This window comes from Sungkyunkwania multivorans (assembly GCF_042675645.1).
Taxonomy (GTDB): Bacteria; Bacteroidota; Bacteroidia; order Flavobacteriales; family Flavobacteriaceae; genus Sungkyunkwania; species Sungkyunkwania multivorans.
Map to the genome: position 1 here is coordinate 1 of NZ_JBHTJH010000008.1, position 48,415 is coordinate 48,415.

General features: G+C 41.9%; 62 protein-coding genes and 2 tRNA genes. 10 read left to right on the plus strand and 54 right to left on the minus strand.

Annotation, left to right across the window (positions count from 1 at the left end; translation table 11 throughout):
• Nucleotides 1–946: 946 nt before the first annotated feature.
• The 17 genes from ACFQ1M_RS09725 to ACFQ1M_RS09805 all read right to left on the minus strand — a co-directional run bounded on the left by ACFQ1M_RS09725 (nt 947) and on the right by ACFQ1M_RS09805 (nt 12,241).
• Nucleotides 947–3,358, minus strand: a complete 2,412-nt coding sequence (locus ACFQ1M_RS09725) for an ArdC family protein (protein ID WP_386407568.1) — start codon at nt 3,356–3,358, stop codon at nt 947–949.
• Entirely contained in the window at nt 3,355–3,813 is a 459-nt protein-coding gene (locus ACFQ1M_RS09730; protein ID WP_386407571.1) for a hypothetical protein, read from the minus strand. The genes ACFQ1M_RS09725 and ACFQ1M_RS09730 overlap by 4 nt, the downstream gene beginning before the upstream one ends.
• Nucleotides 3,814–3,909: 96 nt before the next feature.
• Entirely contained in the window at nt 3,910–4,443 is a 534-nt protein-coding gene (locus ACFQ1M_RS09735) for a hypothetical protein (RefSeq protein ID WP_386407574.1), read from the minus strand.
• 17 nt (nt 4,444–4,460) lie between these two features.
• Nucleotides 4,461–4,739 (minus strand): hypothetical protein, encoded by a 279-nt coding sequence (locus ACFQ1M_RS09740; protein WP_386407577.1) that lies wholly within the window; start codon nt 4,737–4,739, stop codon nt 4,461–4,463.
• A gap of 21 nt (nt 4,740–4,760) precedes the next feature.
• Nucleotides 4,761–4,922 (minus strand): hypothetical protein, encoded by a 162-nt coding sequence (locus tag ACFQ1M_RS09745; RefSeq protein ID WP_386407580.1) that lies wholly within the window; start codon nt 4,920–4,922, stop codon nt 4,761–4,763.
• 23 nt (nt 4,923–4,945) lie between these two features.
• A complete protein-coding gene (locus ACFQ1M_RS09750; protein ID WP_386407583.1) occupies nt 4,946–5,374 on the minus strand; it encodes a hypothetical protein in 429 nt (142 codons plus the stop codon).
• Nucleotides 5,375–5,630: 256 nt separating this feature from the next.
• Nucleotides 5,631–6,248 (minus strand): M15 family metallopeptidase, encoded by a 618-nt coding sequence (locus ACFQ1M_RS09755; RefSeq protein ID WP_386407586.1) that lies wholly within the window; start codon nt 6,246–6,248, stop codon nt 5,631–5,633.
• Nucleotides 6,173–6,703 carry a hypothetical protein gene (locus ACFQ1M_RS09760; protein WP_386407589.1) on the minus strand — a complete coding sequence of 177 codons (531 nt, stop codon included), beginning with the start codon at nt 6,701–6,703 and terminating at the stop codon, nt 6,173–6,175. Before ACFQ1M_RS09760 ends, ACFQ1M_RS09755 begins: the two co-directional genes overlap by 76 nt.
• A 13-nt stretch (nt 6,704–6,716) precedes the next feature.
• The gene (locus tag ACFQ1M_RS09765) at nt 6,717–7,313 is read right to left on the minus strand and encodes a hypothetical protein (RefSeq protein WP_386407591.1); all 597 of its coding nucleotides are present in this window, start codon (nt 7,311–7,313) and stop codon (nt 6,717–6,719) included.
• A gap of 10 nt (nt 7,314–7,323) precedes the next feature.
• Nucleotides 7,324–7,518: a hypothetical protein gene (locus tag ACFQ1M_RS09770; RefSeq protein ID WP_386407594.1), complete on the minus strand. Its 195-nt coding sequence runs from the start codon at nt 7,516–7,518 to the stop codon at nt 7,324–7,326.
• Nucleotides 7,502–8,482, minus strand: a complete 981-nt coding sequence (locus ACFQ1M_RS09775; RefSeq protein ID WP_386407597.1) for a hypothetical protein — start codon at nt 8,480–8,482, stop codon at nt 7,502–7,504. Before ACFQ1M_RS09775 ends, ACFQ1M_RS09770 begins: the two co-directional genes overlap by 17 nt.
• Before the next feature lie 14 nt (nt 8,483–8,496).
• The gene (locus tag ACFQ1M_RS09780; RefSeq protein ID WP_386407600.1) at nt 8,497–8,781 is read right to left on the minus strand and encodes a hypothetical protein; all 285 of its coding nucleotides are present in this window, start codon (nt 8,779–8,781) and stop codon (nt 8,497–8,499) included.
• Nucleotides 8,778–9,137 (minus strand): hypothetical protein, encoded by a 360-nt coding sequence (locus ACFQ1M_RS09785; protein ID WP_386407603.1) that lies wholly within the window; start codon nt 9,135–9,137, stop codon nt 8,778–8,780. Before ACFQ1M_RS09785 ends, ACFQ1M_RS09780 begins: the two co-directional genes overlap by 4 nt.
• A gap of 3 nt (nt 9,138–9,140) precedes the next feature.
• On the minus strand, nt 9,141–9,356 hold the full coding sequence (locus ACFQ1M_RS09790; RefSeq protein WP_386407606.1) for a hypothetical protein: 216 nt from the start codon (nt 9,354–9,356) through the stop codon (nt 9,141–9,143).
• 78 nt (nt 9,357–9,434) lie between these two features.
• Entirely contained in the window at nt 9,435–10,025 is a 591-nt protein-coding gene (locus tag ACFQ1M_RS09795) for a hypothetical protein (RefSeq protein WP_386407609.1), read from the minus strand.
• A gap of 70 nt (nt 10,026–10,095) precedes the next feature.
• Entirely contained in the window at nt 10,096–10,560 is a 465-nt protein-coding gene (locus tag ACFQ1M_RS09800) for a hypothetical protein (protein ID WP_386407612.1), read from the minus strand.
• Between the two features lie 34 nt (nt 10,561–10,594).
• Nucleotides 10,595–12,241 (minus strand): transglutaminase-like domain-containing protein, encoded by a 1,647-nt coding sequence (locus tag ACFQ1M_RS09805; protein ID WP_386407615.1) that lies wholly within the window; start codon nt 12,239–12,241, stop codon nt 10,595–10,597.
• A gap of 254 nt (nt 12,242–12,495) precedes the next feature.
• Between ACFQ1M_RS09805 and ACFQ1M_RS09810 the strand changes: the two genes are divergently transcribed.
• Complete coding sequence (locus ACFQ1M_RS09810; RefSeq protein WP_386407618.1) at nt 12,496–12,741, plus strand: hypothetical protein; 246 nt, start codon at nt 12,496–12,498, stop codon at nt 12,739–12,741.
• A gap of 35 nt (nt 12,742–12,776) precedes the next feature.
• Here ACFQ1M_RS09810 and ACFQ1M_RS09815 read toward each other — a convergent pair whose 3' ends face one another.
• The 6 genes from ACFQ1M_RS09815 to ACFQ1M_RS09840 form a co-directional block, all read right to left on the minus strand.
• Complete coding sequence (locus tag ACFQ1M_RS09815) at nt 12,777–13,010, minus strand: hypothetical protein (protein WP_386407620.1); 234 nt, start codon at nt 13,008–13,010, stop codon at nt 12,777–12,779.
• A gap of 35 nt (nt 13,011–13,045) precedes the next feature.
• Complete coding sequence (locus tag ACFQ1M_RS09820) at nt 13,046–13,273, minus strand: hypothetical protein (protein ID WP_386407623.1); 228 nt, start codon at nt 13,271–13,273, stop codon at nt 13,046–13,048.
• 5 nt (nt 13,274–13,278) lie between these two features.
• The gene (locus tag ACFQ1M_RS09825; RefSeq protein WP_386407626.1) at nt 13,279–13,503 is read right to left on the minus strand and encodes a hypothetical protein; all 225 of its coding nucleotides are present in this window, start codon (nt 13,501–13,503) and stop codon (nt 13,279–13,281) included.
• Nucleotides 13,504–13,540: 37 nt separating this feature from the next.
• Complete coding sequence (locus tag ACFQ1M_RS09830) at nt 13,541–13,705, minus strand: hypothetical protein (protein ID WP_386407629.1); 165 nt, start codon at nt 13,703–13,705, stop codon at nt 13,541–13,543.
• A 769-nt stretch (nt 13,706–14,474) separates the two neighbouring features.
• On the minus strand, nt 14,475–14,669 hold the full coding sequence (locus ACFQ1M_RS09835; protein WP_386407632.1) for a hypothetical protein: 195 nt from the start codon (nt 14,667–14,669) through the stop codon (nt 14,475–14,477).
• Between the two features lie 349 nt (nt 14,670–15,018).
• Nucleotides 15,019–15,945 (minus strand): hypothetical protein, encoded by a 927-nt coding sequence (locus ACFQ1M_RS09840; protein WP_386407635.1) that lies wholly within the window; start codon nt 15,943–15,945, stop codon nt 15,019–15,021.
• On the opposite strand from ACFQ1M_RS09840, the gene ACFQ1M_RS09845 reads away from it, so the two are divergent.
• Nucleotides 15,931–16,245, plus strand: a complete 315-nt coding sequence (locus ACFQ1M_RS09845; RefSeq protein ID WP_386407638.1) for a hypothetical protein — start codon at nt 15,931–15,933, stop codon at nt 16,243–16,245. The genes ACFQ1M_RS09840 and ACFQ1M_RS09845 overlap by 15 nt on opposite strands.
• 692 nt (nt 16,246–16,937) lie before the next feature.
• Here ACFQ1M_RS09845 and ACFQ1M_RS09850 read toward each other — a convergent pair.
• Entirely contained in the window at nt 16,938–17,366 is a 429-nt protein-coding gene (locus ACFQ1M_RS09850; protein ID WP_386407641.1) for a hypothetical protein, read from the minus strand.
• 20 nt (nt 17,367–17,386) lie between these two features.
• Nucleotides 17,387–17,462 (minus strand) — tRNA-Met (locus tag ACFQ1M_RS09855).
• Between the two features lie 522 nt (nt 17,463–17,984).
• On the opposite strand from ACFQ1M_RS09855, the gene ACFQ1M_RS09860 reads away from it, so the two are divergent.
• Nucleotides 17,985–18,458 (plus strand): helix-turn-helix domain-containing protein, encoded by a 474-nt coding sequence (locus ACFQ1M_RS09860; RefSeq protein WP_386407643.1) that lies wholly within the window; start codon nt 17,985–17,987, stop codon nt 18,456–18,458.
• Here the strand turns inward: ACFQ1M_RS09860 and ACFQ1M_RS09865 are convergent.
• From ACFQ1M_RS09865 to ACFQ1M_RS09875, 3 genes are all read right to left on the minus strand, one after another.
• On the minus strand, nt 18,455–18,721 hold the full coding sequence (locus ACFQ1M_RS09865; RefSeq protein WP_386407646.1) for a hypothetical protein: 267 nt from the start codon (nt 18,719–18,721) through the stop codon (nt 18,455–18,457). The two genes, ACFQ1M_RS09860 and ACFQ1M_RS09865, sit on opposite strands and share 4 nt — an antisense overlap.
• On the minus strand, nt 18,718–19,227 hold the full coding sequence (locus ACFQ1M_RS09870; RefSeq protein WP_386407649.1) for a hypothetical protein: 510 nt from the start codon (nt 19,225–19,227) through the stop codon (nt 18,718–18,720). Before ACFQ1M_RS09870 ends, ACFQ1M_RS09865 begins: the two co-directional genes overlap by 4 nt.
• A gap of 372 nt (nt 19,228–19,599) precedes the next feature.
• The gene (locus ACFQ1M_RS09875; RefSeq protein WP_386407652.1) at nt 19,600–20,127 is read right to left on the minus strand and encodes a hypothetical protein; all 528 of its coding nucleotides are present in this window, start codon (nt 20,125–20,127) and stop codon (nt 19,600–19,602) included.
• Between the two features lie 168 nt (nt 20,128–20,295).
• Here ACFQ1M_RS09875 and ACFQ1M_RS09880 point away from each other — a divergent pair, with 168 nt between their 5' ends.
• Genes ACFQ1M_RS09880 through ACFQ1M_RS09890 form a run of 3 tightly spaced genes read left to right on the plus strand, consistent with a single transcriptional unit; the run spans nt 20,296 to nt 22,082 of the window.
• Nucleotides 20,296–20,571 (plus strand): hypothetical protein, encoded by a 276-nt coding sequence (locus ACFQ1M_RS09880; protein ID WP_386407655.1) that lies wholly within the window; start codon nt 20,296–20,298, stop codon nt 20,569–20,571.
• An 18-nt stretch (nt 20,572–20,589) separates the two neighbouring features.
• Nucleotides 20,590–21,345 carry an SOS response-associated peptidase gene (locus tag ACFQ1M_RS09885; protein ID WP_386407658.1) on the plus strand — a complete coding sequence of 252 codons (756 nt, stop codon included), beginning with the start codon at nt 20,590–20,592 and terminating at the stop codon, nt 21,343–21,345.
• Nucleotides 21,345–22,082 carry a hypothetical protein gene (locus ACFQ1M_RS09890; protein WP_386407661.1) on the plus strand — a complete coding sequence of 246 codons (738 nt, stop codon included), beginning with the start codon at nt 21,345–21,347 and terminating at the stop codon, nt 22,080–22,082. The genes ACFQ1M_RS09885 and ACFQ1M_RS09890 overlap by 1 nt, the downstream gene beginning before the upstream one ends.
• Nucleotides 22,083–22,326: 244 nt before the next feature.
• On the opposite strand, the gene ACFQ1M_RS09895 is transcribed toward ACFQ1M_RS09890, so the two are convergent.
• From ACFQ1M_RS09895 to ACFQ1M_RS09920, 6 genes are all read right to left on the minus strand, one after another.
• The gene (locus tag ACFQ1M_RS09895; RefSeq protein ID WP_386407664.1) at nt 22,327–23,508 is read right to left on the minus strand and encodes a tyrosine-type recombinase/integrase; all 1,182 of its coding nucleotides are present in this window, start codon (nt 23,506–23,508) and stop codon (nt 22,327–22,329) included.
• Nucleotides 23,509–23,655: 147 nt separating this feature from the next.
• A tRNA-Arg gene (locus tag ACFQ1M_RS09900) sits at nt 23,656–23,729 on the minus strand.
• 137 nt (nt 23,730–23,866) lie between these two features.
• Entirely contained in the window at nt 23,867–24,019 is a 153-nt protein-coding gene (locus tag ACFQ1M_RS09905) for an SsrA-binding protein (protein WP_386407667.1), read from the minus strand.
• Nucleotides 24,020–24,104: 85 nt separating this feature from the next.
• Nucleotides 24,105–26,396 carry a peptidoglycan DD-metalloendopeptidase family protein gene (locus ACFQ1M_RS09910; RefSeq protein WP_386407670.1) on the minus strand — a complete coding sequence of 764 codons (2,292 nt, stop codon included), beginning with the start codon at nt 26,394–26,396 and terminating at the stop codon, nt 24,105–24,107.
• The gene (locus ACFQ1M_RS09915; RefSeq protein ID WP_386407673.1) at nt 26,396–26,755 is read right to left on the minus strand and encodes a BlaI/MecI/CopY family transcriptional regulator; all 360 of its coding nucleotides are present in this window, start codon (nt 26,753–26,755) and stop codon (nt 26,396–26,398) included. Before ACFQ1M_RS09915 ends, ACFQ1M_RS09910 begins: the two co-directional genes overlap by 1 nt.
• Before the next feature lie 137 nt (nt 26,756–26,892).
• On the minus strand, nt 26,893–27,693 hold the full coding sequence (locus tag ACFQ1M_RS09920) for an alpha/beta fold hydrolase (protein ID WP_386407676.1): 801 nt from the start codon (nt 27,691–27,693) through the stop codon (nt 26,893–26,895).
• Between the two features lie 150 nt (nt 27,694–27,843).
• Between ACFQ1M_RS09920 and ACFQ1M_RS09925 the strand changes: the two genes are divergently transcribed.
• From ACFQ1M_RS09925 to ACFQ1M_RS09935, 3 genes are read left to right on the plus strand one after another with little or no spacing between them, the layout of a single operon-like run.
• Complete coding sequence (locus tag ACFQ1M_RS09925; protein ID WP_386407749.1) at nt 27,844–29,229, plus strand: MATE family efflux transporter; 1,386 nt, start codon at nt 27,844–27,846, stop codon at nt 29,227–29,229.
• Between the two features lie 22 nt (nt 29,230–29,251).
• Nucleotides 29,252–29,482: a hypothetical protein gene (locus tag ACFQ1M_RS09930; RefSeq protein WP_386407679.1), complete on the plus strand. Its 231-nt coding sequence runs from the start codon at nt 29,252–29,254 to the stop codon at nt 29,480–29,482.
• Nucleotides 29,482–30,060, plus strand: coding sequence for a phosphatase PAP2 family protein (locus ACFQ1M_RS09935; protein ID WP_386407682.1), 579 nt, complete (start codon nt 29,482–29,484; stop codon nt 30,058–30,060). Before ACFQ1M_RS09930 ends, ACFQ1M_RS09935 begins: the two co-directional genes overlap by 1 nt.
• A 193-nt stretch (nt 30,061–30,253) precedes the next feature.
• On the opposite strand, the gene meaB is transcribed toward ACFQ1M_RS09935, so the two are convergent.
• Entirely contained in the window at nt 30,254–31,336 is a 1,083-nt protein-coding gene (meaB, locus tag ACFQ1M_RS09940; protein ID WP_386407685.1) for a methylmalonyl Co-A mutase-associated GTPase MeaB, read from the minus strand.
• A 95-nt stretch (nt 31,337–31,431) separates the two neighbouring features.
• On the opposite strand from meaB, the gene ACFQ1M_RS09945 reads away from it, so the two are divergent.
• A complete protein-coding gene (locus ACFQ1M_RS09945) occupies nt 31,432–31,857 on the plus strand; it encodes an Ohr family peroxiredoxin (protein WP_386407689.1) in 426 nt (141 codons plus the stop codon).
• 232 nt (nt 31,858–32,089) lie between these two features.
• Here the strand turns inward: ACFQ1M_RS09945 and ACFQ1M_RS09950 are convergent, their stop codons facing one another.
• From ACFQ1M_RS09950 to ACFQ1M_RS10040, 19 genes are all read right to left on the minus strand, one after another.
• A complete protein-coding gene (locus tag ACFQ1M_RS09950; protein ID WP_386407692.1) occupies nt 32,090–32,743 on the minus strand; it encodes a CPBP family intramembrane glutamic endopeptidase in 654 nt (217 codons plus the stop codon).
• A gap of 114 nt (nt 32,744–32,857) precedes the next feature.
• Entirely contained in the window at nt 32,858–33,718 is an 861-nt protein-coding gene (locus ACFQ1M_RS09955; protein ID WP_386407695.1) for a LytR/AlgR family response regulator transcription factor, read from the minus strand.
• 136 nt (nt 33,719–33,854) lie between these two features.
• Complete coding sequence (locus ACFQ1M_RS09960; protein WP_386407698.1) at nt 33,855–35,321, minus strand: T9SS type A sorting domain-containing protein; 1,467 nt, start codon at nt 35,319–35,321, stop codon at nt 33,855–33,857.
• 229 nt (nt 35,322–35,550) lie between these two features.
• Nucleotides 35,551–36,960, minus strand: coding sequence for a S41 family peptidase (locus ACFQ1M_RS09965; protein ID WP_386407701.1), 1,410 nt, complete (start codon nt 36,958–36,960; stop codon nt 35,551–35,553).
• Between the two features lie 310 nt (nt 36,961–37,270).
• The gene (locus ACFQ1M_RS09970) at nt 37,271–37,750 is read right to left on the minus strand and encodes a GNAT family N-acetyltransferase (protein WP_386407704.1); all 480 of its coding nucleotides are present in this window, start codon (nt 37,748–37,750) and stop codon (nt 37,271–37,273) included.
• A 65-nt stretch (nt 37,751–37,815) separates the two neighbouring features.
• Nucleotides 37,816–38,334: a hypothetical protein gene (locus ACFQ1M_RS09975; RefSeq protein ID WP_386407707.1), complete on the minus strand. Its 519-nt coding sequence runs from the start codon at nt 38,332–38,334 to the stop codon at nt 37,816–37,818.
• A gap of 209 nt (nt 38,335–38,543) precedes the next feature.
• A complete protein-coding gene (locus tag ACFQ1M_RS09980) occupies nt 38,544–39,047 on the minus strand; it encodes a hypothetical protein (RefSeq protein WP_386407710.1) in 504 nt (167 codons plus the stop codon).
• Between the two features lie 415 nt (nt 39,048–39,462).
• Nucleotides 39,463–39,924 (minus strand): VOC family protein, encoded by a 462-nt coding sequence (locus tag ACFQ1M_RS09985; protein WP_386407713.1) that lies wholly within the window; start codon nt 39,922–39,924, stop codon nt 39,463–39,465.
• A 254-nt stretch (nt 39,925–40,178) separates the two neighbouring features.
• Nucleotides 40,179–41,000, minus strand: a complete 822-nt coding sequence (locus ACFQ1M_RS09990) for a hypothetical protein (protein ID WP_386407716.1) — start codon at nt 40,998–41,000, stop codon at nt 40,179–40,181.
• A 145-nt stretch (nt 41,001–41,145) separates the two neighbouring features.
• The gene (locus ACFQ1M_RS09995; RefSeq protein ID WP_386407719.1) at nt 41,146–41,838 is read right to left on the minus strand and encodes a hypothetical protein; all 693 of its coding nucleotides are present in this window, start codon (nt 41,836–41,838) and stop codon (nt 41,146–41,148) included.
• 189 nt (nt 41,839–42,027) lie between these two features.
• The gene (locus tag ACFQ1M_RS10000) at nt 42,028–42,537 is read right to left on the minus strand and encodes a hypothetical protein (RefSeq protein WP_386407722.1); all 510 of its coding nucleotides are present in this window, start codon (nt 42,535–42,537) and stop codon (nt 42,028–42,030) included.
• Between the two features lie 77 nt (nt 42,538–42,614).
• A complete protein-coding gene (locus ACFQ1M_RS10005) occupies nt 42,615–43,298 on the minus strand; it encodes a hypothetical protein (RefSeq protein WP_386407725.1) in 684 nt (227 codons plus the stop codon).
• A 9-nt stretch (nt 43,299–43,307) separates the two neighbouring features.
• Nucleotides 43,308–43,958 (minus strand): AbiV family abortive infection protein, encoded by a 651-nt coding sequence (locus ACFQ1M_RS10010; protein WP_386407728.1) that lies wholly within the window; start codon nt 43,956–43,958, stop codon nt 43,308–43,310.
• Between the two features lie 122 nt (nt 43,959–44,080).
• Entirely contained in the window at nt 44,081–44,533 is a 453-nt protein-coding gene (locus ACFQ1M_RS10015) for a hypothetical protein (protein ID WP_386407731.1), read from the minus strand.
• On the minus strand, nt 44,526–44,882 hold the full coding sequence (locus tag ACFQ1M_RS10020) for a hypothetical protein (protein ID WP_386407734.1): 357 nt from the start codon (nt 44,880–44,882) through the stop codon (nt 44,526–44,528). Before ACFQ1M_RS10020 ends, ACFQ1M_RS10015 begins: the two co-directional genes overlap by 8 nt.
• A 154-nt stretch (nt 44,883–45,036) precedes the next feature.
• A complete protein-coding gene (locus ACFQ1M_RS10025; RefSeq protein ID WP_386407737.1) occupies nt 45,037–45,879 on the minus strand; it encodes a hypothetical protein in 843 nt (280 codons plus the stop codon).
• Between the two features lie 209 nt (nt 45,880–46,088).
• Nucleotides 46,089–46,664: a hypothetical protein gene (locus tag ACFQ1M_RS10030; protein WP_386407740.1), complete on the minus strand. Its 576-nt coding sequence runs from the start codon at nt 46,662–46,664 to the stop codon at nt 46,089–46,091.
• 247 nt (nt 46,665–46,911) lie between these two features.
• Nucleotides 46,912–47,358 carry a hypothetical protein gene (locus ACFQ1M_RS10035; RefSeq protein WP_386407743.1) on the minus strand — a complete coding sequence of 149 codons (447 nt, stop codon included), beginning with the start codon at nt 47,356–47,358 and terminating at the stop codon, nt 46,912–46,914.
• A 182-nt stretch (nt 47,359–47,540) separates the two neighbouring features.
• Nucleotides 47,541–48,299 carry an NADAR family protein gene (locus ACFQ1M_RS10040; protein ID WP_386407746.1) on the minus strand — a complete coding sequence of 253 codons (759 nt, stop codon included), beginning with the start codon at nt 48,297–48,299 and terminating at the stop codon, nt 47,541–47,543.
• Between the last annotated feature and the right edge of the window lie 116 nt (nt 48,300–48,415).

Here is a 48,415-nt window from a genome sequence, read left to right on the forward strand (position 1 = left end):
ACGGCAAAGAGGCCCACAAAATTGGGGCGGGTAGGAGAGAAGATCATTGAAAATGCACAATGGGCCTGCCCGAAAGAATTATAAGTTAAGGCATTGCACGTAACGGCCGGGTGTATGATCCGTTGCGTTGTTTGGCACCCAATTTAGCAAACAATCGCGAACCTGTGAAAATTCCGCTGGAATTTTCAGAAAAGTGACAGGCCATAGCCATGGATCATACACATTGTTACGTGCTGTGCAGACCTAGGCCTTGCAAGTTGGCATGGACCAAGATTCCAGCCATTTTTTTCATCGCTGAGGGCAGTGAAAGGCTTCGTCCAAAAGATAGCAAGATGGACAGCGACCATGTTGCGGCGACCAAAAAATGACGCCCGAAGAAGGTTAGAGAGTAACCGAGCCCTATGCGCCAGGCTGCTCGCCGTAAGGGTAAGGCCTTGCAGGTAATAAAAGGTCATTGATACATTTTTTGCGAGCTGCGACCCAAAAAAATGGCCCAGGGCGAGGGACGGCAAAGAGGCCCACAAAATTGGGGCGGGTAGGAGAGAAGATCATTGAAAATGCACAATGGGCCTGCCCGAAAGAATTATAAGTTAATGCATTGCACGTAACTTGTATATAAACGCAATGGCGTTTATTTCCTATATATTTTAAATGATCATGCAGTTTATTCCTCCATATTGGTTGGCTAAAAGCCACTGGACTGGATGTATAAGTAAAAATAAGAAGTTTCCTGTAGTTGCTGCTACGGTTTTCCCGTAAAAAAAATTACTACCAAAAAGATAGGATCATAAACCGATACCTCCTAATTATCCGCAGTTTCAACAAAGCTGTTTTGTTCTTGAAGATTTGGCCATTTGCCTGCAGATAAGTTTCTGAAAGAAATGATAGTGCTCACCAAAAAGCAGGACAAAATACTTAAAACGATTGAATTTGGAAGTTGTCCCTATCACATCAATATCTCGTTGGGCAATTCCTCTCCGAGACCAGGATCAGGGATCAATCGCTTGTGAAACATGTTGTAAAAGCGATTCAAGTCATTGCCGCGGTTCTTCTCGAGCGAGGCGTAGCGGTCCTGTGGATGGGTGCTCGTGTAGCAATGAATGATCACCGTTGGGTTATGTGCCATCTTGTTGCCCCCATACATCTTCCCGTTCTCCTTCACCTGTATGATGAACACCCAGATCACCGAGGGGTACTTGTTTCTAAGATAGCTCAACTCATCGGCCGTAAGTCCGAGGTCCGTTGCGCTGTCGGCCACGATGACCTTGAAGTACTTGCACATTTCCTCGATCTCTTTCAATGGATCCTCCACCTCGCCCTTGATCGCGATATTGCCTCTTCCCTTCGCAGTGGTGTTCCACTTCAGGGAGTTCTGCGTGTCCTTGCTATGGATCCCTCCTTGTTCATAGTCGATGTAGCCCACCGGCTGATTCATCTCACCGAATGCGTTCGCTATCTGCATGGCCAACTGAGACTTGCTGCTGTGCTTGTCACCCTTGATCAGAATCAAAGCCTTGTGTGGCTGCAACTGCTGTAGGAACTGACCTATCTCCCCAGGTAGCATAAAAATACCATTGGCACGTCTAGGGGCCTTTGACGCGGCGATGAATCCTAGCTTCGATATCTTTGGGTCTGTGATGACTTTCCTATTTATAGGATGATCGCTAGCCCCTTCCGTGAGGTCATTGCCGGCAACGGTAAGCGCTTCTTTAACCGGAACAATGACCTCGTTGGAAACTGGAGCTGGTCGCTGTTCCTCGACCACTAGCTCGGAGGGTAATGGCCTCCCTTGTTTTCCATTTTTCATGTTCGTAGTTGGTTTCGGCACGTGCTCCTCGTCCAAGACTATGACCGTTTTCCTATTGTTTTTATCGTTCTCGACCTTCACGATCTTTCCTCCTTTGAGGTACATGAATCCCTTCTTCAACTTACCTGAAGCCGAAAGACCGATCTTGGCAATTCCCTTGCGTCTCGGTGAGGCCATATCTTTGGCCTTTGACCTCCCTTTATTTTTCTCCGACTTTGATGTCTTCGCCTTGGGTTCCTGGATTCCCATACGGTAGCTTGGTAACCCGTCCTTGTTCCTGTCCAGGATATGGTCGGCGGCAGCCTGTGCCTTGCTTGCAACCCTGAAGAAGAACTTGTCGTCCTTCTCCATGCTGTTGACAAGTCGTTTGCTCCATCCCTTCAGATACTTGGCACTGTTCTCGATAGTGGAGAACAGGATACCAGATTCCGAGCAGAGGAACACCCCCCCGAGCTCTGCTATCAATTCTTCGAATGCATAGGCCTGATTTCCCCTGCTTCCTGTCAGGTCCCGGTCCAGACGCTTGTGATGTCCTGTGCTGTGCACCAGCTCATGGAATAGGGTGCTGTAATATGCCTGTTCATTGTTGAATGCATCTATGGGGGTCATCATCACCGTATCGGTACTCGGTCTATAGGAGGGCTGATCACCCTTGAAAATGATCTTTGGCGCATTGGGCATGGCCCCTACAATGCGCTCGCCAATTTCGATGCGTTCCCTTATCGGTCTTTCGACATTGTCATTCTTTGGGACCTCACCAAAGTCGATCCCGATCACATCTCCGCCATTGAAGACATTGTAATATTTCAGTATGGGTATGAAGCTGCCATCCACGAACCTGTCCACGGTCCATGCGGTGTTCTGGAGGATATTGATATTGTCCTTGTTCTTCAATACCCAATTCTTGAATTTGACCTTGCTATAAGATGAGAAGGAGATTTGATTGTTGTCCGCTTCGGTATGGGTATAGAGCCTGGTGAAATAAACAACACGATGTCCATTGCTTCCCTTCTTCAGTTTCCCCTTGAATTTCTTGATCTGGTTGAAGGTGAGGAAAAAGGGGTTCTTCCATACCTTGGGTGCGAGGATGTGCTCGCCATCGATCGACTTGACCTCGAAGTTCAACAGGAAGTAGTTGATGCCCCTGTAGCCTTTCTTGCTCTCATAGTTCACTGCTTGCAGACCGTTGTAGAGGGTGGTTCGTTCCCATTCCCGTTGCCAAGGTAGATTGCCTACTTTTTTGATGGTGTTGACCATCAGGTCAGTCACATACTTGTATATCTCAGAGGGCGTGACCGGTTTGCCCATCCCTCTATAAGGACGTTGGTCCTCGTGGAAGAGAGTGCCCAACATCGAGACCGGAACTACCTCTTCCTGATGTCCCACGTCCAGTTTGAAATGCCTGGCCTTTGGATATGCTGCAAGCAGTCCAGCCAGTTTCTTGGAGACATGCAGCTGTTCCTCAGATCTCGCGACCTTCTCGATTTCGACAAGCTCCTCTCTCTTTGTCCTTCGCCCGTTGAGGGCATTGTATCTCTCTATACATTTCATCGCTGTTGATCTATGGTGTAGGTCCTTCCCAGCACTTCCAGGTCTGCCGCTACCTGCAGGTCGTCCAATTGACCGAACAGTAGGCTTGTGGCCACCTGGCCGATATTGGCACGTACCCTTACCGAAGGGAGGGCGGTCGAGGAGTTAGGAGGGATGTCGAGTTCGAAGAAATTCGTGTCTGCGGTTCCCAGGAAGTTCCCATTGTCATCGAAGAACCTGAGCTGTCTCAGGCTGGCATTCTTGAAGGTGTTGAAACCGAAGCTGGCCATCGTTGGATTGACCAACGAGACGTCTGCAGTAAATAAGAGCTTTCCCTTGGATATGTCAATGTCGGAGATCCTTGTTATACGGACCTTGATATTGTCCATTATCTGTTGGAGGTCCGTTGCCTTACTTCTCCCGAACAGGAACAGCGCCCCCGCTCCTAAAGCCAATATGCTAAGCAACACTTTCATTCTTCCCTTTTGTTATAGTTAGCCTCTCCAGACCCCTGTAGACGAAGTAGAAGACCGTTGCGGTCACTATGGACGTTATGATAGTTTCCTTCAAATTCATCTCTTGTTACTTTTCTTTAAGATACCGATCAATGGATTCACAAGCAGTCTGATCCTACTCATTATCTGTGGTGCGAACCATAAAAGCAATGCCACCCAGACCCACATCGGTATCATCCTTATCACCTTCTTGGTATTCTCTATGAGGATCTGCTCGAATGATCTTTCCATCTTGGTCTCGGTCGTTGTGGTGGTCTCGATGTCGCTGGTCTCACCGACGATCGAGGCTATCTTGAAGGCCAGTGCATCTTCATCGAAGACGATCCTGGTACTGTTGCTCCCACTTCTGGCCCCGGCGCTGAAATTTGAGAAGGCCTCCCTCACCAGCTCGTTCACCAAACTGTCCGTGCTCTTCAAAGGGATCATGTACTCGTTGTCGATCGCCCTGTTGATCGATTTGGTCCTTGAACTGTCCCTTAGCATCTCACTCTTTTCGGTCTGCCTGGTGACATTGGACCGTTCCGTTGTCTTCTTTGTGCCTAGACATCCTATGAGAAGAAAGGGAAGGAGTATGTATAATGTTGTTCTCATGTTGCTTGAATGTTTTGTCATGCTGCACAATTGTTGGTACACTTCTTCTTGAACTGGTTTATCTGCTTCTCGAGCTCGGCCAACTTGGTAAGTACCTTCTTATGTTCATTGGCCAGTTCGTCATATCGCCGCTTGTCCTCCTCGACATATTCGGCATATACCTTCTGTATCTTCGACATCACATCGGTCTCGGTACTCTTCACTTCCGCCAGGCGCTTCCTTCGCTCGAACAGGTAGCCGAGTATCGAAACACCCCCAAAGACGTAGGGGATGAGTATTGTGATGATCTCATTCATAGTAGGTCCTTTTTTAAAGTTCTATAGCTCAGGTTTCTTGGTGGTTTCCAAGGCCAGCGATACCCTCTTTCTTTTATCTATTTCAACTATGAGATCTTCTAGGGTAAGTTCCTCTGGTTTCTCTATCCCATTCTCGGATGCGATGTCCAATAACTTCCTGATGGTGATATGTGCGTAATTCATTGTATTCGTTTTTGGTGTTTCTTCTAAAGTGCTATCCATGCAGTGCCATCATAGACCACCTCATATTGACTCCCAGGTGCGATCGCTACGGTATTCGTCACGATGTTGTTCAATGAGGTCGACCTATTCATGATCCGAAAATATCGATCCTTGACGGCCACGGTCGGAAGGTTCACGTTCAACGCCCCGGCGGTCGTATTCTCGATATTCTGTATCGATGGGGAGTTGGCATCCAACGTCTTCGCCGCTGTGATGGTCTCCCTGTTGGTCTTTACGGATAGCAAGGCGTTCTTGAGGAATACGTTCTCGTTGGGGTCCTCAAACAACAACTGACCGTTTCCGGTGTTGTCCTTCAACAGCCACCCGGCCTGTGAGTTCGTGCTATTGTCGGTACTTGGCTTCAGGATCACTCCAGAACCGACCTCGAACTCTGCCCCGGACCTTCCCTGCATCCTCAATGAACCGGTCAGCCCACTGTTAAGCAGGACCGCTCCACCAGCATTTGATATGGACCCTCCAAATATCCCACTTCGAACGATGAACTCGAATGTGAGGACATCGATCGCGGTGAGCTTTGTCAGGTCGCCCTCCAGTCTAACAATGTCAAGCGTATCGGTCAGACCGTTCTCGAACGTCTTGGCAGGTGGGATGACCGGTCTGCTCTTTGATATGACTCCTATCATTACGTGTTCGTTTTTTTTCGTTATTCTATACCAGGATAAATCCTCTTGCATCCCTCTGACCATTCAGGTATATGTTCTTGGCCTGTGATATCGAAAGCCCGTTCCTGAACTGGAAGTGTGGCCTGTCCTTCCTTGTCCATCGACCTCCCCATTCAAACCCTTCTCTTTCAAATTCTCGTGCGATGATCTCCCATCGTGGATTGCTCCATAGTGCTTTACCGTTTTTTATTTCTACCACATCGACAGCGAGCGCATAGTTGTGCCAGCTTTCACCAGCGCGTGCGTTCGTGACCTTCGGAAGATGGAGGTCCTTCGTCCTTCCGATGGCATATAGTTCATCCTGTAGCTCGAAGCTGCGGAAATGGCCATCCTTGGTGATCCTCACCTTGATACCCATCCTGTCCAGCCTATTTATCGCTCCGGAGACCTTATCCCTAATGATCGGGTGGAGGTTCCTGATGCGTCTGTTGGTAAATCTGTCCCATGTGTCCATGATAAGGTCCTTGTTTGTGATTCCTAATATGGCTATCGCTCCAATGGCAGCGAGTATGTACTGCCACCTATTCATCAGATGGAGGCCTTTATCGTTTTGCTTGGCCTTAGCAGCCTGTACCCACCATAGACGAGCAATGCCCACATCCATAGTGGGATCCTCAGATCGCTCGGTGGTGTGTTCGCCGTAACGACGACGTCCTCCAGCTGTGTGGTCTCGTCCTCCAATACGATCTGAGAGGGGATGCGACTTGCAGGAATGCTCACCGTTTCCTTTCCGAGATGCGATATGCTCACCATGCCATTGGCGGGCACGTCCAGAAAGAACAGCCCTCTTGCGCTGGTGATGGTCGTCACCAGTGGACCGCCAGGGATTTCGGCCACCACGTGTGCGCCGATCAGTGGTGTTCCGTTGGTGTCCACCACCTGCGAGGTGATGTCGATGGTCGCGGCGACCGTGTTCTGTAAGCAACCTTTCGTTGCGCAATTAGGTTCTAACGGGTCCTGCGCCCATTCTCGTGGGTCACCGAATGGAAGTCCATCGGGATCGAATCCAAGATCCATCTCGATGATCGGTTGTGGTGCTTTTACTAAGTTCAATTCCATAGCAATTTTTGTTTTATGCGAACGAGAAGCCCGCTTGATTCACTCTTTCCTTTACCAGGTCATAGACCTCGCCATCCCCGGGACCCAGTTCACTTTGAAGCCAGTACACGAGATTTCGAGGTTCATAGCTGTCAAGGTTGCTGAAGAATCCTTCCGGTGGCGAATTGTGGCCATTATAGTCCTTGTTGCCAAATGCATCGAATACCTTCAGGAAGTCCTGGCCATTGTCGATGCGTCTGAAGACGGCCAGGATGACGTCCTCATCGGTGCCCCAAAAGGGCTGTTTGGCGTTCATCGCGTCCAATAGCTGCTGTGCAAAGTTGATGGCCGTCTGGTTGGATATGGTCGCACCCACCGTGCTTCCACCGGTTCCCTCTACCTGGTCGTCTATATCGGGGTCCCCCGTTAGGATGCCGGTCACCCTTTTGGAGGCGGTACGTACAAGACTGACGATCAAAATGGCCCCGACGATCCCACCAACGATGTACAGGGTGGGGAGGGAGTTGGTGACCACGGTGTCGCCGATGGACCTCACTGCCTTTGCAGCAGTGCCCTTTACCTTCTGGATGTTGCTGTTGCCTTTTCGTTTCTTTATCGTTGCTGCCTTCATCTTGTCCGTTTTAGATATTCAAGAACATCCGTACCGTTCGATATTTGCCGTCGTTCTCAAAGTATTCGACCGCTTTGGGCGACCTGGACACCTTCTTCAACCTCAAGAGCACCTTTGTAGGCAGCTCATTGATGGCATCCATGGCGTCCTTGCGCTGTGATGTGTCCATCGTGTCCGAGCCTGAGATCCTAACCGTCAGTGCCATGGTTCGCTATTGGTTTGATCATGGATGTCAACAGTTGTCTCACTTGGCCCATGAAATCAGGATTCTGCAAGTGTGCCTGAAGTACCTCATAAAGGAACTTGAGGTCGTCATCCAGGATCTCCGGGTCCATGATCTGATCTATGAAATACCGCTTGTTCTCACTTATCGGGTCGGACGCTCCCATTCCCGACACGGCAGCACCGTTGTTCTTGCCTGCCAAGTTGACCAGGGCGGATGCGAGGCTCGGTAGGTTCTCTACCAGCTTGACCGCTACATCGCTGTCCAACACCGACCTCTTCTCTGATTCGATGGTCTTGATGGCCAGACCTTTCTCCGCCTCGGCGATCGATAGTTTCGACCTCAGACCCAGATTTTCCTCCTCCAGCTTGCGTATCCTGGACCTTGCATCGCCAAGGTCCTCCTTCAGGCTCGCGTTCTGTTCCACCTTGTCGGTATAGCGTTCCTGTATGGACTCCAACTTGGACTCCGCCCTGAACCGAGCGGCCATCCCAATGAGTTGCGATTCCGTGGGTGACACCGGTACGGCCTCGTGGACCTTGTTCTCTAATGTGGACATATCTGTCTGTTTTTCAATTGATGTCGTTCCTTGCTCCTGGGACCTGAATTTTAGCTCTATGGGGTCCCGGTTGACGATCTTCTGGGTCGTTCCATTCCTCATCTTGAGATTGACCGTACTGCCGGTACCAAGTCCGAAGTTCGGCAGGGCCATGATGAATGTGGTCAGTGCCTCGATATCGGTCCCAGTCGCCTTACCTTCGTAGATATTCGTAAACTTTGGGTTCTCCAACTCCTTGCGTATGTCCTCCATGGTGAAGCAGTATCTGTCCTTGAAGACACCGTCACGTTGCTTCTTCACCTTGCCATTCACGACCGTGATCGAATTTGTCGGTAGTCGCTGAAGGTGATTCAGTATGGGCTGTAATGGGCTGTTCGATTCTTTCATGGTACATTGTTTTATCATTCACATTGGACGATCCCATACCATAGGACCGCACCTTGGGTGGCTCCGGGGGTCAGCGGGTCGTCAATGAACTCCACCGAGAAGTTCTCGTTGAGCAGCAGCATGTCGGTCGATGCTCGGAATATGTCATCGGTCTTGATGATGTCGACTCCCATGATGCGGACGTCCTTCTCCCCAATGTTCCTCACCGAGACGTCATAGACGCCCTTTCCGTAGAGGTCCTTGAAGTTGACGACCTTGTTATCACTGATCAATATCGGTTCAATGACACCTGCCCTCATAGCTCATCGTTTATCTCTATCACTAGGACGAGCTGTCCTATGAACGTCTGCGCAAGGGCCGAGGACCTGCTGATGTTCACCTTGACCTTTCCGTTGGTCTCGAAGTTCACCGGAATGAATCCGTTGTAGCCTCCGATCTCACCTCTCTTGAGGATCCTGTGATCCACCGGCTGCACGATGGCCTCCCCATTGGAGGCCGTTATCCCGATGTTCAATATTCCCGTAATGGTATCGGCGCTCCCATTGACCACGGCGATCCCAATGCATCGTCCCCTGTCCGGGGTGCCGATCTCAGTGTTCTGCAATGCCGCACTCGCTAGGTTGAGCGGGATGGTGTTGTATTTCGTTCTTTTCATGGCCTAATGACATTTACGGTTTCTGATCAATGGATTCCTATCGCGGTGCTTGACGAACAGCTTCTTCCTGTTTCCGATGATTTCCGCCTTTGCAGGTCTGTCGTCATTGGTCGCCTTTGCAATGGCGCTCTGAAGCTCCTTATATGGCAGGGCGGGGTCGATCCCCAATGGCATGGCCATGGATCGCAATTCTTCTTTTGTCTTACCTATTACTGACATGGCTTGATATTTGAAAAGCCTCCAGCCTATGATGTTTGGCCAAAGGCTTTGGTTGATGAATATATTTGCGGACCTGGTCTAGCTTCGGTCATTGGTCACCATACCACGGCTGATCACCTTTACGAAGCCCGCATTACCGGCTCCTGGTGCGAAGTCTGCACCTGCGGCAGGGAATTCGATCTTGAAGTCGATCTTCTTTTCGGCACGTAACAGTACCTGATGGATCTCCGTGAAATAGCTGTCTGAGTTCTTGGCTCCGTTGATAACCTCGATGGGGATCCGCAACTTCTCGGTCTCGGCCTCCAGTACCAGGAGGTCCGCGTTCTTCAGGTCGGCCGGCAAAGCGGAACTGTAATCGACATTACCTGCATCTGCTGCGATCAGACCGACTCCATACAGTACCTCCAAACTGAAGGACAGGTGATTCTGGCCCGAAGGCAACTTCTGGTTGTTGATCGAGGAGTTTCCCACGAGCTCGTTCTGATTGGCCTGGAAGAGCGAGACGGTCCCTCCCGGCGAGGCCACTTGGGCCGCGACCACGATGGCGTGCTCCTTCAGCTGAATCTTACCGGCAGCGATGTTGGCGTTTGTTATCGCATCGAGCTGCTGTTTTTCTGCGGCGTCCTCGAAGTAGGCCTTTGCGATCTCGAATTTTGTTAATCTTGACATGATCTTGATTTTTTAATGATTGATGAATGTTCTCTGTTCGATTTTGATTGTTATGCTATCGCGTAGCCTGTCAGGCCATTGATATGCCGGTCTTCATGGGCTGGGTGCGCATGGTCTGGTCGCTTGCCAGGAAGGGAATGCCGTTCGTCACCGCCCTTGCCATACCGCGCCGGCGACCTCGCCTTTTCCTTGCGGCGATGGCGACCGGGGTGGTCCCGCCACCGACCACGTCATGGAAGAACTGCTTGACGGTGGAACCATCGTTCTCCGGTAGTGCCGGTGCGACCTTGTCGCTGACGAATTCGGCCAACTGCCATGCCGTCATTCCGGCAAACGTGTTCTGGGCGAAGTTGTTCTTCAGGAATACGGCCCCGGTGACCCCGAGCAATGCGACGATGGCCTGAGCCACCATCTTGTTCAGACCGAACGATCTGATCAGCAGCATGGCCGCTCCCTTGCTGGTCATGCCACCGAGTCCATAGGCACCAGCGGCCTCCACCACTTTAGTGACTGATTGTTGAGTTTTAAGTTTCATAGCGAAAATTGTTAATTGTTAATGTTGATGTCTTCTATTTCGTCTTACCAAATACGCTCCTACCATAGGCGATCGTTGCGACCGCTGCTCCAGCTATCAGGAGGACCACCAGCCCTCCGCCCATTCCTGCCTGCTGCGGTCTCGGGCCGTTCCCCGTGGTCTGGATGTTCCCATCGCCGTCCACGAAGGTGTCGGACAGGCCGTCCGCGAGGATGTCGTTGTCACCACCTCCAAAGTCAAGGTCCGTTCCCCCCGTGGTCCTTGTAATGGAATATTGCTCGACGTCCATGGTGAGGTCATGTCCCTTTTCCCATGGGTCTGGATAGAATTTCCTTGTTGGAGTGGCGATCCTCATGGCATAGCCCTGTGACTGCAATCGATTCCTCACCGCCTGTGTGAATGCCTGTATGGCCTTGTTCTCGGTCTCCACCAGGATGGTCAGCCCGTCCTTGGTACAGTCCTTCGCCGTGGTCATCAACCAATGCCGCTGTGCGCTGTGTATCTTATAAGCCTTTTCGACAAGGAAGTCGTTGAATGCCCGAATGAGCTGCTGCGGTCGTGAGTTGATGAAGGTGTTCAGGTCCTTTTGCATTTCCCCGATGGCCCATTTAGCCGATGCCTTGGCAGATTCCGGATTCCATGATGCGCCCCAACATGAGAAGTTGAAGCCATTGGCAAGGACCGCACCCAAGGTGTTGTCCGCAAAGCCAAGGTCCAGTACATTCCCCAGGATGTCCAGACCGGGGACGATGCCCAATATGTCTCCGGTTGCACCCATTGCTGGGCCGACCTGAGACCTGAGGTTCTTGAAGGTGGTCGAAAGATTCACGAAGGTGTCATCCACACTTATTCCCCTCTTTGTGATCCGTATGAGTGGGTCCCTGCCCGTTTCGAGTTTATCCAGTACGATGTTGCGCAACTGTTGCAACGCCAATGGGGAAGGGGCGAACTGTCGCAGCATTTCCAAGAAATTTTCGAAGTCCATGAGGGCCTTCTGTATCTGTGCCGTTGGGGCCGCGAGCGTACGCCCTCCCACGAGGTCTATCGCACCGTGACCGTGCTGCCCTGTACAGGTGCAACCTGGTGCCGGTGATCCCATGTAAACATAGCTTAGTGTCGGTTCCATAAAAATATCGTCTTTTTCCAGGTAGGGAACTTCATTGTTCTCTTCCACTGTGCCGTCAATGATGTAATATCTCGTCAATGACCCGCTCTTCTGGTCCAAGGGGACCAACACGTAGACATGCGTGAACGCGTCCTCGTGGAGGTCCGGTTGTCTCACTCGCCTCAGATAGTGCTTGATGCCGAGATTGAGAAGTATTGTGCTGGCGAATATGCTGTAGCTCTTGCAATCGATGCCTTTCCTTCTCTCTGCCCAGCTGCAGGCCGGTGACCTTAGCTGTTGCCTTGCGGGGTCGATGCTGTACTGGATGTGGTTGTAGAGGAACCAATGGATCTCCTCGATGGTGTCTGCCAGATTTCCCTGGTCCAGGACCGGTGCGATGTTGCTTGCCTGTTGCTGATATATCCTTGCGGCCTTGGCCATGGCCTTCAGACCGAAGTCTGTTCTTCCTCTACCCGCATTCTTGACGGGACAGCTGTTACGCTCGAAGTGGCGGTCAAAATTTCGTCCGTCCAGGATCTCGCGATACAGGCTGCTATTTATTGCCAGGCTGTCCATACTTGCTCTGATGTTCCAAAGAACTTTGTCATTGCTCCTTCGTTGTTTCGATGTTGCTTCTGAGTGTAAATATTGGACTCAAATATGATATGGTCAGTGGCTAATTGGGATTGAAGAAGATTTTACGGACCTGTTTGGGATTTTCGAAGGATAGTAGAGAATAACGTGATCTACTGTAGTTAAAAACTATTTCGACACTTGATCTAATAGATATTATTTATTAATTTTGAAGAACCTTTTAAACCACAATGATCATGAGAAAACTGGAACACGGGAAGCCCATTCCCGATTCGGTCAGAAAACAGGTGCTCTACGCCTTTCTACATCCGATATCAGAGAATACCATCAAGAAGGTGCTGCCAGGCATCGTATTGAAAAGCCGAAAGGCCGAGGGGATCACTCAGAGACAGGCAGAGCATGTGCGCGAGGTAAGGAAGCTGGAGATCAAGGAGTTGCTCGTCAAGTTGAGTGTGATCGGTCCTGAGGATGAGATCCTATAGGGAGAAAATGATAGGAAGTGGGCGGTTAATTAGCTTTACGACCCTTTTCCATCATTGTTGCCCAGCTGTTGCTGGAGTATTCCAACCTCAATTGAATACGCATCGTATTTCCGCTTGAAGTGACCCTTGAGATACTCCATGTATTCTTGGACATCCAGGTTGCTTGTCGGTTTGAATTTGTATTCCAAGGTCACATATTCGTTCTGATACAGGTGCTGCTCATGCAGCGGGAACTGTCGGATCTTGTCCAACGGTATGTCCAAGGCCATCTTTTCCCTTTTGATTATCTTGAATACCAATGTTATCATTTCCATACCAATGTCAGAATTATTGTTAGCATCAAGGCCATTAGTGATATGATGGCCACCCAGGCCCAAGCGGGATGCACTTTGGACCTTACCAGTTTATGCTCCACTTCTTCGACCCTGCGAAGGATCTCCAGCTCGATCAGGTGTTCCTCACGGTCGTTTGACCTTAGGTAGGCCTCATAGAGCTCGTCTGTCGTCATTTCAGTGTAAGATAGATCTTTCATGGCTTTCATTTTAGATTTGGTTCATTTCCGATACCCTCATCCGGTTCCGCCTGATTCAGAAGGACCAGCTCACTTTTGAGCCGGTCGTTCTCATTGCGCAGCTGCGCGCAATGGTCGTTCAATCTAATGGCTTGCAAGAATGATGCCATTGCAACTATGAACAGCAGCACGCAAACGTAACAAATGATGTAAAGCGCGGTAAATTCCTTGTTGTTGTTCTCTTGTTTCATGATGTTGTGGTTTAAAAGGTCCTGTGTTGGGCTTGATTCAATTCGGTCCCTCGCTCAACACCTCGGCATCGACCGTGATCATTTCATTGATGACCATTTTGGGCACCGACTGTTGTCCGGTCTCAAGGATGGACCTGATGATGTCATCGAGGTCGGTGGTCGTCACCCGTATGGCCCCAAGTTCCATGGCGGCGGTGCTCATGGCCTCACTGAGCAGGTCATAGGAGTACGTGTCAGGGTCGTAGCCGCTCTTGTTGAGCCCGATGTCCTTTGCCAGCCTATGGAGGCTTTCTACGTGGGCACTCGCCATTCGTTCTGTGTCTGTGAAGATCATCATATAGCTTGATTTTATGTTAGTTCAATTCTTGTGTATTCGCCTTATGAGCTGCCCAGACTGGTTGTCATAGAAGTCCACACAGTTGCACATTCTGGCCTTCTCGATGTACCAGCCTTGTCGCTCGAAATGGGCTATGTAGCTTTCATCGTCAAAGAACTTAGGATTCCGGTCGTTCTTGAGAAAACTGTAGACGGTATTGTACGGGATGACCCCGTGGACCACCACTCCCTTGTACTCCGACCTGAGGTTGAAGGCGATCCTGATCCTGCTGCAGTTCAAACAGAAGCTCCCTTTCCTGAAGGTCTTTGGGCATTTACATCTCATATTGTCATTGTAATTGTTGATCAAATTGGTCGAGTAGCAGGTAACGATCCTACCGCGAAATGAACACTGCTCGAGGCCTGTGCAAGAGCGCTTCCAGGGCTTCCACTTCATTGTTTAGCTATAACCCTTACTCGTATGACCAGGTGGGGTTCCTTTCAACGCCCGGCCAAAGTCTTGGCTGTTATTAACTCGGTGGCAGCCATCCGATCAAGCAACCCGGCATGCTTCTAAAAAGAAACTTTCAAAGTGTACCGTTTAAGTAGTTGCTTACTTCCTCACTTGCTATATTTTCTGAGATCGAACAGTCACGTTAATGTTGATCTTCCTTTTGAATGCAGAGTTGGGCATACCTGATCAATGTGTTTGTTGGCAGATCTCGCCAACTTGCCATAGTTTCTCGTTTTGCCTTGGTTAAAAGTCGTATACCGATCTCCGCAGTATCTTCATATTCGCTATCCGCTGGATAAAGTGATTCGATGTGACCAATTGCTTCTTCGGGTTTCATTATTTCTACGGTTATTGGTTAATGCTATTATTCTTATATTCGTTATATGCTAAAGAAATTCACCCTCATACTAATTTTACTTTTGATTATTGTATATTGGGCCTATCAGATATTCAGCTATAAATCCTCTGATTTTGATTCAGTCTCCGGATTCGTTATTAATGGTGTTTTGCTCTGTATTTCTGTGTTCTTAATTTTAAACTCACTTTCGGCATTGAAAAAATTATTCAACAAAGAAGAATAGTAGAGTTCTATATTCGACGGTTATTCTCCATACATTTCTTTGCAGCCAGCTTCGTGTTGAACTTCAATGTTATCTTTTTATTCATCTTGAGCAGTTGATATCTGTTTAAATTGCTTCGGAGGAATATCGCGCCGCCGCCTCGGTTATATAGTTCCCGATCTGACCCTTGAATGCCTCGGACAACAGCTTCTTCTTGTCTATGAAATTGAAGAGCTGGTCAAAACTGATCGTTCCCTTCATATATTGCACGATCTTGGCAAATACCTGGTTCTGTTCCTTGATCCGTCTATTATGGAATTGGGCGTTGTGGTCCTGTCTCTTCTTCCGCTCGGCCTTTCGCTTGTCATTCTGTTGTAATTGCCTTAGCCATTGTTTGGTATGGGCAAAGGCATTATGTGCAGTATTGTGCTTGTTGAAGTACGTTTGGGGGTTGGACCTGAGGACGAAATCGCCGTTCCGTATCGTTTTCTTGGCCCTACTGAGTCTGTATGCAATGTTGATGAACTCCCTTAGAAGGTCCTGCTTGTTGGGGATGCTGCCATTGTTCGTCCTGAAATAATCGTCCATGAGGATGTCGTAGGTATTGAACCAGCAACCGGTGTAGATGGTACGTCCGGCGAATAGCGATGCACAGATCCTCAGTACCTCCTGCACCAGCAGCACCTTGAACATCTCCTTGCTCAGTACGCCGATGTTGACCTCTGTCCTCAACATCGCCTGGCTGAGATCACGAAGGTGGTTGTCGTGCCTTCCCTCGAATAGTTCTGACACCAGCTCGTTTCGGTCAACGATCCTGGCACGCAGATTCTCGGACAGCCTCATTCTGTGGCCGGATCTCGGCGCCGCCCCCTGGTTTGCCTTTTTTGGATCCTCGATCTTCTTGGTGTTCTTGTAAATGTTGCCAACGGCGACCGAGAGAATTGGAGCCAAGGGCGACTCCTTATCAAGGCAATGGTTATCAACATTGCCTTTTATTTCATTATTACCTTTAAAAGGTACTTGTACACTATCTTTATCATGCAAACTTTGCATGATATTAATAGAGGAGAGATCCTTGGTGTCGTTGATGACCAGGAGCATGGGGTTGATTTGGAATGTCAATGGGCTCCTACTTCCATGATTCTGATAGTTGACGATCGCCCCGGTCTCGGCCAGTCTATAGATGTAGCTGCTGACGGTCCTGGGGCAGACGATGAACAGTCTGGCATTGTTGAGACGCCTGGATGCTTGGTACCTTGTGTTGAAGCTGATCTCTTGCACGGGTCTAATGGTGGGTTGGCCATGGCTCAACAACTTGCAGTTCTTTCTAGTGAGTTGCTCGTGGTATATTAGGATCAAGGCGTTGAAGGCTGCCTTGTGGCCGTCCGTTAGCTTTTGATACCTTCTCTTGCGCAACAACGGATGCGGACCGTTGCCGTTCCGTTGCTCCACGATCTGATTGTATTCCAGCAGCGAGATCTTGTCCTTGCCAAGGTCCTTTCTCAACCTCTCTAGTGCCTGGGCGGCCAAGTGCTCCAATTCATTCTCGACGATGTACGTGGTCACCTTTTCGTTGTATTCCGCCACCTTGGCGTTCTTTTTGTGCCGCTCGGCATTGTAGGCATCTGCGAACACCCTATAGTTCTGAAGGGTGAGGGACCGTTCCCTACGAGGTATGCTTGGCAGACTAACGACATCCGGGCCACGTTTGGAGACCGTTGTGGGTCCGTTGCTAGATTGCATCGTACTGGGGATCGGGTTCACGATGTAGTTTTCCTGTGGATTCATGAGCTAGTGGTTTTGTTCAACGTTTGATCGTATGAAAAGGGAACATCGGTCTTGGATGGTTGTGCTTTGTTGTGCATGAGCTGTGGTCTAAAAGGATATTTTTGAGAGACCAGGCCAAATAACCAACCAAACTGCCTTCGCGGCATTCACCTGGCCTCTCGTTTTACTTCTTTGATGACCGCCGGGGACGTTGCGTCCCCTTGCGATCATGCTATCAATCAATAACTGCTGTCATCGATCATCTTGGTGCGTTCTTGTCAATGGTATGTCCATAGCTCGCCTCTTTCGATGGCGATGCGTCTCACTTCTCCCCGCATGATCTTGTATTTGCCTGAGACCATGATCTTCTGCATATCGTCCACTTTTTGCTTTATGATGTTGTTGACCTGAACCCGCTGTATATTGCCCCATAGTTGCCCCTTCACGATCTCACTTACCGTCAATGCCTTCTTTCTCAACAGTCCCTTTTGTAGGCGCTCCAGACGCACATGTTCATTATGAAAGTGATCTAGGGTCGTTGGTGGTGGTGTGAAGTTTCGGAAGTTCGTTCGGTGACCGACACCATTGGTCGTTGCATGGTGGTTGCTTGTGGATGTTGCTTGCACCATCTGTGCAAATACCGCCTTCTGGTCCTTGTCCAGAAGTGAGTAGATCTCATGCACGGTATTTGCGGTGATGGCTCCCATCAGCTATGTACTTGACCGGTTGGTGGCGAGGACGGGACTTGAACCCACGACCTTTGGGCAATGGGCCCAACAAGCTGCCAACTGCGCTACCTCGCGATTTGAAATGATGGTATTTTTGGCTATTTTTGTCATACTTCAGTTATTATGCTTTCTGCATGATAATTGTGGTTTTAAAAGGAAGGTAGGGAGCTTGGTCGCTTCCTACCGTTTTTTTGTAATGGCCTGGCAATGGCGTTGTGGTCTAAAAGGATGCACCATTTTATCGGTGAGGTGCGGTGGTGCAACATTTTTGCTCCGTGCCCGTTTCAATGATGGAACGAAAGCAACATTGCTGCAACTGTTAAAGAACGTTTCAAAAAAAAAGGCAACGCGCTTTAAATTGTCGATTTAAACGTTGCCTCGGTTTACCAGAAAAAATGCAAAACCTAATTTTTTTTATGGTTCAATTGTTCTGGTTTGGAACAATGCCGTACATTGTTTCTCACTAAATCGACAAGTACAAATATATAGTTGAAATCATAATAAAAAAAATTAAAACGAACTAAATAAATCTTAATAAGAATATTTTATCTCATATTCTGGTAAATACGCGGCTTTGTCCTTATATATTTTTTATTTATGAAAGATTACCTTTTGATAAATCTATCTTATGTTAGAAAGCGCATAGGAGTCACACAGACTGAATTAGCAAAGGATTTGAATACTTCACAAAGTCAAGTAGGAAAATACGAAAAGGGCAATCCAAAACCCCCTATTGAATATATATTGGCGTTTTGTGAGCGCTTCGGAATTTCCCCCAATGATCTTTTGTTGAAGGACTTAAGGAGAGAACCTTATATAATTGAGGTAGACCTGTCTGAACAACAGAATGCAGAGAAGTCAATGGCCACGGCCGTTAAGGTACCTGGCCTTGATTCCTATTCCACCTCGCAGATAATGAACTTTATAGTGAAGAACCTGGACCGATTCAAAGAGGATCCTGTCTATAAGCTGTTCGTAGAATCGGAGATAAACGAATGGAGGATCCAGGAGCTGAAAAAGGAGCGCGAACGCCTACTAGAACATAAAAACAAAAAGGAGGAAAGCAATTAGCCACTGAAATCTATGTCCAAGTTCAATTTTAGGACGAAATTATCAATCTCAAGTTTTTTCACCACTTCATTTTGCTTACGTATCTTGCGCCTTAGGCGCTTGAGCAACTCTCTTTCACCTATATCACTATTCTCGTCCTCGTTCTCCAAATAGGCGTGCTGCAACGCCTCTAATTGCCGCATAGTCTGACTGTCGGAAAGTTGACCGCTATCGAACTTGTCCTTCAGGTTACGGACCTTTTCCAATAGCTGATCGAAGTTCATTGTTTGGCTTCTTTTTTGTTAATACCGGCCTTTATGGCCAGATCACCGAACTCTTCCAAAAACGCTATCTGGCTATTGCGCCTTTTGAACGCAAGGCGAAAAGCAAATTGGATGAATATCATGAGGCAGAAGAATATAAAGACACAGCCAATTGCATAGACATGTAGTAGGGCATCGTCCAACTTTATGGTAGGGTCAAAGACCCATATCATCTGTATGGCGTAGAAATAGACAGGGATGCAGTATGAGAGCTTGTGTGCCCTCAACAACGCCCCGAGCGTCAAAAGCATCGGAGATACACTCTGTGTAAAGACCCAAATGAAGGTTTGGGTGTCCTTGAATCCGAAATTGTTGTCGAACTCGAAATAAAAGACCTTGTCCAGGAACAGAATCGCACCGGACAAGGCAATTATTAGGGAGGCAAAGGCGCTAGTCGCCTCCCTGCTCACCGGGTCTTTCGACCTTTGTTCTATCGACATTGTATAGCTCAAAAATTTCTTGATCATCTTCATTGGTTTCTGTGCATGATTGAAGTGCGATAAGAGAGACAACAGCTACGAAAGCGATTAGGATTGTTTTCGTCTTCATTTGAGATAATTTTAAGGTTTTTACACCTCTAATTTACTTCATAAACCCTACAATCTATGTATTGTAACTATCTATTTATCAATTATTTGATCTTGCTTGGGAAAAATGGTTGGGGCCTTTGAAGTTAGTCAATAATGATCAAAATGCATTATGGAAAAACCATAATTCTTCTAAGGTTTTGACCCTATTATTTTTGAAGTAAGTTGGCCTAAGAACGACGCTAAATGACCTTGTTCTGAGCGAGTAATTTGACTAGGTAGTGGCATTACAGTCGCGGCAATAATTTATCACTAAGACATTAATTTCAAAATACTGAAAGCAATAGTTATTGTAATTCCCAGTATCCATGTTACGATTTTAATCTTCTGGTTGGTGTCAAGTGAAGACCAAGAAAAAGAATGATAATTAAAGCTCATTCTTTCAAAAAGATTTAGCTTGATAAACAATCTATGCTCCTTGAAAAACATTTTTAATAGCATTTCTTCAGGCATTCTGAATTGTGTTGATTCAGGATGCACTTTAATTGTCGATTCTTCATAAATATTTAGGTTGGGTAGTTTTATCTCATGAGTATATTCGAGGTTTTTGGTCTTTCTTGTATAGCTATCAATCTTGATAAGATCAGGTTTAAAATTAAATTCCTTGAATACTTTATATTCGGGTTTTTTAGGTTTCATTTTTATTGATTTCAGAATCGCATTCGTTCTTTCGTCTGGTATATCCAAATAGTGAACAGACCTTATTTTACCTAGCTTAATTACCACATACTCATTTAGATGTGTTTTACGTTTAGGTTCGAAGTATAATTTTTTCTTCATAATTAGTATAAAAGTACACTAAAATTCGTTTTTTGTGAAAGACATGCAGCCACCGCATTAACTACAAGTATCTATCCATTGGTAAGCATCATAACCCTTCTAATGCAACTACCGAAACTTTGGTGAGGATCAAGGACTCTTTCGGTCAATGACATTTAGATTTGTAGCATGAGACGCAAATACACTAATATTTTCGGAGAGTTCATCGACCTTGGGGGAGGGAATCGGGTTTCTCCGTTTCAGTTCAGACGATTTATGAACATTGTCTACTTGGAAGGAAAGATCGAAGCCATGGCCACCGTAAAGGAGCGATATAAGAACACAGAATACCATGATCGGCTGAATATGGATTTATTTAAAGCTCAACGCCAGTTAACAGATCTAACCCAGAACCAGGACCCGGACTCACTTTTGAAAGAAATGGTTAACTTGTCTCATAAATAAACCTAACTGAATTGAGCAATGTGTTACCACGTATCTAACAAGAGGAGTGCCCGAGAGATGGAGGACGCTTTCGATGCGCGCTTTGAAGATCCAGGAGTCTATCAGCCATTTTTCCATATGAGCGGATTTGAACACGGTTATCTGTATGGAATCATCCAAGAAGATGCCAGTTTAATTGAACCAATGCGATGGGGGTTCGTAGAGATGCAAGCTGCGAATGACGCCTATTATGATCATCGTATCGAAGAAGTGGAAGATATCGAGGGATACTGGAGAAAGAAAGGAGGCTACTCGCTGAACGGACAAGCGGAGCGTGTATTCGATTACTACGTCACTGCGGAGGCCATCCGTCACCGAAGATGTATCATCCCCGTCACGGGGTTCTATGAGTCGCGGCATGTCGGGAAGAACAAATATCCTTACCATATTGGCCCTAAGGATTTTCCTTATTTGGCACTGGCGGGTATTTACAATGAGTACGATACCGGGTTCTTCACCTGCAAGATCCTAACGGCACCGGCCAATCCTTTGATGGAAGAGATTCACAACAGCAAGAAGCGACAACCGGTGATGCTACATCCCGACAATTGGCAAAGATACCTGGAAAGCTCATTGAGCGATCAGCAAATCAGGGAGGTATTATTTACTGATACCAACCAGGAGCTGGAGGCGTACACCGTGACCAAGAATGTCACGAATAGCAGGGTTCATTCCAACACTGCCAAGAGCGTGGAAAGGTTAGAGTATCCGGAACTTTCAAAAGGACTTTTTTGATGAGTAAAGATATCAATGAGATTTTGACTGCACAATATTCAACTTCTTTACCGTGGTCCACATTAGCTTTTTTAGGGAAAAACAAAATAATTAATCGAACATACATTTATCTTTTTTTGGTTCCAGCTATTGCGAAATTTTTATCTCAAATAGAATCACCATTGAAAATCGCCTTAAATGACTACTTATTTGTTCTAGTAATTGAACTTCCGTTTAGCTGGAAACTCTTTTTTCTTTGCGCCTTGTTATTCACTGCAGGTTCTATTTTGTTCAATTTATTTTGCCCACAAATTATTAAAGAAAATGTATCCTTTTCTGATTTTCGTGACAGCGGCAAAGATGCCTCCCATTTAGAAAGTTATGGGGAAAATGTTGGTATAGATTATAAATTTTATTTTGAGCGAAAAGGGCTAAAAGATTATCACCAGCACATAGAAGAATTTAACTCCCGACTTGCGCTTTCATTTATTAAAAACCATCCATTTTTAGAAACATTTCATAAGTTACCGTTTATAGAACAACCAAAGATCGTGATATTCAATCAAATTCAATGGCTAATGAGTAGAACAGAATCTTATACGGAACAGGATGTTAAGTTGGTTTTTTGGGAATTGCACAAGTATGCAAATTTTCATTTTAACCGAATAAAGATTGCCATTTTTATCTTATACTTTTTAGGACTTATTTGTTTGGGTATCGTAATTCTTCAAGGAGCCTATGCAGTTTGGGCTTTATAACATGAATTTTATTATTATTAGACATCAACAATGGATTTTAAAATGTCTGTAATCTCTTGATGAAACTTCATTGTCTTACAATAAATTACTATTATTTTTATTGTACTGAGTTGATTCTTATTTTTCATCTGTTACCTACGGACAAAAACGACTTGCAAGTTCTCCTAAAAATGATAGTCGAATCCGAAGATTATGAGTCGGCTTGTATTATAAGAGATTTGATAAATGATTAATGACTTCTTGATTATGTGATTACTTTAATTAGCGATTCATCCCTTTCCTTTTCGCTAAACTTATCTTTGTACACTGTGTCAATATCACTCCTTTCATGCCCCATCAGCTCGCGGATAATATCAACATCGATACGCTCAAATTTTGCCAATGTCGCAAAGGTGTGTCGCATCACATTTACCGTCAATACTCCACCTTTTGGCTCCACCTCGATACCAAGCCTTTTCTGTGCGAGCTCGATCGATCGGTTCATGCTGCGTCTAAAGGTCCGGTATCCAAGATCGTCCTTTCGCCAGGGAAAAAGATATTCTCCTGGTTCCCTATATTTATCGATCAAAACCTTGGCCTTATCACAGACCAATACATCAAAGTCATATGCACGAGCTCCGAGCTTACTTCGCCGAAGATACATGCGGCCATTCACATATTGTGACGATTTTAGATGATAGATGTCTTTGAGATTCTGGCCACCCAAATAGAACTGAAGCAACAATAGGTCAACATAACGCTGCATCACATGATAGGGCAGCTTAGCTTCTTCCAACTTCCGGATACCCTCTTTTGATAGATACAGGTTCCGCACTCGTCTTCTCGGTATGGGAAGGTTCTTAAAGGCTCCATGAAAAGGTTTGTTGTCCGCCAGATCGGCGTTCATTATCATCGCATGAGAATATATTACGCTCAGCGCAGCGATGTAGTTTCTGATCGTCTTGTTCTTGTTCCCCATGGCCTTTCTGGCCTGGGAAAACTTTGCTAGGAATTGAGGGGTTACATGCGCAGCATCGATGTCCTCGGAAAAGTTTCTCCACTGTATCATGCAGTTGGAGATCCAGAAGGCGTACGAATCTCTGTTCTGATCTTCCAGTCTACGTACGAGGTCTTCAGCAACCTTGAACATATTACTGCCTCCTGGTGCCCTTTTATTGAGTAATTTTTTGATGCCGATATGTACATCATCCAACTCTATAAAGCTTTGCATGCCGGCACGAGTTTTCAGGTCCATGATCTTAACGTACAGATATTCGTAATCAAAGTGGGAGGGAAGTGGAATCGATTTGAGCTGGTCCCAATCCTTTTCATTGGATTTGCCGATGGTCTCACGTTTCGTCTTTCCCTTGTGGGTCACCACCAACTTGATGGGGTAGCGGCCATCGATTTCACCATCGGATTTGTAGAGCTTGATGCTGGCTTTCATCGTAAATTATCGTACAATTATCGTACAAAACTTAACGTAAAGTAAGCAATATTTAACGATAATCATCAATTTTTACGATCAAAATATTTGGTTCTATGCAACAAAAAACCCCTGTAAATCCTTTATTTACAGGGGTTTTTACTCTAGTGACCTCGGCAGGATTCAAACCTGCAACCTTCTGAGCCGTAATCAGATGCGCTATTCAGTTGCGCCACGAGGCCGATTCAATAATCTTCTGCGGGCGAGCCCGCCGAAGCGAAATGCCTTCGCGTTTTTGCGTAGGCGGGTGCAAATATATTTGTTTTTAAAATAAGAGCAAAGCGCTCGCGCCAAAAAATGTAATTTTTATCTGCTTACCTCAGTCCAAGGCATTGGTGGTAACATAATAGCGCCAACCGACAATGGCCAATTGCCATTTCTTTGCTTTACTCAAGTCCAATCTTCTTTTGGTAAATGATGGTAGCAAGAGCTTGTTCAGCTTAGCCAAAAATGTGAACCACGATTTTTTCATTTTGCTAGATTGTTCAAACAAAGATAATCGAATAAAAAAACTCGCCAAACAAGGCGAGTTCTTCGGACTAAGTTAAATATGAGGCTTAACTTTTCTTCTTTAACAAGCTTTCTTTCTTGGTAGTCACAATGAGAGCGCCATCTTCAGCTTTTTCTCCAAATAGCGTTACTGCCTTTTCGCCTTTGTAGATATTTAACTCATCAATGGTCTCAGGGTCTAGTTTGCGAAGTTTTTCTAAGGAAGATGGCTCGCCATCAATTTGAACAAAGATGTTGTCATTCTTATTGTTTAATCCATTTGTTTTGAAGAGCCAAGTTCCACTTCTTTTAATGATTATTTTTTCGTCATCTTCCTCATTTTCTTCTTCCTCTTCATTCTCCTCCTCTTCCTCGATGATGACATCGTTAATTTCATCCTTTATAACTTTGATGACCTCAATCTTTCCATCGCCTCCTTTTTTTCGGATCACTTTGATGTCCATGTCTTCTAGCGCATCCTCGTCCACTTCTTTACCGTTCATGTAAACCTTCTCTTCACCATTCTCGCTAATGACCTTTATTTTTTTAACATCATCGTCAACATCGATATGGATTTTTTTCTTATGCTTCTTATGTTGATGCTCTTTATGCTTGTGTGATTTGCCGCTACTGATATTTACTTTTTGCGCCTCTGCATCGAAAGTGATATAGATGGGGTCAATCGGAGCATCATCATCAACAGAAACTATAGCGTTAGAGCTACTGCCATCACTTTTATATTTCGTTTCTACAGTAATCCTGTTGATCTCATCGTTCTTGTCGTAGCGAAGTTTACTATACTTGAACATCACTCCCTTTTCCTTCAATTCCTTTTTTATTCTTTCTAATTCTGGTTTGGTCGTTTTCTTCGTTATCGTAATTTTAATAATTTTATTTGCCACAAGAACTGGGTCCAAATGCTTGCTGATACCCTTGAAGTCGGTCTTTAGTTTTTTGACCTCTGATGATGTGGACTGTCCACCATTCTTATAGTTCTTCTTAGAATTTTTAGTTTTGAAGTGGATGTAGCCAGAAGGGTCGATGGCACTGTTTTCCTTCAGGATCTCAAAATGAAGATGGGGCCCTGTAGACATCCCCGATGTTCCTACATGACCTATAACGGTTCCTGCATCGATTTTTTGACCAGGGCTAACCGTATAATCCTCGAGATGAAGGTATTTGGTACTAAAACCATTCTGGTGGGTGATCACCACAAAATTCCCGTTTTGTTTCTCATGGGTTGCAATAGATACTGAACCATTGGCACTTGCCATTACAGGAATACCTTTGCTCGCAACAAGGTCGATACCTCGATGTAATTCTATCTTCTTGGTAAAAGGACTCTTCATCTTTCCGTAGCCGGCTGACACTCTTTTGATCTCCGATGCTTTTATGGGACTAATAAAAATAGGGTCGGGCGTTGCTGCCGTATTAACGACGGGAGCCGTAATAGGGTCTAGTGTCGGTGCTATGAATTTTGTAACCTCTCTAGTGTTGAAACTTGCCAAGAAAAATGCCAGTAAGGGTAGCACGATCGCAAATTTCCATTGATGTTGTCTTTTAGACGCTTGTTGATTGATCATAACGATTCGTTTTTTGATTAATGAATTGAAAAAATTGTTGGTGACCACCGTACAGTAATTATTCAGTGACACCTTTAACATGGTATGCTGATAGCTCTTTAGTGAGGCCATTGATGAGGCAGCCTCGCTATCGGCGATGAACTCTAAATTCTGTTGAATACTTTTCTTATATAACCAGGCAAGTGGATTGAACCACTGAAATGCTAAAAACAGCTCCGACAAGATCATATCAATGCTATGCCATTGCTTGCAATGTATCTTTTCGTGAGCAATGATGGCACGAAGTTCCTCCTCGCTGTAGGAGGCAGGATTGTATATGATACGATTGAAAAAGGAGAAGGGAGATAGTTGTTCTTTGATCTCTACAAAGATGAATCCTTCTTTTGTGAATGCTCGCTGTTTTCTTAATAGTTTCCATAATGCTGCGAATTGAAAAAGCATGCGGAAAAAAACAATAAAGACCCCCGAGAGATAAATAGAGAACAATACGGTCCACCAACTAATTGATGTACTTGTTTCTAACGTTTGCTCGCCACTCGCAGTTGCTTCGATGATTTCATCATGTGCAGTTGCGAATGGAACGATAGGTTCACTCTCAATGTAAACATATTGGGTGAAAACAATTAATGGTAGCACTAATGAGGAGGCCAGCCCAATAATCAGAAAATGCCGGTTTTGAGTAAAGAAGGTCTCTTTTCTCAAGAACAACTGATAGGAGAAATAAAAGATGGCCAAGACACCTACAGTTTTTAGCAAATAAATAAAAAATGCCTCCATTAGTCTCTGTTTTCGATTAGTTTGATAATTTCCTTGAGTTCGTCCACACTTATCTTTTCTTCTTTGGCAAAGAAGGATACGACATTCTTGTAATTGCTATTGAAATAGGTGTCTATCGCTTTGCTCATAAAAGGCTTTCTGTATTCTTCACGAGTGACCTTGGGATAATAGCGATGCGTTTTTCCAAAAGCTTCGTGTCCCACAAAACCCTTATCTTCAAGATTCCTGACAATGGTGGAAAGGGTGTTGTAGTGTGGTTTTTCACCTTCATACTCTGATAGCACTTCCTTTACAAATGCTTTTTCCAATTTCCAGAGGATGTTCATTACCTCTTCTTCTTTATTGGTGAGTTTTTCCATAGAGATAGACTAGCGATCATATTCGATGGGTCAAACATACAACGAAAAAAATAGTTATACAACTATAAAAATAGTTATTTAACGAAATTTTTAGTTTTTCGTTGTGGTTAAAGGCATTTCATGCTACAAAGTGTCTTTTAAGGTCGAGTGACCCCTTCTAAAAAGTTGGCAATGGCAGCATTGTACTGTTCAGGTTCTTCGATACATGCGGTATGGCCTGCATTTTCTATATAGACAAGTGTAGCACCCATAATGTTTTGGTGGATAAACTCTGCCTTTGCCGGTACTGTGGCCTTGTCTTCATTCCCTACAAGGATCAAAGTAGGGCAGGAGATATTGCCGAGTTCGGATTCCACACCTTTGCGTTCGATGACACCCGTGACTGCTTTGGTAATGCTTTTTTTGTTATTGGTAAGCGCTGTGGCCCATTCGCTCATTTCATCGTCTCTATCGGGGTCATTTAAGAAGGTTTCCCCAAACATGATCTTCATTACTGGTTTTTCCACACTTTTCACTCCGAAGAACTTCACCATCGTTTTCAGCAAGTTGTACTTAAAGGTAAAGGGTTCTGGTTGGGCCGAGGTTTCCATAAGGATCAAGGATTTCACTAGGTCGGGTCGTCTGGCCGCTAGGCGCATCGCAACAAATCCACCCATCGATAGTCCTCCGAAATGTACAGGTCCAACGTTCAACCTCTCTATCAGCATCACGGTATCCTCATAGAGTTGATCCATATCATAGCCATTTTTTGTAACCTCGGTCCTTCCTTGTCCACGATGATCATAGGTGATCACTCTATAATTCACTTTGAAGTGTTCTACCTGTTTGTGAAACATCTTTCCGCTCCAAAGAAGGCCATGAGAAAGCATAATGGTTTCCTCACCGCGACCCTGAATTTCGTAATAGTACTGACAGTCGTTAATCGTAATGGTTGGCATACTGGGTTGGTTTGTCTTCAAATATATTAAATTCCAAAGGAGCAGCGCACCTGTTCTACCCATCTTACGTCTTATAGAACATTCATAATTCATATTTGAACATTCATCATTCAATATCCTATCTTTGCCAACTGAATTGACCGATCCATGTTGTCACTTTCCGATTACACCAAAGAATTCAAGTATAATCTAAAACTGGCCTTTCCAGTAATGGCCGGAATGATTGGTCATACACTGGTGCAATTCTTTGACAATATCATGGTAGGGCAACTTGGAACAGCAGAATTGGCAGCAGTGTCTCTCGGCAACAGCTTCCTTTTTATCGCGATGAGTATCGGTATCGGTTTTTCTACCGCCATCACACCCTTGGTTGCCGAAGCCGATGGGGAAGGACATACCGAAAAAGGAAAGCAGGCCTTTAAACATGGCTTATTCTTGTGTACCGTACTGGGAGTTTTACTCTTCGCATTGGTCTATTTTGCGAAGCCCTTAATGTACTTTATGGACCAGCCCGAAGAGGTGGTAGCCTTTGCGAAGCCCTATTTGGATCTGGTGGCGCTTTCTATGGTACCACTGATCATGTTTCAAGCATTGAAGCAGTTTGCCGATGGACTTTCGGAAACCAAGTATCCCATGTACGCCACGCTGTTGGCCAATGTGGTGAATGTAACACTCAATTATTTGTTGATCTTCGGAAAGTTTGGCTTTCCACAGCTGGGCATCGTAGGGGCTGCTTTGGGAACCTTGGCCTCAAGAGTGATCATGCTCATTTTTCTATGGCTTATATTTCAGCGTAAAAAGAAATTTCATCCCTTTGTGAAGCAGTTGAATTTTCGCATCATTAAGAGCAACATCCTAAAGAAGATCATCAATCTAGGTTTTCCTTCGGCATTGCAGATGTTCTTTGAGGTAGCCATTTTCACCGCGGCGATCTGGTTATCTGGCATCTTGGGCAAGAATCCTCAGGCGGCGAACCAGATCGCACTGAATCTAGCTTCCATGACCTTCATGGTGGCAACAGGCTTAAGTGTCGCTGCCATGGTCCGTGTTGGAAATCAGAAAGGGCTGAGGAATTTTAAGGAATTAAGGCGTATCGCCTTTTCGGTCTTCTTTTTGGCCATTCTGATCGAAGTGGTCTTCGCGATCTTTTTTATGGTGTTCAACCAGCAGTTGCCAAAGATCTATGTAGATCTCGATGACGCCAAGAATTTTGCAGATAATACCGAAGTGATCGGCATCGCGGCCAAGTTATTGATCGTCGCTGCCTTGTTTCAGATATCCGATGGAATACAAGTGGTGGTCTTGGGCGCGCTTCGTGGATTACAAGATGTGAAGATCCCTACATGGATCTGCTTCGTGGCCTATTGGCTCATCGGCTTTCCACTGAGTTTGTATCTGGGCCTTTTTACCGAATGGAAGAGCACTGGAATTTGGGTCGGACTCTTGGCAGGACTCACCGCTTCGGCCATAATGTTGTATATTCGATTCGATATTTTGACCAAAAAACTGATTGCCTCAAAGGTTCAAGTTCAATAACTAAACATTTCAATACTGTTAGATGGAAGTACCAAAATTCTTATTAGGCGATAACACCGATCATCCCGATGATATCTTTATCATACACACTGAATTTCCTAGATTTATCATCAACCTTAAAAATGATGAGATCGAATGGTTTGAAGAATTTGATCGAGAAGATGAAAAGGAATTGGCTGCAGAGACCGAGAATATGGTGAGTGCCGCAACCGAGTTCTATGATCGTGAAATGGCCAGGTACGAAGACGGATAATGTTTGAAGAACTCATAAAATATGATAAAGAGCTATTTCTGTTCCTCAATGGATTGGGAAGCGAATCCTGGGATGGCTTTTGGATGTTTATCACCAACAAATGGGGCTCGATCCCTTTGTACCTGCTTTTGTTGATCTTATCCTTTCGTTATTTTGGTTGGAAGATGACCTTGCTGATCATGTTGAGTGTGGCGTTGATGATCACTGCAACAGACCAATTGGCCAATCTATTCAAAGGCAGTTTTGAGCGGCTGCGTCCCTGCCATGATGATGAAATTCTTCACCAAATGCGTTTGGTAAAGTCGTACTGCGGAGGAAAATTCGGATATTTCTCTGCGCATGCAGCCAACGCTTTCGCCGCTGCCACCTTTTTTGCATTGTTGTTGAAGGAAAAGATGCAATGGTTTCCACTTTTTTTACTCTTTTGGGCCTTGACCGTGGCCTACAGCCGAATCTATATCGGGGTCCATTTTCCATTGGACATCGTAACCGGTATGAGCTTCGGAATGCTTTTGGGTTGGGGATTCTTCAAGTTGAAAAGCGTTATTGAAAGAAAAGCAGATTGGTTTTCATCCTAAATTGACCGTTCCCCGCCCGAACGTGTCGTTCGGTACCTGCCCGACAATGTCATTCAGGCGGGCGGGAGGGGAGTGATCCCGAGTCCTCGGGATCATATCGAGAACTGGTCGCCGGCAAAAAAGTCCATTTCTAAAGAGTACTTCTCGATACTAATTATGTTCTTTTCAATCACAAAGTTCACTCGAAATGACATTACGATTTTAGCGCTAACAGATACTGCGCCGCAGCAAAAGGCGTGGTCTTGTCCTTTTCGATGAGTTGTAGTTGTGCTTCCAATTCCTTCTTTATTTTTTTGTCTTGGTAGAAATCGGCTTTCAAACGTTCATCGATGGTCTGTAATAACCAAAATTTGTTCTGTTCCTTTCTTTTCTTCTGAAAATGACCATTATCGGAAGTGATTTCCATATAATTCGAGATCATTTCCCAAATTTCCGGAATGCCTTCATTGTTGATCGCCGAGCAGGTGGTGACTTCGGGCTGCCAACCCGATTCCTTGGTCGGGTAGAGGTGAAGTGCCCTTTTGAATTCGGTACGCGCGATCTTGGCAGCCTTTAGATTATCTCCATCTGCCTTGTTGATCACGATGGCATCGGCCATTTCGATGATACCCCTCTTGATTCCTTGCAACTGGTCTCCAGCGCCGGCCAACTTCAACAATAGGAAGAAATCTACCATACTATGTACGGCGGTCTCGGATTGTCCCACGCCCACCGTCTCTATTAAGATCGTATCAAATCCGGCCGCCTCACAGAGAATGATGCTTTCTCGAGTTTTACGAGCGACCCCACCTAAGGATTCTCCCGAAGGCGATGGCCGTATAAAGGCATTCTCATCTTTCACCAAGGCTTCCATCCGGGTCTTATCGCCTAAGATGCTTCCCTTCGTCAACGAACTGCTGGGATCCACAGCCAAGACCGCTACCTTTTTTCCTTTGGTGGTCAAAAAGGATCCGAACGTCTCGATAAAAGTACTTTTTCCAACACCTGGAACTCCGGTGATGCCGATTCGTACCGACTTATTGGCATGCGGTAAACATTGGTTGATGATGGTATTTGCCTTTTCGGTATGTTTGGAATTGGTGCTCTCTACCAAGGTGATGGCGCGACTCAGCGCTGTTTTGTCATTCGCAAGGATTCCCTTTACCAATGCTGAAACAGTAGGTTGCTTTTTTCGTTTCTGCTGGATTTTAGCGATGGCATCAGCGCTGGTGATCTCTGGGGACGGGATGCCATCCTTTTCGGAGAGTGCTGAGGTATGTGTAGTTTTTTTATTCAAAAGTTATAGGTGTCTTCACACAAATTTAAAGATTCCTTTTGAGCGGCATTCAATTTTCTTGTTTATCTTCATAGTGAAAATTAAAGAAGAAAGCTATGACAACTGTATTTGAAAGTTCTGCAACGAATAAAGGAGGAAGAAACGGACATGTGACCAGCGAATCGGGATTGATCGATCTGGACTGTAAGATGCCCAAAAGCAATAAAGACAAAAGCGATACCCACACCAACCCAGAGGAATTGTTTGCTGCGGCCTATTCGACCTGCTTTGGTGGTGCACTGGAGCATGTTGCCAAAGAGCAAGACTTGGGCGATCTAGGCGATTTTAGCGTCACCGCCACCATTGGTTTTGTGATCGATGAGGATGGGGTGATCATCGAGGCTACTTTGGATTGCTATCTGCCAACCTTAGATAAGGAGGCTGGTGAAAATCTGATCAATGATGCTCATGAGATCTGTCCTTACAGCCGCGCGACCAGAGACAATATCGATGTGACCCTGAATTTGTTGGTGGATGCCTAAAAAGTAGCCCTGTCAGGTTTTTATAATCTGACAGGGCTGTAAAGATTTGTTAACAGTTTTTAGTGTGTCACTATTTTTTCATTCGGCGTTTAAGATTGGATCTTAGATGAAGGTCTTCAAATGGGTCGCAGGTGTTGCCTCATGGCTAGCACTTTGTTTCTAAACTAACTTGCGAGCGCTTGTTTTCTTACTTGGTGTTTTATTGTAAACGGGCTTTATGCATTTTAGACTCTTAGAGTTCCACTCCGTAATAGATAAATACAAGGGCTGCAGTATCAAAAAATCCGTGAGCAAAAATATTGAACCACAAATCATTCTTACGAAGATGAAAGATGATCGCGTAGAGCACACCGAGAATGCCTGTTATTATTTGTCCACTTACACCTTGATAGGCGTGACTGAACCCAAAAATGAGACCGAATAGTAGAATGTTAATAACAAGACTTATTTTGCTAGAGCCAAAAAACTTGGTAAACTGCCTCATCAAATATCCTCTGAAGACAATTTCTTCTCCAAAAGCGGCCGATACCCAAACAAAAACTAATAGACCTAAAATTGCAGGCAGGTTCCCTTTGTAAGGTTCAAATACAGAAAAGTCCATGGGTTGTCCCGTAAGATTCGTAATGATCGGAATCATTATATAGAAATAAAACAAAAAGAGCGCTGTGCCAAAAATTGGTGCTAAGATCAGTAGGCTTTTTGCTTTCAATCTTTTACGTTGAAAGCCTAAAGATCTGAAACAATCTTTTTTATACTCTATAGCGCTTGCCACTAACACCACTAAAGGACCTAAGATTACTTGATAATAATCTGTTAAGTAGAGGATACAGCAAGAAATAATAGCAATTGCTGGTATTAATTTCGTAGTTAAAAGGGTTTTGTTCATTTTTTTATCGTTTTTAGTTTAAAGCGAAGTAAAAACGATAACGCTAGATATGCAGGGGTTTACGGCTGATTTTTACTGAATGGTAGCAAAATAATGGCTGAATAATCATTGTTTTTATAGCTTGTTCTTAAGCCAGTGCATAAATTCTTGTTTCTTATACCGACTAATATTTATTTGAAAAGGTTTTTCGCTAGAGATCATTGGTTTAAGTACTACGGATAGTTTTCCATTTTCTATAGACCGCACTTGTTCAATGGAACGAGGATGAAGTATAGTTTGTCTATTGGCTCTGTAAAAATTTAGCTCGCTGATCTTACTTTCAACTTCATTTAAAGTAAAATCTGTACTAATTGTAGTACCATCAGTTTTTACGATATATACTATTTTGTTTTCACTATATATAAAGGCAATCTCAGCATACTTTACTAGAGTTATTTTACCGCCTTGTTGCACCTTAAGTGTGCCTTCTTTTGAACTAAGTTTGTGAAGTTTATAAATATCAATTGAAAATAAAAGAGCAATGGTGAGCGCACAAATTAGTAAGGTCACTGAAAGCCCCTTTAGCAGATGATAAATACTGTATACTTCAGGTCCATTGATCAAACCGTTTAAACCAAAATATAAGAAAAGGTAAAGTACCGTGATATAACCTAACGTCGACAACAGAAAACGCAATAGTGTTTCTACATTGATAGCTTTGGTAAAGTATCTCTTTTTAAAATATTTGAAATTAAAACGAGCTATAAGAATTACTACAAATCCTGAAATGATCGAAACTACAATTGGCAATAAAGGAAATTTGTAATCTTTATTGAACGGGAAGTTTTTTGGCTCAAAAAGATGATTGGATAAAATAGAAAGAATTATGATTATGAAGCCGTTTCTAAACCAAAAATTTGAAAAGCTGATATATTCTTTAAAAGAGCTAATTGTTGATCTCATTGAAAATTTCAATCTGTCGTTTTGTTTTTTCAAGCTTATGTTTAGCGTTCGGGCTATAAGTAGTTGCGACTTGCCTTCGACAAGCGTGCCGAGCTGGCGTCTCGACTTTCATAAGCAGGCTTGTGCCAGCAATTCATCTTATACTTTGCAACACATTGTATTTGAGGTTCTATTTTTTTATGAACTTCGTAAATCCACTACGATCACTTCCAATTAACTCTAAATAGTAAATTCCTGTATTCAAATGGTCTATAGGAATCTTCATAGAACTCATGAATCGATTGGATTCTATTTTTTGTCCTATTTGAGAATAAATGGAGTACTTGATAAAGCTATTCTTAGAGGAAATAAACAAAGTATGATCGGAAGGATTCGGGTATATGATCGAAGTATCTGTTGTTAGATCCAGTTCATGTACTCCCAATATGCCTCCGGTATTTATTCTCGCAAGTCTATTTGTGGGTGTCGTATCGTACATGTTGAATTGAAAAATTCCTCCGATAAGAATTTTACCATCCTCTTGAATAGCGCACGTTTCTAGTTTTGAATTTGGGCCTAAGCCCATTCCGGCGTTGAAGTCGGTGTTCAATGATCCGTTTGCGTCGTATAGAACAATGCTTTTTGCAGGATTACCGTTAATAGAGGTTCGAGAACCGACCACCACAATATTACCATTACTGGCAACGGCTATTTGACTTGGCGAGCTAATTCCTACGGCATAATTGTTATAGGCATCTAATACACTAAAAGCGTTGTCGAGCGTGCCATCTGCATTTAGCCGCATCAAATTCTTTACACTATCTCCATTATAGCTACTATTTTCACCCCCTACTAATATTTTATCATTATCGAGTACGGTTATCGCAGTAATTTCGTTGCTCGGCCCAGAGAATGTCGTATTACCATTTTGAAAGGTCGTATCTAAACTTCCATCTTGATCTATACGAGCGATGTATCGAGAATTAACTCCGTTGTACCTGAAAAAAAAGCCACCAACCAGAATTTTACCATCCGATTGGACGTCTATCGTTTTAATATAAGGAGTTACGCCAGCAATGTTTGCTTCAAATCCAGCGCCTCCCAAATTGAACGTGGTGTCATGGCTGCCGTCAGCATTTAAACGTACCAAGGTTCTTGTACCACTTTCTGCGAAATCATTCAAAATCCCCGCCAACAAAACTTTTCCATCTGGTAATACATGAAAATCATACGCAGGGCTACTCTGATTAGAGTTATGAACTACAGTAAATGAAGTGTCTCTTGAGCCATCGCTGTTTAGTTTTACAATAAAATCACAATCTTGATCATTGTATCTAGAAATGGAACCTGCAATAAAAATTTTCCCATTAGGAAGTACTTTTACTTTATATACAATTCCCGAAGGCCCAGATCCTATATTGAAGCTGTTGTCCAAACTTCCATCTGGATGAAGACGTGCCAATCTATTTATGCTAGTGCCATTATAGGAAGTGAAACTCCCGGCAATGATAATTTTGCCATCGGGTTGGATGGCGATCGATTCCACATTCGAACTAGCTCCACTTCCGATATCGAAAGCAGTGTCTAAAGTGCCGACCTGAGAAAATGATAAATGGGTTATGATCATCAGGGCAACTATCGATATATATAACTTCATGATTTTCATTTGTTTGTTTTTAAATGATATTCAAGGATCTCATATTGCGCTTCGGTTCGTCTTCCTATAAAATGCTAAGTGAATAGGCGGAGTATCTGCGAGACGCGAGCGAATCGAACTGGCACCAGCAATTTTTAGAAACCTGTCCTGAGCGCAGTCGAAGGATAGGCGAGGACCTGTTTGCCGACAGGCAGGCAAGCAACCTGCCAGAACGACGCTATCGGGCTGGTCACTTGTAGCCATTGTTCGCCATAGATCTTTTTATCATTTCATAAGTGAAGGTTACGACCCTGTCTTCATTGTTTAGTTCTTGTTCAATTGAATTTTGCACAAAGTGATCGGGTTTGATGCCGTGTCCATCATTTTTAAATCTTACATTCATTTTCCAAAGTGCGTAGGGTATAAAAGCATATACCTTGGAATTGGGCAGACCTATGACCAACCAATCTCCACTTGTGTTCTGCACTTTGTTCCCTCCAGTTTCATCGCCTATAAAAGTGGCTTTTCTGTATTGTTTGACAAATGAGGAAAACTCAGCTGCTGCCGATAACGTACTTCCATTAGTTAAAATATATAATTCGCCTTGAAAATAATTCTTTTTGGGCTTCTTTCTTTTCATACCATCGGAACCAGTTATTGCCCGATAATATCCATCATCACCTTTCTTGAACGCCCAACTTGATATGTTCTTCTGATATTGACTTATTTCGGGAATTATCGAAGGGTCCCAGTCTTTGTGTGATCTATAAACATCATCATAAAATATAAACTCTTCTCCGTAGATATAGGAAATAAGCTCTTCAACGGATGCTGTATGGCCGCCTCCATTATTCCTGATATCAATGATCAGGTGGTTGATATTTTGTTTCTTGATCTCTTTGAATAACCTTTTAAGCTTTGATGAGTATTTGGCTTTTTTTAGGGGATATAAATTGAATGTTTCTACCTTTAATGTAGCTATAGAATTCTCAATTGAAAATTCTAAGCCTCCGTGGTCGAAGAGTTCATCTGTTTTATGACTGAATTTCCCAAAGGGGATGTTCTTCAGCGTGATTTCTTTTCGTGTCGTACCCTCTAAAATTACGAGCTGCGTTTGGGGTCGGCTTCCATAATGCAGGGCATATGTTCTGCCAAAATTATAGATCAATTCTTCGGTCGGTTGCGTCCGATTATTACCATCCCTTTCTTTATATCTCAACAGCTGATCAAAAACTTCACCAATGGCTACTTCATCAATGGACACTATTTCTTTTCCGATGATTTCTTGGTTTGTAGCCTCTTTTATATAGAACTTCTCGTTATCCTTATAAATTTTGAAAGAAGGCATTAGGCCATCTGTGCCTATCTGTTCTGGATTTATGTGAAACCAGGTGTGGCCATTTTTTATAAAGGTATTAAGCTCACTGAGCTTTTTATAAAATTCCAAGGATGAGGCATCGCTCAGATTCACCTTGGTTTCCGAATACCATTGCTCAAATGCCGCCTTTGTAGTATATGTATATAGCCCTGTATGATATGCTTCGAGGTTAGCTTTTAGAACATCCAGGTCTTTTATCAATAATTCTTTATCAATTTTCTTTTGCCCTAGAATAGTGTTTAATGGTAGAAAAAGAAGTAGTGAAAGAAGTAATTTATTCATTCGCGCGCAATGTTTTTATATTTATGGCTGACGGTCTCGGGGTTGAAACTTAGCGCGTAAAAAGGTACTAACTTTTTGGATCAACACAGAGACGAATTTTAAATTTTGTTTTTAGGTCTTTTCGTTTTAAAAGCCCACCGCAGGACGATGACGACCAAAATAGAAAATAAGGTGCGAAGTCGTAAATTAAAAATGGGTGGTCTTAGTAAATATAAATAAGCACTTGACTTTACAAGTAGCGTTGAAACTAAAGACCCGCATCCCAATAGCTATCGGGATGCAGGAGTAGGCGAGCACAAGCAGTTGTTTTTTAGCTTAGTTCTTTGTTCTGCAATGTGTTTTCTATTTCGTTATATACATTTGGGTTATGTTTCTCCATATAAAATTCGGGATTAGGTATTTCCGTAAACCCAAACTTTTTATAAAGCCATTCAGCTGTATTAGTTAATAAAATCCAGCGTCTTAATCCTTTAAGATTTGGGTGGCCCATTATTTCATTCATAAGCCATTTACTCAATCCCTTTCCTCTATATTCCTTTAAAACATAGACATCTCCTAAATATGCAATAGTTGAATAGTCTGAAATTATTCTAGCAAAACCGATTTGCTTGTTTTGGTAATAAAGTCCAAAATTCAAAGAGTTTTCAATTGATGTTTTCAAAGTATTGATTGGAATTCCGTAAGCCCAATCAGTTTCGTTTGAAAGGAATTTGTGAATACTCAAAATATCTAATTTATCCTTGTCAGTTGAAATGGTATAATCACCTCTATGTGTTTCTATAATTTTCAATTCAGTTTTTTTAATTAATGCCAGCGTTTAGCATAAAAGGTCATTTTAATGCCATTTATAAATTGTTAGCTACTGGTTTCTTTATTAAATATAGTCAGAGAATTCCAATAGTGTCCCATCTGTCCTCTTTTCTCCATTTCTTTTCTATCAATCTTATCTGGCAATGCAGTTTTCGATTCACATTTTAGTCTATTTTGGAAATTATTAAAGCCCTTGAATCGCTCAAATACGTAGTCCCAAGTGGAAAAATAATCGAGCATCCAATTTAATTCATAATCAGTGATACCTTGTTTCAGTCTTCTGTCAAGAGTCTTAATTATTCTCTCTTCAGCATCAGAATCAAGTTCGCCAATTCCTGTTAACCAAGTCGGTTCACTTGATGCATACCAAATGATAAATAATCCTCTCTTAAGCGCTTCGAGGTTGTTTTTAGATAATCGAGAATATTCCTGATGAATTGATCGGTACTCTCTTGTAATTCCAAAATAGACGACTTGGTCAGCCTTTTCTTCAATGGTTCCATTAAGTTGTTCAACTTTGCAGTGGAGTTCCAACTCCTTTTTTGCGAGTTCATCTATATTCATCTCTACTTGTAGCTAATGTTTGATAAACGTGTCGTAGCAAGGCAAAATGTTACCCTGCTTTTGGGTTTTCCTGCCTCGCCGGCAGGCAGGTCTGCGCATCGATTGCTAACTTTTCCTTTTTTCAAGCATTGTGTCTTACAAAATATACAATAACCATTAGATCTATTACTAAGTAGCTATGATCATATATATAGTATTGTGCGGCGTTTTTATATTTTCCGTTTAAGTTTATTGAAGCAATGTTTACTTTCAAATATGTTGGATAAATCATTGATCAATTTCTTTGCCCTACTTTTCTTTAAAACAGGAACAAAACAACTTATAAATCCAAAATCTCTAGTTTTAAAAAACAGTTCTAAATACAATTCAGTCTCTTTTGGTTTGAAAACTTCTTCCGAACTTAAATCGACATATTCGTCATTAATTTCCACAAATAACTTGTCTAATAGACTGTATTCAGCTAAAATTCTGATAACACCTGCATTCTTTTGGTTGTCAGATTGGATTTCAATGCATGGATTTAGTTCAGGATTTTCTACTCTTGCCTCCATGGTTGTTCCGACATAAAAATCAGAATTCGGCAAAAGAATTATCGTATTTAAAGATCTAGAAGAATTTTCTAATTCTGTTCGAATTTCTAAATAATTCAATGTTTTTTGAGAAAAAGACTGATTGATCGTCAGAGTTATTATGAAGCAAATTAATATTCTCATTCAGTTTTATATGTTGCAGAACGGTTTTGGCTATGGTTTGTGGCGGCCTTTGGGCGGCTGAATCGGCATGAGACAATTTGCGGAGCAAATGTGGGAAGCGTTGCAAAGCAACGCGTGCGATTCAGCCATGCGTTCGGAGGCGCCTCGACATATTTTTCAGATGGAAAGGTAGTTAATTTTGTGTAGGAATCTGAATTCGCTTAACCAACTACGCCATGAATTATATACGTTGTACCTGTTGCACAAGTTAGGAAAAACTACCATATCGAAGGTCGTCAACTTCATTTTAAGCCATGCAAAAATGAGCTGTCATATAGTCTGATGGCATAGAGAACGCCCTTGAACGGGCGCATTTTCAATCAATATCTCCAAAATTAGAGGCTTGTGCAACGGTTACCGGTGTTGTATGGCGTTTTTATTCATCTTTTATTTTAAGCCATTGTTCATAGGTAACGACTTGCTTTTCGTCATTCCCTTTTGTCTTTCCAGGTAAAATACCGATGAATTCAAGATAATGTCCGTCTGGGTCGCTGAAATATATGGATACAGCTGGCATCCAACAGAAAACCATTGGCTTTTCATTATTGTCTTGCAGAAAATTCCAATAGTTTAAGTTGTGAGATTTTAAAAAGTCAACCGATTCATTTATTATCCATTCAGGGTCACATTCGAAAGCGAAATGTCGTAAATCAATTTCTTCTTTCGGTTTTTCCCATAATCCGAGCATTGCTTGTTTATCTTTTCCTATCCAGAAGAAGGCGGTCCTCCGTTGCGCTTCAAAGCGACACTGTTTTAGCCCAAGAACTTTAGAATAAAATTCGATTGAGTTTTCCAAATTCTCAACGTACAAATGTGTTTCATAAAGTCCTTTTATCATGATCTATTTCGTTTTTTCAAATGCCATACGGTCTTGTATATGAAAAGTAGCGGATTTTTAAGCACTAATTTTTCGGTTTATCACTGACCTTAATTTTATTATTTGTCTTTTGTTTAAGCACCAAAACCGCTATTTTTTATATACGTCTTAAGTTTACAATCTCTTAATTTTAGAGTTATTAACTAGAAAGAACAAAAGAGAGGATTAAGATTAGTATACACGGTGAAGCTATAGACTTTGTTAGGGTACGTTTTTTATTCTCTATATTTTATTTTTCTCGTCTTAACCATCTTTGTTTTTTTCTTTTTCAACTTTCCGCTTTCAGTTTGAATATGGCTATATCTTTTTTTTGAAATCCAATTTCCTTTTTTGTCATACTTATATTCAATTGTGTAACAAACATTATCATTGTCGTTCCAATTTCTTTTGTAAAATATTAAATCTCCTTGTTCATTATATTTATTCGAAGTCTTTTGTTTTTTCTCTCCAGAATGACTTATAGCTCTATTATTAGAATTAACCAGCTCGTTTTTATTATTATATTGATTAATGACGACGACGTTATTTTCTAAATCGTAATTTGCAGTTTCATAACCAATTAAACTACCATTTCCATTAAAGTTTTCAAGTCTAATTAAGTGTTTTTCTTTGTCCAAGAAGTATTGAGCGATATTCGAAATTTGTTTTTGAGAATTATAATCTATCTGAACAAAATTGCCAATTGAATCATATTTATAGTCAGTGTGTTTTGTTTGATATCCAATTATGTTTATCCATCTTTTGTTGTCAAGTCTCACTCGTCTTTGCAAACTGTCATACTTATACATATTTAGCCAAATCAATTTATTTTTATCATCGAACCTTTTTAGGCTTGTCAATTGCATTGACTTATTGAAATCCTTATGCTCAATTTCCGTTTTAATTCCGTCTGAATTATAAAAACTCGTTTTTTCAATAATTTGAGCAAAATTTGCATTCTTTTCGTATTTGGTAGCATTGCTGTTATAACTTGCTATTGACTGTGAAAAGGTTAGTTGCGATAGAAGGAAAGTAGCTATTAAAATTGTTGATCTCATTGATGTTTACTTGGTTTCTGTAAATGTACCCTAACGGTCTCGTATAACCGTCAGTTACGGGTTAATATGCGTTAATTTTCGGTTTGGTACTGACCTTAGCAATTCCGAGTGGATTCGGACGTAGTCGAATCCGCCGTAATTGCGGTTATACATTGTTACCTACCGTTTTTATTCTTTCAAATTCTATTATTGGGAAATGCGGTTTCCACATTTTTCCAAGTTTCTCTTTACTTTCTGCAAATCCAATCCCAGTTATTTTAGCACTTTCCAATTTGTTTTTTAATCTCTCCGAAACATAAATTCCCCACGAATAATGAGGGATTTTAAACAAGTCAAAATCATAATCGAAGTTTTTTCCAAAAACCACTTTTTTAGTCTCAAAAGAATATTTTTTTTGAGAGTCAGATTTATTTTCCGCAATCAATTCCAATTCTTGTTGATGAGATAAGATTTTAATGACATTTCCAGTTTCGTCACTCGCAAATATTTCGCTTTTCTCAAAGTCAATCCAATTATAACATTCGTCTACGTATTTGTCAGGAAAAGTCAAGTCAAAATAATCGTAGGATTTATTCTTTTTTAAAATTCCGAACAGTTTTTCTTTTCGAAGCATTTTTGCTTTTCTCAAATCATACTGTATCGTTTTACTGTCCTTCAAAATGTTCAATACTTTTTCATTCAGTATGAACTCATTAATAGAATGTAAAATGTCATTCAGCTTGTTGAATTCATCGTCGTCATACATTTTACAAATCGTAATATTTTGTCCATTTACTTTTTTATAATCAATGTCCTCAATTGCTCCAGAATCGTCGATGTGAAATGTAAAGTACTTCATTTTGTTAAATGGTAGGTAACGTTTAATATATGTGTCGTAGCAGGGCAAATTGTTACCTTGCTTTTCGATCTTTCTGCGCATTGGTTGCTAACTTTTCCATTCTGCAATCATTGCGCCTTACCAAATATACAAGAACCATTCGATTCATCACTTAACTGCTATGATCACATATATAGTGTTGTACAACGTTTATTTACTTAACAAGGATTTCATTTTTTCATTAAAGATTGAAGTAATTTCATCCCACCGGATATCAATTTCGGTCATACTACAATCTCCTCCCAAATAGACGATTGCAACTTTTTTATTCAAAATTGTATCCATTCCAACTCCATATATAGGTGCAATTCCGCCTGATGTTTTTACTAAAGCGTATTTTTTTGATTTATAGAACTCAGATGATATGTGTTCAATGCGTCTTTTCAGTTCAGATGTTTCATTTTCATTCAATTTTAATTCTTTGCTGTTAGCATATGAATCCATACAGGAATATATGGTATTTAATTCAGATTTAAGTTTCTTTTTTAAATTCTGTATTAAATCATTTTCCTCTAAATTCGAAATAGGATTTTTGATTATGTGGAACACCTGATTATCTCCAGCATCGATTTTATTTAATTCAGTCAAGAGTATATTTTCTTGCGCATTTATGACAAGAGAATAGAATAAAATTAAAAATGTTACTAGAGTCTTTTTCATATGTTGTACAACGTTTAGTATATGAAGCGTAGTATCCCGAAGGGTGCTATGATTTCATATACAGTGTTACCAGCTTTTTATTCTTTAAATTCAATAACGTCTTGTTTCATTTCTTTCCTCCAAAAATCTATTTTGTTCTTATAGATTCTCGTTATCGGATATCCATCAATTTCCTTTTTTGATTTCCAGGTTAAATGAACAACGACAATTCGTTCGTCTTCAAGTTCCAAGACAATATCGTCATTATTCGTTTTTCGTGCAATCAATTCAAAATTCTCATTCCGTAGTAGGTGATTGTCTGGCAATTCAAGTTTGAGTTCATTAGTTAAAGTTTGAATACTCTTTTCTTCCATTTCAATTGCATCCCAATATGGTTCAAGAAATTCTAATTCGAATATTGAATTATTTAGAGAATCTTCTAAATTTCCTTTTTCAAGCAAATCAGCTATTGATTTCTCGATACAATCTCTGGATAATTCTTTCACAAACAAATCAGGAGGTGTTAGATAAAGTCCATTCAAATTTTCTCCGTTTTCCTCATCCAGTTTAATTGCCGATTCAAGAAATTTAAATGTCCAAACATTGATTCCATATCTTCTTCCGTCCAATGTGCTAACTCCAATATTTGCAAAATCATTTTCAATATTATTCCAGGGACTTGATTCTTCAAATTCTAGCCATAATCTGAACGAATCATCTCCATTTTTAATAATCTTTTCACTCAAAGTAGTTATCTTTTTATTTATGCTTTTGGAATCCATTGTTTAGACTTAATTCCTTTTTTTAATTCTAGTTTTGAAAAGAGGTTCTTTTCTTAATCCGCTATTATGTCCCCAATTATTTAATCTTATTGAGATTTCCTCTGTTAAAATATTGTCCTTTTCTTGAATTTGATATGCATTTCCATAAAATGACTTCATTTCGCATCTATCAAGTAAGTGATCATTTAGAACAGAAATCATTTTTCTAGCGTCTTTAGCCTTAATTTTTTCAGGAGTTGATATTCTGCCTTTTGTGTCAATTTTTTTATTTATTCTTTCCAGACCGACATAAGTTGCTGTTTGTTTTAATCTGTCAATATCTCCATTTCGTAAAGATTCAACAAATGAATCTTTATATTGTTCAGACCATCCCCAACCTACAAACGCGCTATGTTTTTTTGTGTGAAAATATAGTAGTTTTAACCATTTTTGCTCAAATTCTACATCTGGAAAACCTGTATTTGTTATCGAACTATCATAGTAATGCTCAATCCAATATGACTTACTTATCTCTTCTAATGCCAAAATGGATAATTGAAGTGCAGATGGGTAAGATTTACTGCGATAAAGTAATATAGAGTCAAAATGTAAGCGTAGACCATTTTTTAATGATTCCGCCGCGAGCTTTTTAAATTTATATTTTGTTATCGGTTTAGTCAATTTGATTTATTGCTGGTAACGGTCTCGGCTATGAGTAGTTGCGTGGGTTTGCACTTAACTTTACAAGTACACACCAAACTGAAAATCCGCGAGGATTTTCAGAAGTAGGCGAGAACGAGCAATTACTTATAGCCATTGTTGTAGCCAGTTTTTATTTTTATTTCATTTGAGAATTTTTCAATTCCCACGTTAAATTCAATTTTTTCAGTTCGATAAATTGGGCTATCAATTCCATAAACCAATCCATTCTCAAACTTTGATAATTCGATTACTCTGAAATCTCTTTTAGAAATCAGAATTTTCATTTCATTAATATCAATAATGGCTAATTTTTGAAATCTATTTCTAGTCCAATATGGAACCGCTACTTTATCTGAATTTTCACTCCAAACAATTGGACCACCAAACATTCCATCTAGTTTAACTTTTGATTTTGCTATTTTTAAGAAACATTCTCCTGATAATGGTGCTCCCATAGCAACTTCTCCAACATAACCAAATTCCAATGATAATTGCCCGTTTGGTGAAATGTATTCATTTGCAAAATCCCAAGGTGTTCCTAAAGTTTTATTCATTTTCAATTCTAAATTCCGCCCAGTTTAGCACATTAAATTCGTTTCTCCGAAAGTTAGATATGTCCGATTTATTAAACATCAATTCCACATTATTTTCGGTTCGCTCATAAGTCACAATCCAAGGTGAGCATATTCGGTCAGTCAACTCGATTGATTCTGTAACAGAGTCTTTTCCGCTCGTTAATTGTCCAATAAATTCAATTCGATATGAGTTTTCAAGCTTTTCATATTTTGAAATTTCATATCCGCTTTGGCAATTCAGAGTTTTACCAATCAATTCCGCAAACTTTTTTCCTTTTTCAAGAGAATTTTGGTTTTCAGTCATTAATGTCAGTCGGAATTTTTTCATTTTCTCTAATTGGCTACAACGTTCAGTATATGCAAAGTTGGCGATTGCGGGCTCCAAACTTATTAAACCGTTGGGAAGTTGGAGCGGGCTACAAGCGTTGAATTTACTACTATTTCGCCTATTTTGTATATACATTGTTGTATGCCGTGTTTTATCAATCCTTAAATTTCCCAATCAATTCGGTTGCTAATTTCTTATAATTCTCATTTGTCGAATTCTCTGAAATTTCCGAATATTTCTCAATCAGTTCTTTATCAGGTGAATCCCAAATTGCAATATAATTTGCAAAGTCAGTTCGTTGCTCAACATTTCTCTGCTCGTACATTTCAAGAAATCCAATCGGATTGTTTCGAACGGCTTGTACGGTAAAATCTTGCATCGCCTGTCCTAATTCCGCATTTGTCCTAATATTCTTATCAAGTTGTATCAATCCAGATATAAAACAAGTATCAGTTTTGCTCTCCTTTACCATAATCCGGAATGACTCCCAAACTAAATCATAATTCTCATTATTCGTCAGTAATCTTGAAAACAATGATTCTCCTGAAAAGTAATCATAATCAGAATACAGTGTCACCAAGCTATCAGACTGCGGTTGACTAATCGTTTTTGAATTTACAATCCTTGTCATTAATGGCTTTAAATTATTTTCAATGCTTCTGTATCTCTCAACCGACTCTTTTGATGTCAATTTCTCAAGTCGCTTTATCTGCTTGTCAATTTTTTCTTGGTCAGTCGTAGAGTTCCATTTAAAATAGAATCTATATAGTGAAGCACTATCATTTGGAAAACACTCAACTGCTTTTGCAAAAGCTTCCGATATCTCAATATTTTCGATAGTTTCTTCAGTATCAAGTTGCGCAACAATCTTTGTCAAGGAATCAGAACGTTTCTCTTTTTGAATTGGTGTCTCAGTCTGCTTATTATTATTCTCAGTCGAACTATTACACGAATAAATTGTAACGAGAGTCAATATTAAAATTCCAAACTTTATCATTTTGCAGTATCGTTTTTACATGGCATACAACGGTCTCGGCTATGATCTTGGCGCGGATAGGGCATGAGCCGCGCGAGGGCCTTATCCGCCGTAAAAGGCGAGTGCCGAGTTTGTTTTTTTGATTTGAGTTCTAATTTAGTGAATTGTAGGAAAATACTATTTGGTGTTCGAACGTAGCGCTAGATTATAGCCGTTGTTGTAGTGCGTTTTTATTCCGAACTAATTTCCAGAATATTCTTATTAGTTTTTAATTTTTTAAGTTCCTCACGTTTTGCATTCATTTCATTTTCAATTTCATCTACATCTAATTTTCCTTTTTGGTATTGTATTTCCAAATCCATCAAGAATATTAATTCGGTTAATGCTTGGTCATATGTTTCAGCCGTTCGGTAATCCGCTAGTTTTTTCAGGTTTAGTAATCCTGCATAAATTTGGCTATGGGAATACCTAGATATATTTTTAGATACTATTTCGTTTGTTACGACGGTTTCTAACAAATGGGGAAAAGGAATTGGATTATCTTTTTTCATTTGAGAGATTATTTCAATGCTGCTCGTAGTGTCTTTTTCGCGTTTTTCTACTGTTCTTTTCAACCCTTGACTGTATGCCTTTGTGTTAATTAATATTAATTTTGAGGTATTCAGAAGTTTAATTGTGTCTTCTTTTTCCTTCTTTCGTATTCCTGAATTCGTTAATGATATTGCGATAAACACGCCTGCCAAAGTTGCAATCAGCGTTAAGATAAAAGACCTTAATTCCGTTTTTGGTATTCTTAATTTTTTCAAATTCAAGTTCATATTTTTTTAAACGGTTTTGTATATGATTTGTGGCGGTCTTTGAGCGGCTGAATCGGCGCGAGTCAATTTGCGGAGCAAATGTGGGAAGCGTTGCGTTGCAACGCGTGCGATTCAGCCGTGCGTTCGGAGCCGCCTCGGTGTATTTTTCCGATGACAATTTAGTGAATTGTAAGAACTTTCATTCGATTAAGCACTGGCTCCGCCATGAATTATATACGTTGTTGGCAACTGGTTTTTATTCCAAAGTTTCCTTATAGAATATATATTCTAAATTTTCTGGTACTCCAAGTTCAACTCTCGCTTTTAAGTATTTAGTTTTACTATCAAACTTATTGATTCTGTATTTTTCATTTTTCAGTAATTCAATAATATAATAGTTAGTAATCTCCTTGTTTACTTTATAATCATCTAAATAATCAGTCAAATGAGGTTTGTCACTTTCACATGGATGCTGAATTGCAATTATGAAATCCTTATTATGTCCAACTCCAAAAACATCATGTCTGATTATTATATTTTCAGTATTAAATTCACTACTATTATTTGAACGGGATATTTGCCAAAATTTCTCGTCCCAAGCTATTAAATAAAAGTCTCTAGTAATTTTTCCACTGTATTCATTTGCTCCAAAATAGCAACTAGAGAAAGTTATTAGTACTAAGATAAGAATAGCCTTTTTCATATTTTTCAAACTTGTTGCCAACTACGGATATTGCTTAAATGCACTACAACGGTCTCGGCTATGAGTAGTTGCGTGGGTTAGCACTTAACTTTGCAAGTACACACCAAACTGAAAATCCGCGAGGATTTTCAGAAGTAGGCGAGAACAAGCAATTACTTATAGCCATTGTTGCCATTAGTTTTTTATCCGTTTTTATACCAATCTTTCCATTCCTCATTTTCAGGATAGGTCAGTTCGTAAATTATTCTTTCAGTATCAGTTATTTTGTCTAAATACGCAAATAAGTTGTCAATGTGTTCTTCTCCATATCCCATTCTCCAACCAATACTATATCTGTCTATTTCAGGATGAGCCAACCAAGGTGGTAAAACAGAATTTTTAAGTGGTTTAAACTCTCCAATTTTGTTTAGAATATCTCTCGTTTCCATTAGAGCATAGCCAAGTAAATTCAATCCGTTCCAAAAATATGGGATTTCAGCATTTTCATCATTTTGAGCAAGTCCGATTCCCCAAATTTTATCTACAGGACTTGCCTCAACTAAAATTCGGTCATTTGTGCTTTTCAAAAAATCAGATAACTCCGTGTTTTGACTAAACTTATGGAAATTACCTCTAACTACTATTTCAAATCGATTTTCTTCCCAAATCCTTTGGTTAAAGTTTTTTACTTTTCGTCCAAGTTCCTTTACTTTTCCTGCTTTTTCTGACTCTATTATTTCCTGATAAATTTCTTTATCTCCAAATAAAAGAGCTTTCTCAGCCATCATATAATGTTCGGCTGTTAAGAATTTAATTCCATTTACCTCAAATTCAGATTCGTACCATTGGCTGAAACAAGATTTTGTAATTCGGTCAGACTTTTGATGTCCCCAAAATAGAAGATATTTCAGATTTTCTCCTGATTCAATTCGTTCAATTATCTTTTCGTTTGTGTAGTTCATTCAAATTAATGGCAACGGACTTGTGTATGAAACGTAGCGTGCAAAAAGACACTAATTTTTCGGACCTGCCTGCGGTCAGGCAGGTTAACACAGAGCCGAATTTTTATATTTTGTTT

Excerpts from the sequence above, each read along its gene's own strand:
- ACFQ1M_RS09875 (WP_386407652.1), bottom strand. The coding sequence starts at position 20,127 with ATGAAGAAAAAATTATACTTCGAACCTAAACGTAAAACACATCTAAAT.
- ACFQ1M_RS10025 (WP_386407737.1), bottom strand. The coding sequence starts at position 45,879 with ATGATAAAGTTTGGAATTTTAATATTGACTCTCGTTACAATTTATTCG.
- ACFQ1M_RS09990 (WP_386407716.1), bottom strand. The coding sequence starts at position 41,000 with ATGAGATCAACAATTTTAATAGCTACTTTCCTTCTATCGCAACTAACC.
- ACFQ1M_RS09820 (WP_386407623.1), bottom strand. The coding sequence starts at position 13,273 with ATGAAAGATCTATCTTACACTGAAATGACGACAGACGAGCTCTATGAG.
- ACFQ1M_RS09865 (WP_386407646.1), bottom strand. The coding sequence starts at position 18,721 with ATGAACTTCGATCAGCTATTGGAAAAGGTCCGTAACCTGAAGGACAAG.
- ACFQ1M_RS09750 (WP_386407583.1), bottom strand. The coding sequence starts at position 5,374 with ATGCAGGGAAGGTCCGGGGCAGAGTTCGAGGTCGGTTCTGGAGTGATC.
- ACFQ1M_RS09950 (WP_386407692.1), bottom strand. The coding sequence starts at position 32,743 with ATGAACAAAACCCTTTTAACTACGAAATTAATACCAGCAATTGCTATT.
- ACFQ1M_RS09885 (WP_386407658.1), top strand. The coding sequence starts at position 20,590 with ATGTGTTACCACGTATCTAACAAGAGGAGTGCCCGAGAGATGGAGGAC.
- ACFQ1M_RS09825 (WP_386407626.1), bottom strand. The coding sequence starts at position 13,503 with ATGAAACAAGAGAACAACAACAAGGAATTTACCGCGCTTTACATCATT.
- ACFQ1M_RS09735 (WP_386407574.1), bottom strand. The coding sequence starts at position 4,443 with ATGAGAACAACATTATACATACTCCTTCCCTTTCTTCTCATAGGATGT.
- ACFQ1M_RS09890 (WP_386407661.1), top strand. The coding sequence starts at position 21,345 with ATGAGTAAAGATATCAATGAGATTTTGACTGCACAATATTCAACTTCT.
- ACFQ1M_RS09740 (WP_386407577.1), bottom strand. The coding sequence starts at position 4,739 with ATGAATGAGATCATCACAATACTCATCCCCTACGTCTTTGGGGGTGTT.
- ACFQ1M_RS09985 (WP_386407713.1), bottom strand. The coding sequence starts at position 39,924 with ATGATAAAAGGACTTTATGAAACACATTTGTACGTTGAGAATTTGGAA.
- ACFQ1M_RS09920 (WP_386407676.1), bottom strand. The coding sequence starts at position 27,693 with ATGCCAACCATTACGATTAACGACTGTCAGTACTATTACGAAATTCAG.
- ACFQ1M_RS09790 (WP_386407606.1), bottom strand. The coding sequence starts at position 9,356 with ATGTCAGTAATAGGTAAGACAAAAGAAGAATTGCGATCCATGGCCATG.
- ACFQ1M_RS09980 (WP_386407710.1), bottom strand. The coding sequence starts at position 39,047 with ATGAGAATATTAATTTGCTTCATAATAACTCTGACGATCAATCAGTCT.
- ACFQ1M_RS09785 (WP_386407603.1), bottom strand. The coding sequence starts at position 9,137 with ATGAAAAGAACGAAATACAACACCATCCCGCTCAACCTAGCGAGTGCG.
- ACFQ1M_RS10020 (WP_386407734.1), bottom strand. The coding sequence starts at position 44,882 with ATGAAAAAATTCCGACTGACATTAATGACTGAAAACCAAAATTCTCTT.
- ACFQ1M_RS09725 (WP_386407568.1), bottom strand. The coding sequence starts at position 3,358 with ATGAAATGTATAGAGAGATACAATGCCCTCAACGGGCGAAGGACAAAG.
- ACFQ1M_RS09850 (WP_386407641.1), bottom strand. The coding sequence starts at position 17,366 with ATGGGAGCCATCACCGCAAATACCGTGCATGAGATCTACTCACTTCTG.
- ACFQ1M_RS09805 (WP_386407615.1), bottom strand. The coding sequence starts at position 12,241 with ATGGACAGCCTGGCAATAAATAGCAGCCTGTATCGCGAGATCCTGGAC.
- ACFQ1M_RS09895 (WP_386407664.1), bottom strand. The coding sequence starts at position 23,508 with ATGAAAGCCAGCATCAAGCTCTACAAATCCGATGGTGAAATCGATGGC.
- ACFQ1M_RS09795 (WP_386407609.1), bottom strand. The coding sequence starts at position 10,025 with ATGTCAAGATTAACAAAATTCGAGATCGCAAAGGCCTACTTCGAGGAC.
- ACFQ1M_RS10040 (WP_386407746.1), bottom strand. The coding sequence starts at position 48,299 with ATGAACTACACAAACGAAAAGATAATTGAACGAATTGAATCAGGAGAA.
- ACFQ1M_RS10015 (WP_386407731.1), bottom strand. The coding sequence starts at position 44,533 with ATGAATAAAACTTTAGGAACACCTTGGGATTTTGCAAATGAATACATT.
- ACFQ1M_RS09830 (WP_386407629.1), bottom strand. The coding sequence starts at position 13,705 with ATGAGCACCGCCGCCATGGAACTTGGGGCCATACGGGTGACGACCACC.
- ACFQ1M_RS10005 (WP_386407725.1), bottom strand. The coding sequence starts at position 43,298 with ATGGATTCCAAAAGCATAAATAAAAAGATAACTACTTTGAGTGAAAAG.
- ACFQ1M_RS09960 (WP_386407698.1), bottom strand. The coding sequence starts at position 35,321 with ATGAAGTTATATATATCGATAGTTGCCCTGATGATCATAACCCATTTA.
- ACFQ1M_RS09860 (WP_386407643.1), top strand. The coding sequence starts at position 17,985 with ATGAAAGATTACCTTTTGATAAATCTATCTTATGTTAGAAAGCGCATA.
- ACFQ1M_RS09815 (WP_386407620.1), bottom strand. The coding sequence starts at position 13,010 with ATGGCCTTGGACATACCGTTGGACAAGATCCGACAGTTCCCGCTGCAT.
- ACFQ1M_RS10035 (WP_386407743.1), bottom strand. The coding sequence starts at position 47,358 with ATGAAAAAGGCTATTCTTATCTTAGTACTAATAACTTTCTCTAGTTGC.
- ACFQ1M_RS09775 (WP_386407597.1), bottom strand. The coding sequence starts at position 8,482 with ATGAAAGAATCGAACAGCCCATTACAGCCCATACTGAATCACCTTCAG.
- ACFQ1M_RS09760 (WP_386407589.1), bottom strand. The coding sequence starts at position 6,703 with ATGGAATTGAACTTAGTAAAAGCACCACAACCGATCATCGAGATGGAT.
- ACFQ1M_RS09810 (WP_386407618.1), top strand. The coding sequence starts at position 12,496 with ATGAGAAAACTGGAACACGGGAAGCCCATTCCCGATTCGGTCAGAAAA.
- ACFQ1M_RS09930 (WP_386407679.1), top strand. The coding sequence starts at position 29,252 with ATGGAAGTACCAAAATTCTTATTAGGCGATAACACCGATCATCCCGAT.
- ACFQ1M_RS10000 (WP_386407722.1), bottom strand. The coding sequence starts at position 42,537 with ATGAAAAAGACTCTAGTAACATTTTTAATTTTATTCTATTCTCTTGTC.
- ACFQ1M_RS09905 (WP_386407667.1), bottom strand. The coding sequence starts at position 24,019 with ATGAAAAAATCGTGGTTCACATTTTTGGCTAAGCTGAACAAGCTCTTG.
- ACFQ1M_RS09880 (WP_386407655.1), top strand. The coding sequence starts at position 20,296 with ATGAGACGCAAATACACTAATATTTTCGGAGAGTTCATCGACCTTGGG.
- ACFQ1M_RS09755 (WP_386407586.1), bottom strand. The coding sequence starts at position 6,248 with ATGGATGTGGGCATTGCTCGTCTATGGTGGGTACAGGCTGCTAAGGCC.
- ACFQ1M_RS09845 (WP_386407638.1), top strand. The coding sequence starts at position 15,931 with ATGCAAACTTTGCATGATATTAATAGAGGAGAGATCCTTGGTGTCGTT.
- ACFQ1M_RS09870 (WP_386407649.1), bottom strand. The coding sequence starts at position 19,227 with ATGATCAAGAAATTTTTGAGCTATACAATGTCGATAGAACAAAGGTCG.
- ACFQ1M_RS09770 (WP_386407594.1), bottom strand. The coding sequence starts at position 7,518 with ATGGCACTGACGGTTAGGATCTCAGGCTCGGACACGATGGACACATCA.
- ACFQ1M_RS09915 (WP_386407673.1), bottom strand. The coding sequence starts at position 26,755 with ATGGAAAAACTCACCAATAAAGAAGAAGAGGTAATGAACATCCTCTGG.
- ACFQ1M_RS09995 (WP_386407719.1), bottom strand. The coding sequence starts at position 41,838 with ATGAAGTACTTTACATTTCACATCGACGATTCTGGAGCAATTGAGGAC.
- ACFQ1M_RS09965 (WP_386407701.1), bottom strand. The coding sequence starts at position 36,960 with ATGAATAAATTACTTCTTTCACTACTTCTTTTTCTACCATTAAACACT.
- ACFQ1M_RS09910 (WP_386407670.1), bottom strand. The coding sequence starts at position 26,396 with ATGGAGGCATTTTTTATTTATTTGCTAAAAACTGTAGGTGTCTTGGCC.
- ACFQ1M_RS09945 (WP_386407689.1), top strand. The coding sequence starts at position 31,432 with ATGACAACTGTATTTGAAAGTTCTGCAACGAATAAAGGAGGAAGAAAC.
- ACFQ1M_RS09835 (WP_386407632.1), bottom strand. The coding sequence starts at position 14,669 with ATGAAACCCGAAGAAGCAATTGGTCACATCGAATCACTTTATCCAGCG.
- ACFQ1M_RS09730 (WP_386407571.1), bottom strand. The coding sequence starts at position 3,813 with ATGAAAGTGTTGCTTAGCATATTGGCTTTAGGAGCGGGGGCGCTGTTC.
- ACFQ1M_RS09975 (WP_386407707.1), bottom strand. The coding sequence starts at position 38,334 with ATGAATATAGATGAACTCGCAAAAAAGGAGTTGGAACTCCACTGCAAA.
- ACFQ1M_RS09780 (WP_386407600.1), bottom strand. The coding sequence starts at position 8,781 with ATGAGGGCAGGTGTCATTGAACCGATATTGATCAGTGATAACAAGGTC.
- ACFQ1M_RS09800 (WP_386407612.1), bottom strand. The coding sequence starts at position 10,560 with ATGAAACTTAAAACTCAACAATCAGTCACTAAAGTGGTGGAGGCCGCT.
- ACFQ1M_RS09765 (WP_386407591.1), bottom strand. The coding sequence starts at position 7,313 with ATGAAGGCAGCAACGATAAAGAAACGAAAAGGCAACAGCAACATCCAG.
- ACFQ1M_RS09745 (WP_386407580.1), bottom strand. The coding sequence starts at position 4,922 with ATGAATTACGCACATATCACCATCAGGAAGTTATTGGACATCGCATCC.
- ACFQ1M_RS09935 (WP_386407682.1), top strand. The coding sequence starts at position 29,482 with ATGTTTGAAGAACTCATAAAATATGATAAAGAGCTATTTCTGTTCCTC.
- ACFQ1M_RS09840 (WP_386407635.1), bottom strand. The coding sequence starts at position 15,945 with ATGCAAAGTTTGCATGATAAAGATAGTGTACAAGTACCTTTTAAAGGT.